The sequence below is a fragment of the Streptomyces sp. NPDC048417 genome (assembly GCF_040651615.1).
In the GTDB taxonomy this organism is placed as follows: Bacteria; Actinomycetota; Actinomycetes; order Streptomycetales; family Streptomycetaceae; genus Streptomyces.
Genome location: NZ_JBEZKI010000014.1, coordinates 113,270 through 169,900 on the forward strand (window position 1 = coordinate 113,270; position 56,631 = coordinate 169,900).

Genomic DNA, 56,631 nt, shown 5'->3' on the forward strand with positions numbered 1-56,631 from the left:
GAGGCGTCATGAAGCTCGGCAGGGCACTGGCCACCGGGGTCGCTCAGGAGCGGCCGCTCGTCCACGACGAAGAACCCGACATCCCCGAAGAGAGCCACGAGCCCCAGACCGTGTCGGTGCCCGAAGAGGCCCCGGCCGCCCGATGAGGCTGCGGCTCCCTGCGGAACGCCCGACGGAGCCGCCGACCGGCTACAAGATCGCCCACCCGGTGCTGTCCCAGGACGGCGCCCGGGCCGGGTTCACCGGTGTGTCGCTGGGCGGCGCGCTGCCGTACGGAGTACTCGACGACGCGTCCTGCGTCTATGGCCGGCGGCACCGCCCGCCCGCGCGACTGTGCGACTGCGGCTTCCACTGCGTGCACGAACGCGGGGCCGCCGAGGCCCTGTTGTGCACGGCCGAGCACCGGGCGGCCGTGCTGCTGGAGATCTCCGTGCTCGGCGCCTACATCCGCTTCGAACGTGGCTTCCGCTACGCCCGGCAGCGGGTCCGCACGGCCACCGTCGGCCCGTGCGCCTGCGGTGGGCGGGCCGTGGCGCTCGCCGACGCGGGCTGGGGCAGGCCCGGTTGGCGCGCCCTGGCGGCCGCCTGCGGGGGCTGTGTACGCGCGCGTACGTCCGTCTCGCTCGCCGGGTTCGCCCGGCTGGCCGGACAGGGGCTGCGCATGGCCGCCGGGGCCCCGGGGGCGGTCGCCGCCGAGCCGGTGCCGGTGCCCGGCGAGGGCTTCGGAGTGCCCGAACTGGTCGCGGAGGCGGCCCTGTTGCAGGCCCGCCTCGACTGGTTCCAGAGCCAGCTCGCGCGACTCGGCGAGCGGGGGGAGCGGGGCTGACGGACGGGTCGCCTCGCCTGACCGCCGGCGACCTGGGTACTCGGAAGGTCAGTAGGCGCAAGCGGACGCCGACGAGACCGGAAGGGGCAGTACCGATGGCGAAGAGGACCGCACACGGAACGGGGGCCCGGATCACCGACTCCGCGGGCGCCTTGGCGGCGAAGGCCGATCTCAAGGGGCGTACCCAGGCCCGCGCCGCCGATCTCAAGGACAAGGCCGGCGCCCTGACCGTCCAGCTGCGCGAGGGCGCCACCCGGGCCGGCCATCAGGCCCAGGACCGGGCGGCGAAGGGCGGTCACACGGCCCAGGAGCAGATGGTGAAGGCGCGGCACACGCTTCAGGAGCAGGCGCTCAGGACCGGGCACGCCGTTCAGGAGCGGGCGGGGCGGGCGGGTCATCTGGCCTCCGGCAAGGCCGTCGAGGCGGCGCACGCCGCCGAGGGGCGCATGCCGCAGTCCGCGCGCACGGCCGCCCGGAGCGCTCTGCGGCACACGCGCCCGGTGCTGATCGCGAGCGCCGCCCTCGCCCTAGCCGGTGCCGTCGCCGTGCGCGTCCTGCGCCGGAGCGGCCGCCACTGAATCCGCTCGGGGCGTCCTCCTCTCCACCTCTGCCTCTCCGTCGTCTCACCGAAAATCTGATCCGTCTGGACAAAAAAAGTTTTCGGTGAGACGGTGGAGTCATGCTGGACGTGACCGTGATCGAGGACCCCGAGGCCGCGGCGGTGTCGCTGGACCCCATACGGGCCAGGCTGCTCGCCGAACTGGCCGCCGCACCCGCGTCGGCCGCGATGCTGGCCGGCAAGGTCGGGCTGCCCCGGCAGAAGGTGAACTACCACCTCAAGGCGCTGGAGCGGCACGGCCTGGTCGAGCTGGCGGGAGAGCGGCGCAAGGGCAATGTCAACGAACGCCTGATGCGCGCGACCGCCGCGTCGTACGTCATCTCGCCGGCCGCCCTGCCCGCCGTACAGCCGGACCCGGACCGCTTCCGCGACCAGCTCTCCGCGCGCTGGCTGCTCGCGCTGGGCGCCCGCCTGGTGCGCGACGTCGGCACGCTGATCAATGGTGCCGCCAAGGCTCGCAGGCGACTGGCGACCTACGCGCTGGACGGCGAGGTGCGCTTCGCCTCCGCCGCCGACCGCGCGGCGTTCGCGCAGGAGCTGACGGCGGGCGTGAGCGCGCTCATCCGCAAGTACGACACACCCGACACGGAGGACGGCCGGGACCACCGGATCGTCGTCGCCCTCCATCCCACGGTCAAGGCGGATCCCCGCCCGACGGCGGATCCGCGCCCGACGGCGGATCCCCGCCCGGCGGCGGAGACTCACCCGACGGCGGATCCCCGCCCGGCGGCGGAGACTCACCCGACGGCCGTGCATCCCACGGCCGAGACCCACCCGGCGGCCGAGGACCGGCCCGGGGTCTCGGACCGGACCACCCCCGAACTGGATCAGTAGGCAGCAGGAGCCCCGACATGTCCAAGGAATTCGAGATCGCCCGCGAGTTCGAGGTCGACGCCACGCCCCAAGAGGTGTGGGAGGCGATCACCAACGGTACCGGTGCCTACCTCTGGCCGATGGAGCCGCCCGAGCCCCGGGTGGGCGGCGCGGCGGCCTTCGGCTCCACCGTGACCGCCTACGAGCCGCCGCACCACCTGATCGTCCGCAGCGAGGACGTCGGTTCCCCGGTACAGAGCGTCAACCAGCTGGAGCACGTGATCGAGCCGCGGGACGGCGGCCGCCGTGCCTGGGTACGCTACGTGCACAGCGGGATCTTCACCGACGACTGGGACAACCAGTACGACGGCGCGAGCCGGCACACCGACTTCTATCTGCACACCCTGCGCGAGTACCTGGTCCACTTCGCGCCCCGCCCGGTCACCTTCGCGCAGCTCAACGGCCCCGAGGCGGCCCAGGCGCCGGACGCCTTCGACACCGTGGGCCGCGCCCTGGGCCTGCCGGACGACCTGGCCGAGGGCGCGAAGGCGAGCGTCCGGGGGCCCGGCGGGCGGACGCTGGAGGCGGTGGTCGACTACCGCAACCCGTACTTCATCGGGCTGCGCACCGACGACGCCCTCGTCCGGTTCTTCGGACGCAACCACTGGGGCGCCCCGGTCGGGATCAGCATCCACGACTTCGCACCGGACGCCGACGCCGAGGCGAACGAGAGCGCCTGGCAGGACTGGCTGGACGGAGTGTTCAGCCAGTCCTGAGCCACCGGTGCCCACAAGGGCCTACCGGCTTACGGGCGGAAGCGCAGCACCTGCGGGTCGTGGTCGCTGATCTGGTCGTGGAACTCCGAGTTGACGTGCACGCTGTCGTACTCGAAGTCGCCGCCCCGGCGGATCTCCTTGCTGATCAGGATCTGGTCCAGGACCTGCTCGTTGCCCTGGTAGTCGTAGGTGTAGCGCTCCTTGGTCGGCAGCGACTGGATCGCCGACCAGAGCGCGCCATGGCTCTCCAGGATCCTGGTGGTGCCGGAGAAGTCGAAGTCGTTCATGTCGCCGAGCGCGATGACGTTCGCGTCCTTCTGGACGTCGAGGATGCTCTTGACGAACGCGTTGACCAGCGTCGCCTGCGCGTGACGCTGGACCTCCGAGCTGCGCGCCACCGGCTGGTACTGCGCGGTCAGGCCCTGGTCGCCGCCCTTGGAGTTCAGGTGGTTGGCGATCACGAAGACCGTCTTGCCGCGGAAGACGAACTCGCCGGCCAGCGGCTTGCGGCTGGCCGTCCAGGCGGAGTCCGCCGGGTCGACCCGGCCCGGGGAGGCGGTGAGCTGGGCCTGGCCGTGCACCTTGGTGACGCCCACCGCGGTGGTGGAGTCGCCGCCCGCGCGGTCGACGAAGGACACCCGCTCGGGGTTGAAGAGGAAGACCTGGCGGATGTTGCCGCCGGGCTCGCCGCCGTCCTGGTCGTTGACCGGGTTGATGGACCGCCAGTCGTACTTCGGGCCGCCGGCCGCGACGATCGCGTCGATCAGCTTGTTCACGGTCACGTCGGCGGCGACCGTGCCGTCGTCCGTCGCGCCGTTGTCGTCCTGGATCTCCTCCAGGGACACGATGTCGGGCGACTGGAGGTTGTTCACGATCGCGGCGGCGTGCGCGGCGAAGGTGGCGTCGGAGGGGTCGAGGTTCTCGACGTTGTACGTGGCGACGGCCAGCTCGCTCTTCGACTGCTTCTTCGTCGTCTCGCGCTGCAGGCCACCGCTCTTGAGGGTGCCCAGCTCGCTCGCAACGAGGGTGTAGCCGCCGAACTGGTTGTAGTCCATCGGGCCGGTCGTGGCGCCGGTCAGCGTGTCGCCGACGTTCGCCACCGGGAAGTCGGCGGTCGAGCCCAGGGACTGGATCTGGAGGCGGCCGGTGTTCTGGTCGTCGTAGGAGCGGTACAGCGAGCCGCCGCGGACGGTGCGGTTCTCGTGCGGCTTCACCGTGACCCACAGCTCGGCGTACGGGTCGGTGGCGGTGACCACGCGGGTGTCGCGGACCTGGACGTTCATGCCCTCCAGGGACTCGTAGTAGTCCAGGGCGTACTTCTTCGGCTGGAGCGTGAGGCCGTTGATCGAGCCGGCCGCGGCTGTGTCACCCGCCGGGGTGTACTCGGCCGGCACCGACTTCTTGTCGATCACGACCGGCGCCGGGACCGCGTTGCCGGTGGAGACCGTGGTGACCGTCGGCTTGGTGATCTCGGTCAGCGACTGGTTGCCGGTGGTGGCGCCACCCGGGACGTACTCGGAGACCGTGCCGGTGACCGTGACGGAGTCGCCGACCGCGACCTTCGGGGTGGAGCTGGTGAAGACGAAGACGCCCTCGCTGGTGGCCGGGTTGTCGTCGGGCGTCGGATCCTGGAGCCAGAAACCCCGCGAGGAGCCGTAGGTGCGCGTGGCCGTGACGATGCCGGGGACGTCCGTCACCTTCTGGCCGGCGTACGGCGATATGCGCGTGGCGCCCTGGACGTCATGGATGCGCAGCCCGTCGGCCTGGGCGGGCGAGGTGAGGGCGACGGTGGACGCCGCGCCGCAGACGGCGGCGACGGTGAGCGCGGCGAGACGCGCGGAAGACCTGCTCGGCAAGGAAATCCCTCCGGGGACATAAACGGTGCCGGGACGAGGGTGCGTCATGGAGTGGGCATGACACGCGTAGACAAGGAGTGAACGCTTGTCCCCCTGGTTTCTACGCGCGTCAATCTCGTCCTTGCGTAGGGGAGTTGTCAAGGTTTCGGCCATGTACGGAGCCCGGCGAGGAGATGAACCGGGCGGCATGGGTGGAAATCCGTCTAGGCTGAGCGGCTGAGCCGTACGGCGTCCCGATGGTCGTACGGCCGTCGTACGGAGTCCATGTCGTCGTACGACCGTAGAGGCGTCCGAGGAGAACCACCCGATGTCAGACAGCTCCCCCCTGCCGCCGGTGCGGTTGCGCCCCGAAGCGGAGCTGGCACGCGCCGCGCTGGCCACGCCGCTGCTCTCCCGGGCCGCCCGGCTCGCCCGCTGGGCCAGCCCCGACACCCGCGTCGACGCAGGTGGCGGCCTGGCCGAGGAGCAGCTCCCGGCCGCCGCCGAGCTGCTCGGGCTCACCGGGGACGACGCCGCCGCATACGCCGCCGAGGCCTGGCGGGTCGCCCTGGACACCGGGCTCGTCGAGACCGTCGACGAGGAGGCCGGGACTGTGGCCGCCGGGGAGGAGCTGGCGCTGCTCACCGGGGGCTCGCCGCACGACGTCCTCGCGGTCTGGCTGGCCGCGCTGGAGACCGTGATCGGCGACGCGAGCGTGCCCGACCTGGACGGAATTGTCGACGCGCTCGGCGACGGCGGCGAGGTCGATTTCTCGTCACTCGGCTGGGACCCCGAGGCGGAGGGGGATTTCCTCGACGGCGTCCTCGGCAACCTGTACCTGCTGACGGTGAGCGAAGGCGGTCCCGGCGAGGCGCCGGTGCCGCTGCCCGCGCTCGCCGCGTCCATGATCGTGCCCAGCGACATGGGCGAGCCGACCAACGACGTCCTGGAGCAGGTCTCCGACGCGATGATGCGGCTCGACGACCAGTTCCGGATGCTGGAACCGGTCGGACTCGTCGCGTACCAGCCGGTCGACGAGGCGCTCATGGCCGACGCCGAGGAGGAGCCGGCGGCGGGGCCGGTCGACGAGAGCGACGTCACCCGGTACGGCATGGTGCGGCTCACCCCGCTCGGCGCGTACGGGCTGCGGGCGCGGCTGCTGGAGGCCGGGTTCGAGGCGCCGGCCGTCGGGGAACTCGCCGACAAGGGCGCGGACGCGTTGCTCGACGGTATGGCAGCGTTTCCGCAGGGGGCCGCGCAGGCCGAGACCGAGCAGTGGCTGGCCCGCCGCGAATCCCTCGCCGCCGCACGGGAGTTGCTGGCCGCCGCGGGTGGCGAGGACGCGGGCGCGCCGCTGCGCCGACTGCGCTGCCAGCAGGCGCTGTCCCTGGTCGGCGGCGAGGCCGAGCCGGCGCTCCGCGAGGTCCTCGACGACCCCGAACTGGGCGGACTGGCCAGGGTCTGGCTGACCGAGCGCGGCGCCGCCGACGTGCCGCCGCCCTCGCCGGACATGATCTTCTGGCTGACCATCGACACGGTCGCCGCCCAGCTGGCCGCCGAGGGCAACTCGGAGGAACTGCAGGCCCTCGTCGAGGGGCTGGCCCAGCAGCACGCCGGGTTCTTCGCCGAGGCCTGGCGGGTCGACCACCCGGACACGGCCGACGTCCTGGAGGCGATGGGACGCCTGCACCCGGACAAGAAGGTCGCGAAGGAGGCCCGGAAGGCGGCGTTCAAGGCACGGTCGCAGCACGGCGGGTAGGCGCCGAAGGGGAGGGGGTGCGCGGGAGGTCGGGCACCCCCCCGGATGCGTTGAGTGCGGCTGAGCGCCGTCGCGGCGGGAGGGATTCCAGACCGCGGTCGTCGGGGTCCGTGGCGCGTTCGTGGGTGTGGTTTTTGGTTGCCGTGGGGCGGCGCATACGGATTCATGGAACATGCGAAGCGGATGTCGCCCTGAGTTCAGGCGGAGTTCAGACGTGGCCGGGAGCGTGTGCGCCGACCCGAGGTCCGCCACCCTCCACGGCACTCCGACCGTCACCAGGAGACACCATGTCGCTCACCCGCAGGGACTTCGCCAGGAAATCCGCGATCACCGGTGCCGGTGTCGCGCTGGCGGGCAGCGTCGGCGCCCTCGCCACCGCCCCCAACGCCCTCGCCTCCACCGAGACCGATGCGTCCGACGCGGCCGAGTCGGGGCACGGCCACGGACACGACGGCGTCGGCTACGGGCCGCTGCTCCCCGACCCCGACGGCATCCTCGCGCTCCCCGCAGGCTTCAAGTACCGCGTCATCACCTACAGCGGCAAGACCCGGCTGGAGTCGGGCGAGTTCACCCCCTCCAACCACGACGGCACCTCCACCTTCGACGGCCCCCGCGGCGCCACCCTCCTGGTCAACAACCACGAGCTGGCCGGGCCCCGCGCCAACTGGACCCACCCGGTGCCGCTCACCGAGGGCCTCGTCTACGACCCCGCGGCCGCTGGCGGCTGCACCGTCGTCGAGGTACGCCACGACAAGGTCGCCGAGTGGGTCGGCATCGCCGGCACCGCCACCAACTGCGCGGGCGGCAACACCCCTTGGGGCACCTGGCTCACCTGCGAGGAGACTGAGGACAAGGCCGGCGCCAACGGCATGACCAAGGACCACGGCTATGTCTTCGAGGTCGACCCCGAGGACCGCCGGGCCAACAAGAACCCCAAGCCCCTCAAGGCGCTCGGCCGGTACGCCCACGAGGCCGTCGTCGTCGACCCCAAGCGCGGCCACCTCTACCTGACGGAGGACGCGTCCAACCCGAACGGCCTGCTCTACCGCTGGACCCCGCCCGAGCACTTCCACCACGGCCGCGGCAGGCTGCGCACCCTCGCCGACGACGCGGGCACGCTCCAGGCCTTCAAGTGCTTCGACTCCGGCGGCGTCTTCGTCGACGACCTCTCCCGCGCCACGAAGATCGGCACCGTGTACGGCGTCGACTGGGTGGACGTCCCGGACCGCGACGCGAGGACCACCTCGGTCCGCAAGCAGTTCACCACCGGCCAGGTCACCCGCGCCCGCAAGCTGGAGGGCATGTGGTGGGGTGACGGCGGCGTGTACATCGTCTCCTCCTACGCCCGCGCGGAGAGCCCCGTCCAGCACGACGGCGCCGTCTGGTTCTACGACCCCAAGCGCCGCACCCTCACCCTGAAGGTCCTCATCGGCGTCAACCCCGACCCGTCGGTGGACGGCGCCTTCGACGGCCCGGACAACATCACCGTCTCCCCGTACGGCGGCCTGGTCATCGCCGAGGACGGCGAGGGCATCCAGCACCTTTTCGGCGCCACCGACAGCGGCCGCACCTACCCGATCGCCCGCAACGAACTCAACGCCGGCACCGAAGAAGAGCCGGAATACAGTGAGTTCACCGGCGTCACCTTCTCGCCCGACGGCAAGACCCTGTACGCCAACATCCAGACCCCGGGCATCATGCTCGCGATCACGGGGCCCTGGAAGCGGCAGAAGCGCGGCTGATTAATTCACTCGCCCGGCCCGCGGCACGCCTCCTAAGGTAATGAACGTCCAGGTGCGAAGGCAGGACCTACTTCCACTGATAATGGGGCGGCCGCGGGTTCGAGTCCCGCCACCGGTACAACGCGCCGGTGTAGCTCAGGGGTTAGAGCACCTACGTCGGTTCCGCCGGCCTTGAACTCTGGACACCAAAAACTTCATGCACCTCCCGGTGCGTGTGTCACTGAACTCGGGAGGCGCAGCTCATGGTGGGTGTCCGGTGCGCAGGCAGCGGATACTTCAGGGCCCTGGTCCCCGAAAGGGGGTGCGGGTTCGAATCCCGTCATCGGCTCAGGGCCGATGTGGCGGAAAGGAAGACGCGCCAGGTTATAGTCCCGTCGCCGACTCCTGATCTCGGACACCCTCCTATTGCCGCGCCTCCTCCCAGACTCCAATGAATTCGGGGGGAATTCACCATGGCGCGATTCAACACCAAGGCGGCCCGGGCGCAGCCCACTTCGCGGGTCACCTCGACCGGACGCGTGCTCCGCACCTACCAGGGCGGGCGTGGTCAGGAGCGGGACACGCGTTCCGAGCTTTTCCTGCTCGCCGTCGCCAACTTCGTCTCGCAGCAGACCTTCTACGAGACCGGCGCCGACCGCGACGACCGGTACGCGAAGCTCGTCCGCGAGCTCGCCGTCACCGATCCGGTCTGGACCGCCGGCCTGCTCGGCTGGCTGCGCGGCGAGGGCAACATGCGGACCGCCTCCCTCGTGGGCGCCGCCGAGTACGTGCACGCACGCCTGACCGCGGGCGCCACCGAGGGCCCCTCGAACCGGCAGGTCGTCGCCTCCGTGCTGCAGCGGCCCGACGAGCCCGGCGAACTGCTCGCCTACTGGACGGCGACCTACGGCCGTGCCGTCCCCAAGCCCGTCAAGCGGGGGATCGCCGACGCCGTACGGCGGCTCTACCACGGCAAGTCGCTGCTCAAGTACGACACCGCGGCCAAGGGATACCGCTTCGGCGACATCCTCAACCTGGTGCACGCGGCGCCGGACCCGGACAAGCCGTGGCAGGGCGAGCTGTTCCAGTACGCGCTGGACCGGCGGCACCACCCGGACACGGCCGTACCGCCCGTGTCCAGCCCGGTGCTCGCCGCGCACCGCGAGCTGATGGCGCTGCCGGTCGCACAGCGGCGTGCGGTCGTCACCGAGCCCGGTGGCGCCGAGCGGCTCGCGGCGGCGGGGCTGACCTGGGAGGCACTGGCCGGATGGCTCCAGGGCCCGATGAACAGGGCGGCCTGGGAGGCCGTGATCCCCTCCATGGGGACCATGGCACTCGTCCGCAACCTGCGGAACTTCGACGAGGCCGGCGTCTCCGACGAGGTCGCCGCGCAGGTCGCGGCCCGGATCAGCGACCCGGCGGAGGTGGCGCGCTCGCGGCAGTTCCCGTTCCGGTACCTCGCCGCGTACCAGCACGCCCCGTCGCTGCGCTGGTCCTTCCCGCTGGAGCGGGCGCTCGGCCACTCGCTGGCCAACGTGCCCGCGCTGCCGGGACGGACGCTGGTGCTGGTCGACCGGTCCGGCTCGATGTGGGGCCCGCTGTCCGACCACTCGCGGCTCAACCGGGCCGACGCGGCGGCGATCTTCGGTACGGCGCTCGCGCTGCGGGCGTCGGACGCGGACCTCGTCGAGTTCGGTACCACGAGCAAGCGGCTGACGTTCGGCAAGGGCGAGTCGGTGCTGAAGATCCTCGGCCGCTTCGGCTCGCTGGGCGGTACCGACACCACCTCGGCGATCCGCTCGCACTACCGGGGGCAGGACCGGGTGCTGATCGTCACCGACGAGCAGTACACCTACCACCGGCACGGCGACCCGACCCAGCAGGTCCCGGCCCACATCCCGGTCTACACCTGGAACCTGGCCGGCTACCGGGTCGGCCACGGCCCGTCGGGAGCGGCCGGCCGGCACACCTTCGGCGGCCTCTCGGACGCGGCCTTCCGGATGGTGCCGCTGCTGGAGGCCGCCCGGGACGCCGACTGGCCGTGGGCGACGGCCGCCTGACCGCCGGCCCATGAGCGTGGCCCGCACCTTCACGGGGGGTGCGGGCCACACCCGTGCCCCGCGCCGCATCCGTGCCCGCGCCGCATCCGTGTCCGCGCCGCATCCGTGCCCGCACCACACCCCCTGCCCACGACACACCCTTGCCCGCATCGCGATTGATATCTAACATTTCAGTTCATGGAGGCCCTGCGACCCGTCCCCCGCACCCTGCTCCGCGACCGTGCCTACGCGGCCATTCGCGATGCCATCGTCGCCGGCGAGATCGAACCCGGTGCGGTGGTGCGGGACGCCGAGTTCGCGGAGCGGCTCGGGCTGTCCCGGGCGCCGGTGCGGGAGGCGTTCGCCCGGCTCGTCGACGAGGGGCTCCTGGAGAGCAAGCCGCAGAGCTACACCCGGGTCACCCCGGTCGTGGCCGCCGACGTACGGGACGCGGCGGCCGTGGTCGGCGCCATGCACGAACTGGCCACCCGGGCCGCCGTACCCCGGCTGCGGGACACCGACCTCGACGTGATGCGCGCGGCCAACGACCGGTTCGCCGCCGCCGTGGGCGCCGGTGACGTGGACGAGGCCCTGCGCGCCGACGACGAGCTGCACGACGTACTGATCCGGGTGGCCGGCAACCGTGCCGCCGCCGCCACCGTCGCCCGCTACACCCCGCTGATCCGCCGCCTGGAGCGCCGCCGCTTCGGCGAGGGCGGCTCCTGCCGCTCGGCGGGTCTGCACGAGCGGCTCATCGAGGCGTGCGCGGCCGGCGACACGCGGGCGGCGGTCCGGGTCACCGCCGACATCTGGCACACCCTCGCCGACCTGGCCGACCCCGACTGACACCAGGAGCCTCCATGTTCCCCTCCGCGCCCCTTTCCCCGACCATTTCCTCCTACGAGCGATACCCCCTCCTCTTCGGCCCCTCGCCCGTGCATCCGCTGGAGCGTCTCACCGCCCATCTCGGCGGGGCCGCGCTGTGGGCCAAGCGGGAGGACTGCAACTCCGGGATCGCCTACGGCGGGAACAAGACGCGCAAGCTGGAGTACCTGGTGGCCGACGCCCTGGCCCAGGGCTGCGACACCCTCGTGTCCATCGGCGGCGTGCAGTCCAACCACACCCGCCAGGTCGCCGCCGTCGCCGCGCGCGCCGGGCTCAAGTGCGTGCTGGTGCAGGAGAGCTGGGTGGAGTGGCCGGACTCGGTGTACGACAAGGTCGGCAACATCCTGATCAGCAGGCTGGCCGGGGCCGACGTCCGCCTCGTCCGGGCCGGGTTCGGCATCGGGTTCAAGGAGAGCTGGGAAGGGGCGCTGCGCGAGGTCGAGGAGTCCGGCGGCAGGCCGTACGCCATCCCGGCCGGCGCCTCCGACCACCCGCTCGGCGGGCTCGGCTTCGCCAACTGGGCGTACGAAGTCGCCGAGCAGGAGCGGGAGCTGGGTGTCTTCTTCGACACGGTGATCGTCTGCTCGGTGACCGGGTCGACCCAGGCCGGCATGGCCGCCGGGTTCGCCGCGCTGGCGCAGGCGGGTGGGCGTGCGCGCCGGGTGATCGGCATCGACGCCTCGGCCAGGCCCGCCGAGACCCGCGAGCAGATCGCCCGCATAGCCGACCGGACCGGACGACTGATCGGTCTCCAGCGGGAGTTGACCGTCGACGACATCGAGCTGGACGAGCGCTACCACGCGGGCGTCTACGGCATCCCGGACGAGACCACCCTGGAGGCGATGCGGCTGGCCGCCCGCACGGAGGGCATGGTGACGGACCCGGTGTACGAGGGCAAGTCGATGGCGGGGATGGTGGACCTGGTCGAACGGGGCGAGATCGGCGCCGACTCCACGGTGCTCTACGCCCACCTCGGCGGCCAGCCGGCACTGAACGCCTACAGCGCGTTGTTCTAGCGCCGGGTGGCCCTGGTGCTGCGACTAGACGTTCTCGCGGCGTCGGCCCGTGATCACGAACGCCGCCACCAGCAGCGCGGCCACCGCGACCAGCGAGCCGATGCCGAAGGCACGGGACGCGCCATGGGTGAGGATCTCGGCGGACGTGCCGGTCGCGTGCCGGGTCACCGTTCCGTACACCGTGACCAGGACGGCGAGGCCGAGGGTGCCGCCCAGCCACTGCAGCGTCTGCAGCAGGCCGGAGGCGGCGCCGGCCTCCCGGGACTCGATGCGGGCGAGGATGGTCGCGTTGAGCGGCATGAAGCTCAGGCCGACGCCCACGCCCAGCAGCAGCAGCGGACCGAGCAGCCCGGTGGCGTAACCGTCCCCGGGCCGCAGTCGCCACAGCCACCCGCCCGTGACGACCAGCAGGGCGATGCCGGTCAGCAGCACCGGCTTGGCCCCGAAGCGGGCCAGCAGCCGAGGCAGCAGACGCACCACCGTGAACATCGCCAGGGTCATGGGCAGGAACGCGGATCCGGCGCGCAACGGGCTGTATTCCAGGACCTGTTGGCAGATGAGAGTGAGGAAGTAGAAGGCGCCGAACATACCCGCGGGCAGCAGCATGATGGTGAGGTAGCCGCCTGCCCGGTCGCGGTCGGCGAACAGCCGCAGCGGCATGATCGACTGGCCGGCCCGGGACTCGATCAGGGTGAAGCCGAGGAGCAGCGCGAGCGCGCAGCCGAAGCCGGACAGGGCCTGGGCGTCGCTCCAGCCCGCCTCGGAGACCCGGATGAACGCGTACACGAGCGAGGCCGTCCCGGCCGTCCCGGTCAGCGCGCCCGCCAGGTCGAAGCGGCCCGCGTGGCGCGGGGTCTCGGCGACGAAGCGGGGCAGGGCCAGGTGGGGACTGTCTCCGTTTGGTGCTCGATAAGATACGGAGAGAGTCCCCGGTTCGCAAGGAGTAACTGGATGACGCAGGTCAGACCCATGCGTGCGGATGCTCGCCGCAACTACGAGCGATTGCTGAAGGTGGCCGCCGAGGCCTTCGCCGAGCACGGGGAGAACGCGTCGCTGGATGACATCGCCAAGCGGGCGGGCGTCGGCTCCGGCACGCTCTACCGGCACTTCCCGACGCGGCAGGCGCTGCTGGAGGCCGCGTTCGTGGACCGGCTGGAGGGGCTGGCGGCGATGGCCGACGAGTTCGCCGCGGAACTGCCGCCGAGCGCGGCGCTGACGGAGTGGCTGAACGAACTGTGCGTCGCCACCATCCAGGTACGCGGCCTGAAGGCTCTGCTGGGCTCGGCGGTCACGGACGGCAGCTCGGCCGCGGTCACGGCCTGCGGCACCACGGTCCGCGGCGCGGCGACCCGGCTGGTGGACGCGGCGAAGGCGGAGGGCACCCTGCGCCCGGACATCGAGCCGATCGAACTCCTGCGCCTGGCGCACGGACTGGCCACGGCATCGGAACTGGCCGACGGGCAGGGCAAGGAGATCCGGCGGTATCTGTCGCTGCTCACGGAGGGGTTGCGGCCGTAGCGCCCACGGCCGCGCGCCCCTCCCCGGATCTGCGTGAGCGAGCCTTCGTCAGAGTGCCTGCGCCCCCGGCTTCACCATGTTCCGTACGGTCCGGGCCTTCACGAACTCGCCCAGCGCCGTCATGTCCCACTCGCCGGAGAACTGGCGGACCAGCTTGGCCATCATCACGCCGGTCTGCGATTCCGCGTTGGTGAGGTCGAAGCGGACCAGTTCCTCGTCGGTCGCCGCGTCCAGGAGGCGGCAGTAGGCCTTGGCGACCTCCGTGAACTTCTGGCCGGAGAAGGAGTTGACGGTGAAGACCAGGCCGGTGACCTCCGGGGGGATCCGGCCGAGGTCGACCACGATCACCTCGTCGTCGCCGCCTCCCTCGCCGGTGAGGTTGTCGCCGGAGTGCTTGATCGCGCCGCCCAGGATGGACAGCTTGCCGAAGTAGCAGCTGTCGACGTGGTCGCGCTGCGGGCCGTAGGCGATGACCGAGGCGTCCAGGTCGATGTCCTTGCCGCGGAACGCCGGCTCCCAGCCCAGCCCCATCTTGACCTGGGAGAGCAGCGGGCTGCCGCCCTTGACCAGGGACACGGTCTGGTTCTTCTGGAGGCTGACCCTGCCCTTGTCGAGGTTGATCTTCCCGGCGCCCGGCGCGGGCGCGGCGGGCGCCGCGGGCGGGGCCACGACGGGGGGAGCCGTCGGCTGCGGGGCCGCGGGCTGGGGAGCCGCCGGCTGGGGGGTCGGGGCCGTCGCCGGTTCCTCCACTGTGACGCCGAAGTCGGTCGCGATGCCGGCCAGCCCGTTCGCGTACCCCTGGCCGACCGCGCGGGCCTTCCACGCGCCGTTGCGCAGGTAGATCTCGACGACCACCAGGGCCGTCTCGGTGCCCAGCTGCGGCGGCGTGAACGTGCCCAGCACCGAGCCGTCCTCCGCGTTGCGGATCGTCGCCGTCGGCTCGATGCCCTGGAAGGTCTGACCTGCGGCGTCGGGGCTCGCGGTGACGACGATCTTCTCGATGCCCGGAGGTACGGCCGCCGTGTCGACGGTGATGGCGTCCGCGGACGTACCGCCGCCGGAGCGGTACGTCACACCCGGGCCGCTGGGCTGGTTGTAGAAGATGAAGTCGTCGTCGGAGCGCACCTTGCCGTCGCCGGTGAGCAGCAGGCCCGACACGTCGAGCCGCACCGGGGCGGCGACGTCCACCGCCACCCGGGAGACGGGGAGAGGGATGTTCGAGCCAGGGGTCATAGCTGTCATGCCTCGTGAACGAACGATCCCGCTTTACCGTTCCCTTACCGAAGAGCGGACCCCCCGGAAACCCCCGATCGGCTCAGGGGGCACCGCGATCCGGCTCAGGGGACCACGACGATCTTCCGTCCGACGCCCGCCGCGAACTGCTCCAGCGCCTGCGGGTAGCTGTCCAGCGGGAGGCGGTCGCTGATGAAGACCTCCGGGTCCAGGACCCCGTTCGCGAACAGCTCCGCCGCGCGTTCGTAGCTGTGCAGGACGGCCATGGAGCCGGTGATGGTGATCTCCTGGTTGTAGATGCGGTACGGGTCGATCGTCACCCGGGTCGCGTAGTCGGCGACGCCGAACTGGAGGAAGGTTCCGGCCTTGCCCACCCGCTCCAGGCCGTCCTGGATCGCCGCCGCGTTGCCGGTCGCGTCGATCACCACGTCCCAGCCCCGCGGCCGGTCCAGTTCGTCGGCGTTCGCGGCGGAGGCGGAGACGCCGAGCGCGCGGGCGGTCTCCAGGCGGGCCGGGTTCAGGTCGACCACGTCGACGCTCGCCGCGCCGGTCCGCTTGGCGAGTTCCAGCATCATCAGGCCCATGGTCCCGGAGCCGTAGATCAGGACGTGGGCGCCCAGACGGGAGTTGAGGACGTCGTAGCCGCGCACCGCGCAGGACAGCGGCTCGACCAGTGCCGCGTCCTGGGTGCGGACGTGCTCGGGGAGCTTCACGCAGTTGGCGACCGGGGCGAGCGCGTACTGCGCGGCGCCGCCCGGCACGGTCACGCCGATCGCGGCCCAGCGTTCGCAGAGGTTGTTGTGGCCGTCCCGGCAGTAGCGGCACTCGTGGCAGTACAGGGACGGGTCGACCGCGACCTGGTCGCCGATCGCCACCTCGGTCACCTGGGCGCCGACGCCGACCACCTCGCCGGCGAACTCGTGGCCCGGCACGATCGGCAGCTTGGGCGCGAACTCGCCCTGGAGGATGTGGAGATCGGTTCCGCACAGGCCGCAGGCGGCCACCTCCACCACGACCTCGCGGGGCCCCGGTGTGGGGTCGGGGACCTCGGTGACGACGGCACGGCCCACGGACTCGATGACGGCGGCCTTCATTTCACGGCTCCCAACGACAGGCCCTGGACCAGCTTGTCCTGGGCGGCGAACCCCGCGGCGAGTACCGGCAGGGAGACGACGAGCGACGCGGCGCACACCTTGGCCAGGAACAGGCCCTGGCTGGTGATGAAGCCGGTCAGGAAGACGGGGGCGGTCTCGGCGACCACGCCCGTCAGGACTCGGGCGAAGAGAAGTTCGTTCCAGCTGAAGATGAAGCAGATCAGGGAGGTGGCAGCGATGCCGGGCAGGGCGATCGGGGCGACCACGCGCGCGAGGATCGTCGGGAGGCGGGCGCCGTCGATCTGGGCCGCCTCGATCACCGCGACCGGGACCTCGGCGAGGAACGACTGCATCATCCACACCGCGATCGGCAGGTTCATGGAGGTGTAGAGGATGACCAGGAACCAGATGTTGTCCAGCATCCCGGTGTTCTTCGCGAACAGGTAGATCGGCAGCAGACCGGCCACGACCGGCAGCATCTTGGTGGAGAGGAAGAAGAACAGGACGTCCGTCCACTTCTTCACCCGCCGGATCGACAGCGCGTAGGCCGCCGGGAAGGCCAGGACGAGGACGAAGAGCGTGGAGACGACCGACGCGACCGCCGAGTTGATCAGCGCCGGCCAGGGGCTCGCGCCACCGCCGGCCCCGAAGAACTCGCGGTAGCCGTCCAGGGTGAGGGCGGCACCGAAGGAGGGCGGGTTGGTCGCCGCGTCCGCCTCGGAGTGGAAGGACGTCAGCGCCATCCAGGCGATGGGGAAGAAGAAGACGATGCCGACGAGCCAGGCCACCAGCCCGACGCTGCGGCCCCGGTGCTTCCTGACGCGTATGGCGAGGCTGCTCATGCGCGGGACACCTCCTCGCGGAACAGGGACGACACCACGCGCAGGGCGAAGGTCGCGATGATGATCGAGCCGATGACGACCAGGACGCCGGCGGCCGAGGCGAGGCCGTTCTCGTGGGCCTGGTAGAAGCTCTGGTAGACGGTGTACGGGAGGTTGGCGGTGCCGAGGCCGCCGGACGTGATCGTGAAGACCGCGTCGAAGTTCTGGACGATGTAGATGCAGCCCAGCAGGGCGCCGAGTTCGAGGTAGCGGCGCAGGTGCGGGAGCGTCAGATAGCGGAAGACCTGCCAGTCGCTCGCGCCGTCCACCCGGGCGGCCTCGATCTGCTCGGGGTCACGGCTCTGCAGCCCGGCGAGCAGGATCAGCATCATGAACGGCGTCCACTGCCACACCAGGGCGGCCTCGACCGCCAGCAGCGGGGTGCTGGAGATCCAGTCGGGCTGCGGTCCGCCGACATAGTGCAACAGGCCGTTGAGCAGGCCGTATTCGGGGTTGTAGAGGACGTGCTTCCAGAGCAGGGCGGCGGCCACCGGGACCACCAGGAAGGGGGCGATCAGCAGGGTGCGGACGATGCCACGGCCGCGGAACCTGTTGTTCAGGAGCAGGGCCAGGGCGAGGCCGAGGACCAGGCTCACCAGGACCACGGTGACCGTGAGCAGCACGGTCGTCCACACCGAGTGGCGCAGGTCGGCGTCGGTGAGGACCTGGCGGTAGTTGTCGACGCCGGCGAAGTGGCGGGCCTTCGGGTAGAGGGCGTTCCAGTCGAAGAAGGAGATGACCACCGTGGCCACGAAGGGCAGCTGGGTCACGACGATCATGAAGACCAGGGCGGGCAGGAGAGGAGCCCGGGTGGCCCAGGCGCGCAGGCGGGCGGAGGGCGGCCGCGTGGCGCGTACGGGTGTCGCTGGGTAGGGAGCTGTGGTCGCGGTCATCGTCCCTCGTACTCCTTGGAGATCTTCTCGGCGAGCTGCTGGGACTTCTTCAGGGCCGAGTCGACGGACTGTCGTCCGGCGATGGCCGAACTGATCTCCTGGGAGACCTTGGTGCCGAGATCGGTGAACTCGGGGATGTCGACGAACTGGATGCCGGGCGCGGGGCGGGGCTGGACGCCGGGGTCGTTCGGGCGGGCGCTCTCGATGGCCTCCTTGGTCATCTCCTGGAACGCGGCGGCCGACTTCACGTAGTCGGGATTCGTGTACGTCGACGCCCGCTTGCCCGCCGGGACGTTGGACCAGCCGCTGGTCTGGCCGACCAGTTCCTCGTACTGCTTGCTGGACGCCCAGGACACGAACTTCCAGGCCTTGTCGGGGTTGCGGGAGGCCTTCTGGATGCCCCAGGCCCAGGTGTAGAGCCAGCCGGCGGACTTGGTCTGCTCGACGGGTGCGGGGGCGTATCCGAGCTTGCCCTTGACCGGGGAGCCGTTCGCCTCCAGGAGGCCGGCCGCGGAGGTGGCGTCGTACCACATGGCGACCTTGCCCTGGGTCATGTTGTTGAGGCACTCGGCGAAGCCGGACTGGGGGGCGCCGGACTCGCCGTGCTTGCGGACGAGGTCGACATAGAACTTCGTCGCCTTCTCGAAGCCGGGCCCGGTCAGCTGGGCCTTCCAGTCCTTGTCGAACCAGGTGCCCCCGTAGGTGTTCACGACCGTGGTCAGCGGTGCCATCAGCTCGCCCCAGCCGGGCAGGCCGCGCAGGCAGATGCCGCGCATGCCGGACTGGGCGCCGTCCACCTTGGCGGCGAGGTCGGCGACCTGCTGCCAGGTGGGGTGCGCGGGCATCGTCAGGCCCTTGGCCGTGAAGACGTCCTTGCGGTACATCAGGAAGGACGACTCGCCGTAGAAGGGCTGGCCGTAGAGCTTGCCGTCGTCCGCGGTCAGGGACTCGCGCATCGGCTGGAGGATGTCCTTCTCGTCGAAGCCGGGGTCCTTGGCGACGTAGGAGTCCATCTCGTGCAGCCAGCCGTTGCGGGCGTAGATCGGTATCTCGTAGTTGGACAGGGTGGCCACGTCGTACTGGCCGGCCTGGTTGGCGAAGTCCTGGCTGATCTTGTCGCGGACGTCGTTCTCTGGCAGGACGGTGAAGTTGACCTTGATGCCGGTCTCCTTGGTGAAGCGCGGCGCGAGCTTCTGGAGTTCCGTCATCTGGGGGTTGTTCACCATCAGCACATTGATCGAATCGCCGCCTGAACCGGACCCGCCCGCACCGACCCAGCAGCCGGAGAGCAGCGGGGCGAGCAGCGTCCCTGCGGCGGCCATGGCGAGTGTGACTCGCGGCCTCCGTCGGCTCGGGGTTCGCATGGATCGCTCCTGGAGGAATCGTGATATATGGGGCACTGCGGGGTGTGGAAGGGCCCTTCGGAAAGGGCGTGGGTGTGTCGTCGGTGTGTCAGACCCGGATGACCTGCGGGCCCAGCAGGGCGTAGCGATGGGCCTCAGCGGCCGGAAGAAGGGTGCTCGTCACGATCGCCTCCAGGGCGCCGACCTCGGCGAAGCGGCAGAAGCTGACGGCTCCGAACTTGGTGTGCACGCCCGCGAAGACCGTCCGGCGGGCGGCACGGACGGCCTGCGCCTTGACCTCGCTGACGGCGGGGTCAGGGGTGGTCAGGCCGTGCTCGCGCGAGATGCCGTTGGCTCCAATGTAGGCGAGATCGAGAACGAAACCGGCGAGCATCTTCGTCGTCCAGTGGTCGACGGTCGCCAGCGTGCCGGCCCGCACCCGTCCGCCGAGCAGCAGGACCGACATGTTCTCGGTCTCGGCGAGCGCGCCCGCGACCGGCAGTGACGCCGTGACCACGGTCAGTGGCCGGTCGGTCGGCAGCGCCTCGGCGATGAGCTGCGGAGTGAAGCCCTCGTCGACGAAGACGGTCTCGGCGTCGCCCAGAAGGTCCGCGGCGGCGGACGCGATCCGCCGCTTCTCCGGGACATGGCTGGTCGAACGGAAGGCGAGCGTGGTCTCGAAACCGGCGCTCTCGACGGGATACGCGCCCCCGTGGGTACGGCGGACCAGGCCGTGGTCCTCCAGGGCGCGCAGGTCCCGCCGGATGGTCTCCTTGGCCACGCCCAGGTCGGCGGCGAGAGCGGTGACGTCGACCGAGCCGGTGACGCGCGCGGCCCGCACGATCTCGCGCTGGCGTTCTTCCGCCGTCCACGTGCTCATCTCGTCACCCACTTCCCTGTGGAACCGCCCGTTCGGGCCATGCAGCAAGTTCTACAGCGGGTGTGCGAGGCTGACCAGGTCTGTTGCGGGCCCGATACTGCCCGGGTGTGCCCGTTTGCCGGTCGTGGTGCCCGCCTCGGACCTGCGCGGCTGCCGGGTGGGGAGTGAGAGCGGGCAGCCGGGATGCCCGAACACGGCGGCGGGCGGGCCCGTTCGGTGCCCGCCCGCCGTCGTGGACGATCGTTCTCCGCCGTCTGGCGTGATGCCGTCTCCGCCGTCTCCGCCGTCTCGCGTCCCGTTCGGCTTCAGTACGGCCAGACGGGTGGGTCGTTGACGAACCGGCCGCCCAGGTGCGTGTGGGCCGGGTTCTGCGGGTCCAGCTCGCCGTGCTCGGCGATCAGCTTCGCCGCGAACTGCTCGGAGTCGTCCCGCGGCTCGTAGCCGAGCGCCCGGGCGCTGGTCAGGTCCCACCACAGGCGGGTGTTGGCGGAGGAGCCGTAGACGACGGTGTGGCCGACCTTCTCGGCGGTCAGGGCCGCGTGGAAGAGCCGGGCGCCGTCGGCGGGGCTCATCCACACCGAGAGCATGCGCACGTCGGCCGGCTCGGCGAAGCAGGAGCCGATGCGGACGGAGACGGTCTCCAGGCCGTGCCGGTCCCAGTACAGCTGGGCGAGATCCTCGCCGAAGGACTTGGACAGGCCGTAGAAGGTGTCCGGGCGGCGCGGGGTGTCGATCGGGATCAGTGGATCGCCCGCGCGCGGGGCCGGGGTGTAGCCGACGGCGTGGTTGGAGGAGGCGAAGACGATACGCGGCACGCCGGCCTCGCGGGCGGCCTCGTAGAGGTGGTAGGTGCCCTCGATGTTCGAGCGGAGGATCTTCTCGAAGGGTGCCTCCAGGGAGATCCCGGCGAGATGCAGCACCGCGTCCACGCCCCGCACCGCCTCCCGCAGCGCGTCCTGGTCGCCGAGGTCGGCGGTGATCGCGTCCGGCGCCCCGTCGATCGGGCGGACGTCGAGGAGGCGCAGCTCGTAGCCGTACTCCGGGAGCAGGGACCGCATCAGGGTGCCGAGCCCGCCTGCGGCGCCGGTGAGCAGTAGCGTGCGGGGAGTGGGCATCCAAGTCTCCTTGGTCGGCGTCCTCCGGGTGACCCCGAAGGTCTCATCCATGACTGGCATTCACATGCATGGACACGCTAGGGAGATGCGGTGTACCTCGTCAAGTGTGCCGTGGAGTGCGGGAATCCGCTCGCATGTTGGTCGTTTGCCTCCTTGACCGACCCTGAGGGGGCCTCGTAACGTGGTCACGTTCATGAATATGGACGCTGATCAGACACGTGCATCAACAGGGAGCGCCCGTGACGCCAGTCCCTCTCGCCGCGCGGCTCCGTGACCCGCGCGGGCCGCTCTTCTTCCCCGTCACGGCCTACGGCCCCGACGGCTCCCTCGACCTCGACGCCTACCGCGAGCATGTGCGCCGGGGCGTCGAGGCCGGCGCCGCGGCCGTGTTCGCCTGCTGCGGTACCGGGGAGTTCCACGCACTGCTGCCCGAGGAGTTCGAGGCCTGCGTGGGCGCGGCCGTGGCGGCCACCGAGGGCCGGGTACCGGTGATCGCAGGGGCCGGCTACGGCACCGCGCTCGCCGTGCGCTACGCGCGTCTCGCCGCGGCCGCGGGCGCCGACGGCCTGCTCGCCATGCCGCCCTACCTGGTGGTCGCCGGCCAGGAGGGCCTGCTGCGGCACTACCGGGAGCTGGCCGCGGCGACCGATCTCCCGGTGATCGTCTACCAGCGGGACAACGCGGTGTTCACCCCGTCCACGGTCGTCGAACTCGCCCGCACCGAAGGTGTCATCGGCTTCAAGGACGGCCTCGGCGACCTTGACCTGATGCAGCGCATCGTCAGCGCCGTCCGCACCGAGGTCCCCGGCGACTTCCTCTACTTCAACGGCCTGCCGACCGCCGAACAGACCCAGCTCGCCTACCGGGCCATCGGCATCACCCTCTACTCCTCGGCCGTCTTCTGCTTCGTCCCCGAGATCGCCCTCGCCTTCCACGCCGCCCTGCGCGAGGGGGACCGGCCGACGGTGGAGCGCCTGCTGGACGGCTTCTACCGCCCGTTCGTCGAACTCCGTGCCCAGGGCCGGGGCTACGCCGTCTCCCTGGTCAAGGCGGGCGTACGGCTGCGCGGTCTGGACGTCGGCGAGGTCCGGCCCCCGCTGCACGAGCCGGGCGAGGACCATGTGAAGCAGCTCGCCCAGCTGATCGAGCGCGGGTACGCCCTGCTCGAGGAGGACGCGTGACGGCGTCGGCGGGATCCGGAGGGGGACGGTTGACGGCGTCGGCGGGATCCGGAGGGGGACGGTTGAAGGCGTCGGCGTTCGTCTACCCCTGGGACGTGAACGGGGATCCCGGGGCCCCGGAGCGGATCGCCGCGCTCGGCGTGGACCAGGTGACCCTCGCCTCCGCCTACCACTCCACCCGCGCGCTGACCCCCCGGCACCCGCGCCACCGCATCGTCACCGCCGAGTACGCGGCCGTCTACTACCCGGCGGGCGACCACTGGGCGGACCGCCGGCTCCGCCCCCATCCAGCGGGCGACTGGGCCCCCGGTGACGCCTACGGAGAGGCCGCCGAAGCCCTGGCCGGCGCCGGTCTCGAAGTCCACACCTGGGTGATCCTCGCCCACAGCTCCCGCCTGGGCGCCGAGCACCCGGACACCTCGGTCGTCAACGCCTACGGCGACCGCTACCCCTGGGCCCCCTGCATCGCCCAGCCCGCCACACGCGCGTACCTGACCGACCTCGCCGCCGAGGCCGCCGTCCGCCCGGGCGCGGCCGGCGTCGAACTGGAGTCCCTCGGCTGGTACGGGCTCCAGCATCTGCACGCCCACGACAAGACCGCGGGCGTCGCCCTCGGAGACGCCGGCCAGTACCTGATGGCGCTGTGCTTCTGCCCGACCTGCCGGGCCGGGTACGGCGAACAGGGCCTGGACGCCGACGAGTTGGCCACCGCCGTCCGGGAGGCCCTGGAGCCGCTGTGGCGGGGCGCGGCGGACGACGGCGGGTGGCCGACGGTCGAGAAGCTGCTCGGCGAAACGGTGGCGGCGGCCACCCGCGCGTGGCGCGACGGGCGGGCCCGCACGCTCCAGGAGTCCGCCGTGGCCGCGGTGCGCGCGGCGGCCCCCGAGGGCTTCCAGGTACTGCTGCACGCCGACCCGGTGGGCTACCACTGCGGCGCCAACGCGGGCGTGGATCCCGCGCGGGTGCTGTCGGACGCGGACGGTGTCGTGGTCCCCTGCGCGGGCGGTACGGCCCTGCTGACGCCCTTCGCGGAGCACGCGCGCGAGGACACGGTCCTGGCCGCCAACTTCACGGTGGTCTCCGGGATGGGCGGCAGCCCCGGCACCCTGGCGGCCGACGCGGCCCGCGCGCGTGCGCTGGGCGCGACCGAACTGCGGCTGTATCACGCCGGGTTGGCGTCCGACGGCGACCTGGCGGCGGTACGGGAGGCGCTGCGGTGAGCCAGTGACCCGGCGGTGGCCAGCAGCGCACCGCCGAAGACCGCCAGCAGCAGCCGGTGGTCGACGAGTTCCACCAGGGCGGCCCCGACGGCCAGTCCGAGCACGTTCGGCGTGAACATCAGCGTGTCGGCGCTCGCGGTGGCCCGCCCGAGCGCCGCGGCCGGGATCTCGCGCTGTACGGCGGTGTAGGCGGCGATCAGCACACAGGGCAGCCCGAGCCCGAACGCCGCACCGCACACCAGCACCACCGCGTCGTACGGCACCGCCCGCGCGGCCACCGCGACCCCCGTCAGCGCGATGCCGTACGCGGCGAACCGGCGCTCCCCGAGCCGCCGCAGGGCGGGCCCGGCGACCAGCCCGACCGCGACCGAGCCGGCGCCCTGGACGGCGTACAGCACGCCGGTGTAGGCGGGGGAGTGGCCGAGGGCGTCCACCACCGCGTAGTTCAGGCTGCTGCCGAGCGAGGCGAGACACATCGTGACGCCGGCGGCACACACCAGCGGACGCAGGGCCGGGTGCCTCCACAGCAGCCGGACGCCCTCGGTGCTCTGCTGCCGCCGGCTCCCGGTGACCGGCCGCGGGCGCTCCTCGCGCACCCGGAGCAGCGCGCACACCCCCGCCGCCAGCACGAAGGTGCCGGCGTCCAGCAGAGCCACGCTCGGCCCGCCGTACGCCGTGTACAGCGCGACGCCGGTCAGCGGGGCGACCAGCTTCATGCCCTCGCGGGCGGTCGTCCGCAGCCCGTTGAAGTCCCCGAGGAGGGCCGGGGCGACGGCGGCCGCGACCAGGGCGGAGTTGGCCGCGTCCTCGACGACGCCTGCCGCGCCGTACAGGACGAGGACGGTGAAGAGGAGCCAGACGGAGCCGGGCGAGTCGACCGTCCAGAGGGGGAGCAGGAGGACGGCGAGGGCGAGGTTCAGGCGGATGAGCAGGGGCTTGCGGCGGACGCGGTCGGCGAGGGTGCCGAGGGCCGGGCCGAGGAGGGTGGGGGTCCAGAGGGCGGCGGTGCACAGGGCGGCGAGGCCGTCGGAGCCGGTGAGGTCCTTGACCCAGACGCCCGACACCAGCCAGAGCGCGGAACTGCCGAAGCCGGACACCACGACACCGGTGAGGTAGAGGGCCGCGTTGCGGTCGCGGAGGAGGCGGGCCACGGTCCAGGAGGTGGTCATGCCTGGTCATCGTGGGCCTAAGGAGGGAGTGCGGGGATCGGGAAGGTGCCTTAGAAGGACGGCGTGCGAACCGCCAGGGGGTGGGCCGATGAGTTTCGGGGGTCGGTGGGGTCTACCTCCTGAAGGATCTCCGGAACGGACTTGGAGGCGACGGGAATGACCGGCACGACCATGATCGACATCGGCCCGCAGGCGCGGATCGTCGGGATGCTCGCGGAGCGGGTGACGGACGAGCAGCTCGCGGCGTCGACCCCGTGTCCGGATTATGCGGTCGGCCACCTCCTGGCCCATGTGGCGGGGCTGTCCGTGGCCTTCCGGGACGCTGCCCACAAGAATCTGGGGACCACGACCGACCACCGTCCCGATGCCACCGTGCCGGACCTCGGCCCGGGATGGCGGCAGGAACTGCCCAAGGCACTCGACGAACTGGCTCAGGCCTGGCGGGACCCGTCCGCGTGGCGCGGCATGACCCGGGCCGGCGGGATCGACCTGCCGGGAGAGGTGGCGGCGGCGGTCGCCGCCGACGAACTGGTCATCCACGGCTGGGACCTGGCCCGGGCCACCGGCCAGGACTACGTCCCGGACCCGGCGGCGCTGGAGGCGTCGTACGGATTCCTGCGGATGGCGGCGCAGGGCGACCGGGGTCCGTTCGGCCCGGTCGTACCGGTTCCGGAAGGCGTGCCGCTGCTGGACCGGACGGTGGGGCTGAGCGGCCGGGATCCGGGGTGGAAGCCGTAGGAGGACCGGGCCGGAATCCGTAAGGCGACCGGGCCGCAAGCCGTGGAGCCGCTCGAACGGTGAGCGGGCGGGGACCCGGATCCGTACTCTCCTCGCCATGGCACTGAGCCTCACCGTCCTCGGCACGGCCGCTCCGCACCCCCGGCCCGGCCGCCCCTGCTCCGGCTATCTGTTGCGAGGCGGGGGCGCCGAGGTCTGGGTGGACGCCGGGACCGGAACCTTCGCGGAATTGCAGCGGCACACGGATCCGGCCCGGCTCACGGCGATCTGGATCTCGCACCTGCATGCGGACCACAGCGCGGATCTGCTGGCCGCGGCCTACGCGTACGCCTTCGGCGGGATGACCCCGGCCGCGCCGATACCGGTGTACGCGCCACAGGCGTGCGCGGGGCGGCTGGCCGGCTTCTTCGGCCGGCCGGACGTGGGCTTCCTGGCCGGGGTGTTCGACTTCCGGCCGCTGTACGACGGGCACCTGGTCCAGCACTGGAACCTGCGGCTCGGCGCCCGGGCGGTGGCCCACGACGTCGAGGCCTACGGGCTGCGCGCCGAATGCCAGGGGAGTGTGCTGGCGTACTCCGGGGACAGCGGGCCCTGCGACGCGCTGACCGAGCTGGCCGCCCGCGCGGACGTCTTCCTGTGCGAGGCCGACCTCGATGAGCATCGCGATGGCGAACGGGTCCATCTGACTCCGGAGGACGCGGGGCGGATCGCCCGGGACGCGGGTGTGCGGGAGTTGCTGATCACCCATGTGGGTCCGACCCTGACCCGGGAGATGGCGGCGGCCCGGGCGGGGGCGGTGTCGGGACGGCCCACCAGCGTGGCGCGGGAGGGCGAGGCCCGGGGCCTGTGAATCCGCCGGACCCGAGGCGGGGCGCTGGACCCGAGGCGGGCCGCTGCGCCCGGCGGAGCACCTTTGTCAGAAGCATTGACGAAACACAGCCGTCCTCCTACCTTCATCCGCGTCGTACTTCGTACCTCATATATGAGACGCGATACGCGAGATCAGATACGTCAGATCAGCTCCCGGAGCTGATACGTGACCCCGAGAGGCGCGCATGACCTCTGTGCCCATGCCGATCCCGTCCCGCACGCAATATGTGCTGGACGCGATCAAACACCGCATCCTCACCGGTCAGCTGACGCCGGGTCAGGCCCTGGTGGAGACCGAGCTGGCCGCGCAGTTCGGGGTGTCCAAGACCCCCGTGAGGGAGGCGCTCAAGACACTCGCCGGGACCGGGCTGGTCGTGATGAGCCAGTACAAGGGCGTCACGGTGCGCATGGTGGACGCGGACATGGCGCGCGAGGTCTACGACGTACGGCTCCTTCTCGAACCCGAGGCGCTCCGCCGGGCCGTCAGGACAGGCGCCTCCCTGGACGCCGCCCGCGACGCCCTCACCCGTGCCGACGGCGCGACCGACACCGCCGAACGCTCCCTCGCCAACCGGGACTTCCACCGCGCCCTCTACCTCCCGTGCGGCAACCCGCTGCTCGGCCGGATGCTCGACGAGGTCCGCGACCAGGCCGCCCTCGTCTCCGCCGTCGCCTGGGCCGCCTCCCCCTCCTGGGAGCAGGAGGCCGGTGAGCACCGCGAGATCCTGCGGCTGGCCCTGGAGGGCGACGCCGACGGCGCTGCCGGTGCCCTGCGCGCCCACATCGCGTCCTTCGTCGAGCGTGCGTACCCCGAAGCCCAGGCAAAGGAAGAGCAGGAATGAGCAGCGTGGCGTTCGAGGCCCAACGGACGGCCCTGGCCGACGTCGTGGCCATCCCGGTGACTCCGTTCGCCGTGGACGGCGGCGTCGACCGGACCGCCCACCGGGCCCTGCTGCGCCGCCTCCTCGACGGCGGGATCCGCACCCTCACTCCCAACGGCAACACCGGCGAGTTCTACGCCCTCACCCCCGAGGAGCGGCGGCTCGTCACCGAGCTGACCGTCGACGAGGCCGGGGAGCAGGCCACCATCCTCGTCGGCGTCGGACACGACGTGCCGACCGCCGTCGCCTCCGCCCGGCACGCCCGGGAGCTCGGCGCCCGGATGGTGATGGTCCATCAGCCTGTCCACCCGTACGTCTCGCAGGCCGGCTGGGTCGACTACCACCGCGCCATCGCGGAGTCCGTGCCCGAACTGGGCGTCGTCCCCTACGTCCGCAACGCCCAGCTCCCCGGCGCCCGCCTCGCCGAACTCGCCGACGCCTGCCCCAACGTGATCGGCGTCAAGTACGCCGTCCCCGACGCCGCCAAGTTCGCCGCGTTCGCCCGCGACGCCGGTCTCGACCGCTTCGTCTGGGTCGCCGGTCTCGCCGAGCCCTACGCGCCCTCCTACTTCTCGGCCGGCGCCACCGGCTTCACCTCCGGTCTGGTGAACGTCGCCCCGGCCGTTTCGCTGAACATGATCGAAGCGCTTCGATCCGGCGACTACCCGGCAGCCATGAAGGTCTGGGAACAGATCCGCCGCTTCGAGGAACTCCGCGCGGCCAACGGCTCCGCGGACAACGTCACCGTCGTCAAGGAGGCCCTCGCCTCCCTCGGCCTCTGCCGCCGCGACGTCCGCCCGCCCAGCAGGCAGCTGCCCGAGGAAGAGCGCGCCGAGGTCGCCGCCATCGCCTCCGGATGGTCCATATGAACGCGCCTCGCAAGCAGCCCGAAGAACTCCGCAGCCACCAGTGGTACGGCACCGAGGGCCTGCGCTCCTTCAGCCACCGGGCCCGCACCCGCCAGCTCGGCTACCTCCCCGAGGAGCACCTCGGCAAGCCGGTCATCGCGATCCTCAACACCTGGTCGGACATCAATCCCTGTCATGTGCACCTCCGTGACCGGGCGCAGGCGGTCAAGCGGGGCGTGTGGCAGGCCGGCGGCTTCCCGCTGGAGTTCCCGGTCGCCACGCTCTCCGAGACCTTCCAGAAGCCGACCCCCATGCTCTACCGCAACCTCCTCGCCATGGAGACCGAGGAACTGCTGCGGTCGTATCCCGTCGACGGCGCCGTGCTCATGGGCGGCTGCGACAAGTCCACCCCAGCCCTCCTCATGGGCGCCGCCTCCGTCGACCTGCCGGCCGTCTTCGTGCCCGCCGGCCCGATGCTCCCCGGCCACTGGCGGGGCGAGGTCCTCGGTTCCGGCACCGACATGTGGAAGTACTGGGACGACAAGCGCGCCGGTCTGATCGGCGACTGCGAGATGACGGAGCTGGAGAGCGGCCTGGCCCGCTCGCCCGGTCACTGCATGACCATGGGGACGGCCTCCACCCTCACCGCCGCCGCCGAGGCCCTCGGTGTGACCGTCCCGGGCGCGTCCAGCATCCCGGCCGTCGACTCGGGGCACGACCGGATGGCCGCCAGGGCGGGGATGCGGATCGTCGAACTCGTCCACCGGGACCGGCGGCTCTCCGGCATCCTCACCGAAGAGGCGTTCGCGGACGCCGTGACCACCGTCCTCGGCCTCGGCGGCTCCACCAACGCCGTCATCCACCTCATCGCCCTGGCCGGACGGGCGGGCGTGCGGCTCACCCTGGACGACTTCGACCGCATCGCCCGCACCGTGCCCGTCCTCGCCAACGTCCGGCCCGGCGGGCAGAGGTACCTCATGGAGGACTTCCACTTCGCGGGCGGCCTCCCGGGCTTCCTCTCCCGCATCCCCGACCTGCTCCACCTCGACCGGCCGACGGTCTCCCACGACACCTACCGCGAGCAGCTCGCCGGCGCCCGGGTGCACGACGACGACGTCATCCGGCCCCGTGACAACCCGGTGGCCGCCGAAGGCGGAGTCGCCGTGCTGCGCGGCAACCTCTGCCCGGACGGCGCCGTCATCAAGCACATCGCCGCCGAACCGCGGCTCCTCGAGCACACCGGGCCCGCCGTCGTCTTCGACGACTACCGGACCATGCTGCGCACCATCAACGACCCCGCCCTCGGCATCACCGCCGACAGCGTGCTCGTGCTGCGCAACGCCGGACCCAGGGGCGGCCCCGGCATGCCCGAGTACGGCATGCTGCCCATCCCCGACCACCTGCTGAAGCAGGGCGTGCGGGACATGGTGCGGATCTCCGACGCCCGGATGAGCGGTACGAGTTACGGCGCCTGCGTCCTGCACATCGCGCCCGAGTCGTACATCGGCGGGCCGCTCGCCCTCGTGCGCACCGGGGACCCCATCACCCTGGACGTCGCGGCCCGCAGCCTCCGGCTCCACGTGGAGAACGAGGAGCTGGCGCGACGCCGGGCCGAGTGGACGCCGCCGCCCGTGCGCCACCGGCGCGGCTACGGCGCGCTCTACGACCAGCAGATCACCCAGGCCGACACCGGCTGCGACTTCGAGTTCCTGGCCCGGCCGGGCGAGGTCCCGGACCCGTACGCGGGCTGACCGCACCACCCACAACCACCCACAACCGCCCCTGAGGATCGTCGAAGCGCTTCAACTGCATGCATCTAGCAAGCGCTTCCTGCACCCGCTGTAACCAGAGCGAACGGAGAACAGTCATGGCCCAAGCCGCAGCCGTGGCGAAACCGCCCGCGCCACCCCGGCGGCGCCGTGCCTCCGCGACGCCGCGCAGGCTGCCGTATCTGCTGATCGCCCCGGCGGCCCTGCTGATGCTGGGCTTCATCGCCTACCCGGTGCTCAGCGTCTTCTACTACAGCCTGCAGAACTACAACCCGACCAAGCCCTGGCGGAACGGCTTCGCGGGCCTCGGCAACTTCACCCAGGCCTTCGCGCACGACCCGCAGTTCTGGTCCACGCTGACCTTCAGCGCCCAGTGGGTCGTGGTGGAAGTCGGGTTGCAGCTGCTGTTCGGTCTGGCGCTGGCGCTCATCGTCAACCAGACGTTCGTCGGGCGGGCGCTCGGCCGGGCGCTGGTCTTCTCGCCCTGGGCCGTCTCCGGGGTGCTGACCTCCGCGATCTGGGTGCTCCTCTACAACTCCCAGACGGGCATCACGCGTTACCTCGCCGATGCGGGCATCGGGTCGTACGGCACCAGCTGGCTCTCCGACACCTCGACGGTGTTCCCGGCGGCGGTGGTCGCCGACCTGTGGCGCGGCGTCCCCTTCTTCGCGATCCTCATCCTCGCCGACCTCCAGTCCGTCTCCAAGGACCTGTACGAGGCCGCCGAGGTCGACGGGGCCGGCCGGCTCAAGCAGTTCTGGCACATCACGCTGCCGCATCTGAAGGACGCCATCGTCCTTGCCACGCTGCTGCGCGCGGTGTGGGAGTTCAACAACGTCGACCTGCTCTACACCCTGACGGGAGGCGGTCCGGCGGGGGAGACGACGACCCTTCCCCTCTACATCGCCAACACCAGTGTCGACGCCCACAACTTCGGCTATGCCTCCGCGCTGACCACGGTGGCGTTCGTGATCCTGCTCTTCTGCTCGGTGGTCTATCTGCGGCTGAGCAAGTTCGGAGGCGAGGCCAAGTGATCACCGAGATCGCCCCCGAGACCGAACCCGTCGTGTCCCTACCCGCCCGGCCGGGGAAGCGGCGCCGCGCCTGGGACGAGGCCCCCCGCTGGCAGATCTACCTCCCCCTCGGGATCTACCTCCTCTTCACCCTCGTCCCCTTCTACTGGATCCTGCTCTTCGCCCTGCGCCCGGCCGGCTCCACCTCCCTGGTGCCCTGGCCGGTCACCTTCGAGCACTTCCAGAAGGTGTGGACGGAGCGCAGCTTCGGCACCTACTTCACCAACAGCGTCTACGTCGGTGTCGCCACCCTGCTGCTGACCACGGTCGTCGCGCTGGCCGGCGGCTACGCGCTGGCCCGCTTCGACTTCCGGCTCAAGCGCGGCTTCATGCTCGGCCTGCTCTGCTCCCAGTTCGTGCCGGGCGCGCTGCTCCTGGTCCCGCTCTTCCAGATCTTCGCCAAGCTCCAGATGATCAACTCGCTCGGCAGTGTCATCATCGCCGAGACCGTCTTCCAGCTGCCGTTGTCGATGATCCTGATCAGCGGCTTCATCAGGAACGTGCCGTACTCCCTGGAGGAGGCCGCCTGGGTCGACGGCTGCGACCGGCTCACCGCCTTCCGGATCGTCGTCCTCCCGCTGCTGCGGCCCGGGCTGATCGCGGTCGGCTCCTTCGCCTTCGTGCACGCCTGGAACCACTTCCTGTTCGCCCTGATGTTCCTGTCCGACCAGAGCAAGCAGACCATCCCGGTCGGCCTCAACACCCTGATGAGCGCCGACAGCGTCGACCTGGGCGCACTGGCCGCGGGCGGGATCATCGCCGCCGTACCGGTGGTGATCGTCTTCGCCTTCATCCAGAAGTGGCTGATCACCGGCTTCAGCGCGGGGGCGGTGAAGGGATGAGACACCCCACGGGCCGACCGGGCCGGACGCCTACCCTGCAGGCAAAGATCGACAGCGCAGGGAGCATGCCGTGAACTCTTCGACCATCGACATCGTGCTGGCGGGGGCGCGCGGCCACGGCCGCTGGCACCTGGAGAACATCCGCCGCCTTCAGGAGAAGGGGGTCGTCCGGCTGGCCGGCATCTGCGAGCTGACCCCGCTCGGCGCGGACGAGCTGCCGGAGGGCCTCGGCACGCCCGAGCAGTCCGCCGACTTCGGCGCCCTGCTCGATACGACCGGCGCCCGGATCGCCGTGATCTGCACCCCGATCCCCACCCACACCGACCTCGCCCTGACCGCCGCCGAGCGGGGCGTGCACCTGCTGCTCGAGAAGCCTCCGGCGCCGTCCTACGCCGAGTTCCGGCGGATGGCCGACGGGGTCGCCAAGGCGGGCGTGGCCTGCCAGATCGGCTTCCAGTCGCTGGGCTCGGGCGCCGTGCCCGCGATCCGCAAGCTGCTCGCGGAGGGCGCCATCGGAGATGTGGTGGGGGTGGGCGGGGCCGGCGCCTGGGCCCGCGCCGAGTCCTACTTCCGACGGGCGCCCTGGGCCGGCAAGCGGCGCCTGGGCGGCGTGGACGTCGTCGACGGCGTCCTCACCAACCCCTTCGCGCACTCCGTCGCCACCGGCCTCGCCCTGCTCGGCACCCCCCGCGCCGAGGACGTCACCGGCATCGAGACCGAACTGCTGCGCGCCAACGACATCGAGTCCGACGACACCTCCTGCGTCCGCGTCACCACCCCGCGCGGCCCGCTCACCGTCGCCGCCACGCTCTGCGCCGAGGAGCCGGGGGAGCCGTACGTCCTGGTGCACGGCACCAGCGGCCGGATCACCTTCTGGTACAAGCGGGACCGGGTGCTGGTGCAGCGGGCGGGCCACGGCCCGCAGGAGACCGAGTACGGCAGCACGGACCTGCTGGAGAACCTCGCCGACCACCTCACCACCGGCGCCGAACTGCTGGTCGAACCGGACTCGACGGGCGCCTTCATGAAGGTCGTTGAAGCGATTCGACTGGCCGGCGACCCGGCCGCCCTGCCCGCCGACGCCTGGCGCTTCCTGCCCGAGGAGGACCGCCGGGTCGTCACCGGCATCGACGCACTGGTCGCGGCCTGTGCCGACACCCTCGCCCTCTACTCCGAGCTGTCCGCCCCCTGGGCCCCACCGAAAGCGGTGAGCACATGACAGACACCCTGGTGTTACGGGTCGCGGGCCGCCCGGTCGCCCGCTATGCCACCCGGCCCGAACCGCCGAGCCGGCTCTCCCCGCGCCCCTACCTGCACCCCGTCACCACCCTGGCCGGCACGGCGGTCACCGAGCTGACCCCGGCCGACCACACCCACCACCTCGGCGTCGGTGTCGCCGTTCCCGACGTCGAGGGGTTCAACTTCTGGGGCGGGCGGACCTTCGTCCCGGACCGGGGTCCGACCGAGCTGGACAACCACGGCACCCAGCGCCACCTGGCCTTCCAGCTGCGCGACCCCGACGGGTTCGTGGAAGAGCTGCGCTGGACCGCCGCCGGCACCGAGCTGCTGCGCGAGCGGCGCACGGTGTCCGCGACCGAACTCACCGACACCGCCTGGGCGTGGGAGGTGCCCCCATGGCGAGACCGTCGTACGGCGCGTCGTCACCGTCGTCGCCGACGGGCGGCGTGGGCGGGGCGAGGCGGCCGCACTGGTCCGCAAGGCGGTGACCCAATGACCATCCTGGCCTGCCTGCGCTCGGCGGACGCCACGACCTGCGGCGACTGCCGCACGTGCTGACCCAGCGGCTGCCCGGCTCGGCCTCTTCGCCGTGACGCCCGAGGGGCCGGGCCATGGCGGGGCGGCCGCCTTCACCCAGTTCCGGATCAGCGCCCGGTAACCGAACCTCCCCAGCACCTCACATCTCCATTGGATCCAGAAGAAGAGAGCCGACCAATGAAGAGCAGCATCCGCATTCGCAGAAGCAGGCGTGCGGCCGTCGCCGTCGCCCTGGGCTCCGTGCTCGCCCTGACCGCCACCGCCTGCGGCGACGACGGCAGCGGCAGCGCGGGGGACAAGGGCAACGAGGGCTCCGGCAAGGGCACGATCACCTTCTGGGACAACAACGGCGGTGTCCGCACCGACGTCTGGAAGCAGATCATCGCCGACTTCGAGAAGCAGAACCCCGACATCAAGGTCGACTACGTCGGGGTGCCCGCCGCCAGTGTGCAGTCCAAGTACGACACCTCGATCCAGGGCGGCGGACTCCCCGACGTCGGCGGTGTCGGCACCGCGATGCTCGCGGAGGTCGCCGCGCAGGGTGCCCTCGAGCCGCTGGACAGCCGGCTCGCGAAGAGTTCCCTCAACGGCAAGCTCAACGAGAAGTTCCTGGAGAGTGTGAAAGCCGCCGGCGGCGACGGGAAGACCTATTCCGTGCCGACGTCCGCGAACAACGGCACGCTCTGGTACCGGACGGATCTGTTCGGCGCGGCCAAGCTGGACCCGCCGACCACCTGGACGAAGTTCTTCGCGGCGGCCGACAGACTCACCGACGAGGGGAACAACAAGTTCGGGTACACCATCCGGGGCGGTGAGGGGTCGATAGCCCAGGCGCTGGACGCCATGTACGGGCAGAGCGGGATCACCTCGTTCTGGAACGGCGACAAGACGACGGTGAATGATCCGAAGAACATCGCTGCTCTGGAGAAGTACGTCGGGCTCTACAAGAAGGACACCCCGTCCGCCGACGTCAACAACGACTTCACCAAGATGGTCGCCCAGTGGGACTCCGGCACGATCGGGATGCTGAGTCACAACCTCGGTTCCTACGCCGACCACGAGAAGGCGCTCAGCGGGAGGTTCAAGGGCATTCCCAATCCCACGCTCGACGACGGGACCCGGGTACAGGTGTCCAACCCGGTGGACGGTCTCGGGCTGTTCAAATCCAGCAAGAACAAGGCCGCCGCCTGGAAGTTCATCGAGTTCGCGGCCTCCCACGAGGCCAACAGCGAGTGGAACGAGTCGGCGGGGCAGGTGCCGGCGAACACCGAGGCGGCGCAGGACGCGTGGGTGCGGGCGTCGGAGCCGACGAAACTGGCCGCCGAGGCGCTCAACGGGGCGTCCACCAAGATCGTGCAGCTTCCTTACTACCTGCCGGACTGGAACACCGTTTCCAAGGCCGACAACGAGCCGAACTTCCAGAAGGTGCTGCTGGGGAAGCTGACGGCGAAGGAATTCCTGGACACGTTGGCCGATCAGCTTGATAAGGCCCAGGCGGACTGGAAGAAGAACCACTGAGGCAGTCGTTCGGCTGCAGGCCGGCTGTGGCCGGTCGCGCCCACGCGGCGGAGCCGCACGTTGATACAGCCCCGCGCCCCTTTGGGGCGCGGACCTCACCCCCCCTGTTTGAAAGGCACATCGTCGTGTCACTCACGCGCAGACAGGTAACTTCCGCAGCCCTTGGTGCCATTCCTCTTGTCGGTCGTTCTCGCGAGGAGAATCATCGCACCCTTTACATCGCCGGTGATTCCACCGCCGCCCAGAAATTCGCCGACGCGGCCCCGGAGACCGGATGGGGAATGGCGCTCCCCTTCTTCCTCCGCAGGGCAATCGCCGTATCCAACCAGGCCGTCAACGGCCGTAGTTCCAAAAGCTTTGTCGACGAAGGGCGGCTCGACGCCATCCTCGCCACCATCCGGCCGCATGATCTGCTCATCGTCCAGTTCGCGCACAACGACGAGAAGAGCGACGATCCCACCCGGTACACCGAGCCCTGGACCACCTTCCAGGACTACCTGCGGATGTACATCGACGGGGCCCGCGCCAAGGGGGCCCGGCCCGTGCTGGCCACGCCCGTGGAGCGGCGGAGGTTCGACGCCGACGGCAACGCCGTGCCGACGCACGGCGACTATCCGGCGGCGATGCGTGCGCTCGCCGCGCAGGAACGTGTGCCGCTGCTCGACATCGAGGCGCTGTCGCTCGCGCTGTGGCAGTCGCTCGGGGTCGAGGCGACCAAGACGTACTTCAACTGGACCGACACGGAGCAGGACAACACGCACTTCAATCCGCCGGGGGCCATCGCCGTGGCCCGGCTCGTGGCGCGGGAGTCACTGCGTACCCGGGTGCTGGATCGGCCCGACGTCATCCGGCTGCACGAGTCCATCCCCACCTCCTGGATCACCTGGCCACCCGCATAGCTGAGGAGACCCGCACAGTGCGTACACAGAAATGTCATGGACGCGTCATATCGGTAGTCGTGGGCTGCACGGCCCTCGTACTCGCCGTGACCGGGACCGCCCAGGCCACCGCCCCGCACCGGGTCGCGCTCGACCGCCAGGTGCTGGGCGCGCACGACGGCTGGGCCGCCGCCACCACCGGGACCACCGGCGGGGCCACCGCCGACTCCGCGCACGTCTACACCGTCACCACCTGGGACGGGTTCAAGGCCGCCCTGGCCGACGGGGGCAGCGCGCCGAAGATCATCAGAGTCAAGGGGTCCATCGACGCGGACGGGCCGAGCTGCGACTCGTTCGCCGTGCCCGGCTACGACTTCGACGCCTACCTCGCCACCTACTCACCCGAGGCCTGGGGCCACTCCACCAACCTGGACGGCGAGCCCGACGACAGCCCGGAGGGGCTGCGCCGCGCCTCCGCCGCCCACCAGGACGCCTACATCAAGGCGAACGTCCCGGCCAACACCACCATCGTCGGGGTCGGCAAGGACGCCGGTTTCAAGGGCGCCAGCCTGCAGATCAAGGCCGTCGACAACGTCATCGTCCGCAACCTGAGCTTCGAGAGCCCCCTCGACTGCTTCCCGCAGTGGGACCCGACCGACACCGCCGACGGCAACTGGAACTCCGAGTACGACAGCGCGGTGGTCTACGGGTCGACCCATGTGTGGATGGACCACAACACGTTCACGGACGGCGACCACCCGGACAGCACCCTGCCGTACTACTTCGGGCGGATCTACGAGCAGCACGACGGCGAGCTGGACATCGTCAAGGGCGCCGACTACGTCACCGCCTCCTGGAACGTCTTCGAGGACCACGACAAGACGATCCTCATCGGCAACAGCGACAGCGCGTCCACGGCCGCCGTCGACCGGGGGCATCTCAAGGTCACCTTCCACCACAACCTGTTCTCCAACCTGGTGGAGCGGGCGCCGCGGGTGCGGTTCGGGCAGGTCGACTCGTACAACAACCACTTCGTCGCCGAGGAAGGCTACGGCTACAGCTACGGCATCGGCATCGAGTCCCAACTCGTCGCCGAGCACAACGCGTTCACCCTTCCCGACACCGTCGGGGCGGGCTCGGTCCTGAAGAAGTGGAACGAGTCGACGCTCACCGCCGACGACAACTACGTCAACGGTGAGCTGACGGACCTGATCGCCGTCCACAACGCGCAGATCCCCGCCGAGACCCTCCAGGCGGGCTCGACCTGGACCCCGACCCTGCGCACGAAGGTCGACCCGGCACAGGCCGTGCCGCGCATCGTCGACCACGCGGCCGGGGCCGGCCGACTGCGCTGACCCCGTCGCGTCCGCGGGCCGGGGCGCCCCACCGCCCCGGCCCCCTCCCTCACCCGAGCCATACCGCGAGCTTCACCCGAGCCGCACCGCGTACTTCACCCGAGCCGCACCGCGTACTTCACCCGAGCCGCACCGCGTACTTCACCCGAGCCGCACCGCGTACTTCACCCGAGCCGCACCGCGAAGGAGCATCCGCATGCCCTCGCCCCATCCTCGACCTCCCCTGTCCAGACGGGGTTTCCTGATCGCGAGCGCCGGGACGGGCGCCGCGCTCGGCCTCGCCGCCGGCCCCGCACGGGCCGCCGTCGGTCGCCGTCCGTTCGGGCGGTACGGGTCCCCCGAGCACCGCCGCACCCCGGAGACCCTGTACGTCGACCCGCACGGCCGCGGCGACTTCACCACCGTCCAGGCCGCCGTCACCGCCGCCGCCGGCAGCGGCTGGACCCTCGTCCTCGCCCCGGGCGTCTACCGGGAGACCGTCGCCCTCGACACCACCCGCACCGAGGCCACCTGGATCGGCGCCGGCGAGGACCCGCGTGACGTCGTCATCGTCCACGACAACGCGGCCGGCACCACCAAGCCCGGCGGCGGGACCTACGGCACCACCGGCTCCGCCACCGCCACCGTGCAGGCCGACGGCTTCACCGCCCGCTGGATCACCTTCGCCAACGACTGGCTGCGCGCCGACCACCCGGACATCACCGGCACCCAGGCCGTCGCCCTCAAGGTGCAAGGTGATCGCAGCGCCTTCCACCACTGCCGCTTCCTCGGGCATCAGGACACCCTGTACGCCGACTCGACGGCCCTCGGCGTCTTCGCCCGCCAGTACTTCGCCCACTGCTACGCCGAGGGCGACGTCGACTTCGTCTTCGGGCGGGCGACCGCGGTGTACGAGGGGTGCCACTTCCGCACCCTGAACCGGACCGACCTCGCGGCCGCCCCGTACGGGTTCGTCTTCGCGCCCTCGACGGCGGTCCTCAACCCACGTGGCTATCTGGTGACCAGGAGTCGTGTCACCAGCGAAGCCCCGCGCGCCTCCTACAAGCTGGCCCGCCCCTGGGTGCCCAGCTCCGACACCACCGCCCGGCCCTCGCTCGTCGTCCGGGACAGCCGGCTCGGCCCCGGCATCGACGCGGTCGCGCCCTACACCGACATGTCGGACGACTTCCCCTGGCAGAGCCAGCGCTTCGCCGAGTACCGCAACCTCGGCCCCGGCGCCGAGATCACGGTCGCCGCCAACCGGCCCCAGCTCACCGCCGAACAGGCCGAGTCCGCGACCCGGGAGGCCTATCTCGGCGACTGGGCCCCGTGGAAGGAGCGCTGACGTGCTGTCGAGACGCACGCTGCTGTCCGCCGTCGCCGTGGGAGCCGCGTCGGCCTTCGCCCCGGACCACGACCGCGGTGTCCTGCACGTCCGCCCCGGGGACTCCGTCCAGGCGGCCGTGGACGCGGTGTCCGGGCCGGGCTGGACGATCGTCGTGCACCCGGGGACGTACCGCGAAGTCGTCAACGTGCCCGCGGACAAGGCGCGGTTGACCCTGCGGGGCGCGAGTCGCGATCCCCGGGCCGCCGTCATCGTCTTCGACAACGCCAACGGGACGCAGAAGACCGACGGTTCGGGGACCTACGGCACGGCCGGCTCCGCGACCTTCAGCTCCGCGGCGGCCGGACTCGTCGTACGGGATCTCACCCTCGCCAACGACTGGCTGCGCGCCGACCACCCGGAGATCACCGGGACCCAGGCCGTCGCCGCGTATCTCACCGGGGACCGTACGCACTTCGAGAACGTGCGGCTCCTCGCCCACCAGGACACCCTGTTCGCCGACACGACCGAACTCGGCTCCTTCGACCGGCAGTTCTTCCACCGCTGCCATGTCGAGGGTGATGTCGATTTCGTCTTCGGACGGGCGGCCGCGGTGTACGAGAACTGTCACTTCCGCACCCTGCGAAGGGATGTGGACTTCACCCCCAAGGGCATGGTGTTCGCCCCCTCGACCGCCCGTGCCAATCCGCACGGGTTCCTCGCCGTCCGCTGCCGGTTCTCCTCCGGCGCGGAGGACGGGGCGTACAAGCTGGCGCGGCCCTGGGTACCGACGTACGAGACCACCGCCTGGCCCTCGCTGGTCGTGCGGGACAGTCTCATCGGCCCGGGCATCGATCCCGTCGCGCCCTACACGAACATGCGGGACGCCTATCCCTGGCAGTCCATGCGGTTCCACGAGTACCGGAACCACGGGCCGGGCGCGGTGATCACCGTCCCCGGCAACCGGCCCCAGCTCAGCGCCGCCGAGGCCGCGTCGCACACCCCCGCCACCTACCTCGGCGACTGGAAACCCGTCCACCAGCTCTGATCGACGAAAGGACCCGCACGTCATGCGTCGTATCAGCTCCTTCACCGCGCTCGCCGTGACCACGGCATCACTCGGACTCGCCGTGCTCGCCACCCCGGCGCACGCGGCCACCGTCGTGGTCAGCAACTCCACCGACCTGACCAACGCCATCAAGAACGCCACCGCCGGCACGGTCATCCAGGTCCGCGGCGGCACCTACTACCCGACCGCCACCCTCCAGTCCACCGCCAACGGCACCTCGTCGTCGCCGGTCACCCTCACCGCGTACGGTGCGGAGACCGTGAAGATCGACGGATCCTCGCTGCCCTCCGGCTCCTGGATCTTCAAGCTGACCGCCGACTACTGGAACGTCTCCAACATCACCTTCCAGAACTCCCCGGACAGCGCGGTCGTCTGCCAGTCCTGCACCGGGACCAACTGGAACAACATCAAGACCATCAACGGCGGCGACTCCGGCTTCACGCTCACCGGGGACGGGACCGTGAACAACACCGTCAAGAACATCGACTCCTACGGCAACTACGACGCCGCCACCCACGGGGAGAACGCCGACGGGATCGCCGTCAAGTTCGGCTCGGGGACCGGGAACCTGATCACGGCGGCGCGGACGTACAACAACTCCGACGACGGGATCGACTTCTGGTCCTTCTCCTCGCCGGTCACCATCGAGCACACCTGGTCCTTCGGCAACGGATACAACCGCTGGAGCGACTCCGCGTTCGCCGGTGACGGCAACGGCTACAAGCTGGGCGGCGACGGCGAGGTGGTCGCGCACGTCGTCAACAACTCGGCGGCCTGGGGCAACGCGGGCAACGGGTTCACCGAGAACTCCAACACCGGCGCGATCGTCATCAACCGCACCACCGCCTACGCCAACGGCAACTGGGGCTACTACTTCGCCACCAGCGCCGCCCGGCTCGGCAAGAACCTCGCCGTGAGCAACGGGAGCGGTCTGGTCAGCAAGGGCTCCTCGGTCGTCTCGGCCGGCAACAACTGGGACAGCGGGATCAGCACCCCCGCCTTCAGGTCGACGGACGCGAGCAGCACGTACAACGCCCGCAGCTCCAGCGGCACACTGCCCACGACCACCTTCCTGACGACCGGCAGCACCACCATCGGGGCCACCATGGACTGACCCGGACATCCGGAACCAATCCCTCCAGGGCGCTTGACCCGGTTTTTGCCTGTGGATGAGATATCGATCAGGCAACGGGTCTCGCGCCCACCTCGGTGACGCGCGTAGAACTCCTGTCATGCATAAGTCACTCCGCATCGCGGCGATCACCGCTGCCTGCACGGTCGCCGCCGGTGCCCTCTACGGCGCCGGTGCCGCCACCGCCGGCCAGTCGACCGCGAACTCCACGCACGAGCCCTACAACATCGGGCTCCTGGTGAAGGACATCGACACCTACTACGGCACCACGGCCGACGCGGACGGCGTCTACCAGGCGTCGCCGACCAGCCCGTACGCCAAGGACCTGGCGCGTCTCGACGAGGACGCCGAGCGGTACATCGACCGGGCCGCGCGCAAGGCCCACCGCAAGGGCGAGAAGCCCGCGGTCGTCTTCGACATCGACGACACGCTGCTGCTCAGCCTCGACTACGAGAAGCGCTACAGCTACACGTACAACTCCGCCAGTTGGGCGGCCTACGTCAACAAGGCCGACCGTCCGGGCGTCTTCGGCAGCGCCGAGCTGGTGCAGTACGCGAAGCAGAAGGGGGTGGAGGTCTTCTACAACTCCGGTCTCAGCGAGGCGCAGCGCACCGCCGCCGTCGAGAACCTGAAGAAGATCGGCGCCGACGTGAACCTCGACGCCGGGCACATGTTCCTGAAGGACGCGGCCAACCCGCCGTCGTACCTCAGCGGTTGCGCCACCGCGGGCAGCTGGACCTGCACCACCGTGCAGTACAAGTCCGGCACCCGCCAGCACATCGAGAAGGACCTGGGGTACGACATCATCGCCAACTTCGGCGACCAGTACTCGGACCTGGACGGCGGCCACGCGGACCGCACGTACAAGCTGCCGAACCCGACGTACTTCGTGTCGTAGGCCGCAGGCCTCGGTCGACGCACGCGGCAACCCTTTCCGGCCGCGGTGGCGACTGGGAGACAGAAACGGGCCGGGGCGGCCCCTCCGGCCCGTTTCGCTCCCCTCGTCGGCACGTCGGCACGTCGGCACGTCGGCACGTCGGCACGTCGGCACGTCGGCACGTCGGCACGTCGTCATCGGCGACGTCAAGGAAAGGAACGGCCCGTGCGCATCAGCACCGGACGCCACCGCAGGACCCGTACCCTCTCGATCGCCGCGGCGGCGGCCGTCGCGGCGGGCGCGGGCGGCGTCTACCTCGGCCTGTCGAACGGCGGTGCCCAGGCCGCCACCAGCACGGTCACCGTCGCCACCACCGCACAGCTGGAGTCGGCGGTCGCGAACGCCACCGCCGGCACCGTCATCCAGGTCCGCGCGGGCACCTACTACCCGACCGCCACCCTCAAGTCGACGGCCAGCGGCACCGGTGCGAACCGCATCACGCTCAAGGCCTACAGCGGCGAGAAGGTGAAGATCGACGGCTCCAAGCTGCCCGCCGGCTCCTGGCTCACCGGGATCTACGGCAGCTACTGGACCCTCCAGGACCTCACCTTCCAGAACTCCCCGGCCCAGGGCTTCGTCGTCACCTCGTCCACGGGCGGCGTCTTCAAGAACCTGGTCACCGCGGACAACGGCGACTCCGGGTTCACCCTGCGCGGCGACGGCACCGTGAACAACCTCGTCCAGAACCTGGACAGTTACGGCAACTACGACGCGGCCGGGCATGGCCAGAACGCCGACGGGATCGCCATCAAGTTCGGCTCGGGCACGGGCAACAAGGTGACCGGCGCCCGCCTCTACAACAACTCGGACGACGGGCTGGACCTCTGGCAGTTCTCCTCCCCGGTCACCATCGAGCACAGCTGGGCCTTCGGCAACGGCAAGAACCGCTGGAACGACTCCGCCTTCGAGGGCAACGGCAACGGGTTCAAGCTGGGCGGCGGGGGCGTCGCCGTCGCACACGTCGTGAACGACGACGCGGCCTGGGACAACACGCTCAACGGGTTCACCGAGAACTCCAACACCGGCGCGATCGTGCTGAACCGCAACACGGCCTACGCCAATGCCCAGGCCGGGTTCTTCTTCGAGACCGGCAAGGCGCGGCTGGCCCGGAACCTCGCGGTGGGCAACGCGGGCGGGGCGGACAAGCTGGGGTCCAGGGCGGTGTCCGCCGCGAACAGCTGGGACGGCGGGGTGAGCACGCCCGCCTTCAAGTCGACGGACGCGACCAGTGCGTACGGGGCGCGGCAGACGAGTGGGGCGTTGCCGGTGACGGTGTTCCTGACCACCGGGTCGACGACCATCGGATCCACCATGAACTGACGGGCGCGTCGCGGGCTGCGCGGCCGTCGTGGCTGGTCGCGCCCACGCGGCGGAGCCGCATATCGGTACGGCCCCGCGCCCCTTTGGGGCGCCTTCAGGAGTCGCCCTCGCCGCTGGTGTGCGTAGCGAAGTCGCCTGTCACCGCGTACTGCTTGCCGCCCGCGCCGCCGGTGATCGTGTAGCTGTCCTTCTTGGCGTTGCGGCCGCCGCGCTCGTGGTTGTACTGGCCCGCGAACACCCACTCGCCGACCGCGACCTTGCGGTCCGGCTTCAGCGTCCAGGTGTAGACCAGGAAACCGTCCTGCTCGGTGACCGTCTGCGTGAAGTCGGTCTCCGGCAGCGAGCGCCAGGCTCCGGCCGAGGACACCCCGCCGGTCTGGGCCACCTTCAACCGCACGGTGAGTGCGGTCAGTTGCTCGGACGCCTTCAGGGTGACGTCGGACTGCGCCCAGAAGTCGTTGCTGTGCGGGTCCACCGAGCCGTCCGACCACAGCGGACCGTCCTGCTCGCCCTCGGCGACCGGAGCCGTCGGGGTGGCGGAGGCCTTCGCGGTCGCGGAGGGCGTCGAACTCACCGTCGGGGAGGAGGATTTCGGGGGTGTGCTGGGGGACGGCGGGACCACCGGGCGGGACGGCGGCCGGGAGGTGGGGCCCGGGGACGCGGAGGGCGTCGGCGACACCGCGACCGTCTTCTCGGTGGGCGTGTCCTGCACGGCCGAGGCGACCGCGTAGCCGCCGACACCGAGGACCGCGGCGACCGCCGCCGTGGCGCTGACCACCCGGACCCAGCCGAACACGGGCGGCAGGGTGGCGCGATGGCCGGGGCGGGCCTGCGTGACCATGCCCCGCTCGATGCGGGCCAGGACGCGGGCGCGGTCGGGTTCGTGCTCCTCGGCCGCCTCGTGCAGCCGGGCGCGCAGCTCGTCGTGCACGTCCTGCTGCCTCATCGGTTCCTTCCTCCGCTCTCACCGGCGCGCGGCGCCATCGCCGCGTGCACCCGCTGCGGCACACCCTGGGAGTCGCCGAGCAGTCTCTGCAGCTCGGCCATGCCCTTGGAGGTCTGGCTCTTAACGGTACCCACCGAGATCCCGAGGGCGAGCGCGGTGTCCTTCTCCGACAGGTCGAACGCGTGCCGGAGCACCACACACGCCCGTTTGCGGAACGGCAGGCGGCGCAGCGCCCCCTGGACGTCGACCACGCCGGCGATGTCCGGGTTCTCGGTCTTCTCCTCGCGGTGCGACCAGAACAGTGCGATACGGCGCCGCTCGCGCACGGCGCTGCGGATGCGGGTGCGGGCCAGGTTGGCGACGACACCCCGGGCGTAGGCCACCGGGTGGTCGGCCGCGCGCACCCGGTCCCAGCGGTGCCAGAGCGCCAGCAGCGCGTCGGCGGCCAGGTCGTCGGCGGCGTCGGCCTCGCCGGTCAACATGTGGGCGAGGCGGGAGAGTTCGGCGTAGTGGCGCTCGAAGAAGGCATGGAACTCCACGGAGGCGGCGTCGTCGACGACTGTGCCCACGGGTGACCTCTTCTGTCAGGGAGTCCGCGTCCTGCGCGTCTCTGTCATGGCAATGACAGGTGAATCGACATACGAACGTCCGGAGTAACGTTCCGGCGAGATCCGGAGCGTAGCAGTGATCTTTTTGTGTGCGCCGAACGGGGGTTAGGTGGCGATCCGGTCGAGCGGAGTCCATCAGGCCTGATTCCGTAACACGGAGAAAACCTGAAACCGGTTCAACGCGGGAACAATCCAGCCAGCATCCGCACACGATCGCTCAGGCAACGAGGAGTACGACCATGTCCGAGTCGCAGAAGGTGGACGAGCGGCAGGGCGCCGCGCCACCTGCCGGCAACACCGTCGACCGGTTCTTCAGGATCTCCGAACGGGGGTCCACCTTCGGCCGGGAGATACGCGGCGGCTTCGCCACGTTCTTCACCATGGCCTACATCCTTGTCCTGAACCCCATCATCCTCGGCAGCGCCAAGGACAAGTTCGGCCACACCCTCGACACCGGCCAACTGGTCACCGCCACCGCGCTGGTGGCCTGTGTGATGACGGTCATCATGGGCGTCGGCGGCAACCTGCCGCTGGCGATCGCGGCCGGGCTCGGCCTCAACGCCGTCGTGGCCTTCCAGTTGGCGCCGCTGATGAGCTGGTCCGACGCGATGGGGCTGGTCGTCCTCGAAGGCATCCTGATCTGTGTGCTGGTGGTGACCGGCCTGCGCGAAGCGATCATGAACGCGATCCCGCAGGCGATGAAGCAGGCGATCGGGGTCGGCATCGGTCTGTTCATCGCCTTCATCGGCTTCGTCGACGCCGGGTTCGTCAGCCGGATCCCGGACGCCGCGAACACCACCGTGCCGGTGCAGCTGGGTGCGGTCGGCCGGCTCACCGGCTGGCCCGTACTGGTCTTCTGTCTTGGCGTGCTCCTGACCATCGCGTTGGTCGCGCGCAAGGTGAAGGGCGCGATCCTGATCAGCATCGTCACCATGACCGTCGTGGCGATCGTCATCGACTCGGTCGCCGACATCAAGAGCTGGGGCCTGACCACGCCGAAGGTGCCCGACAAGATCGTCGACGCCCCCGACTTCGGACTCGTCGGCCACTTCAGCCTGTTCGGCGGCTTCGCCGAGGCCGGTGTCCTCACCGCCGTCCTGCTGGTCTTCACCCTGATCCTGTCCGACTTCTTCGACGCCATGGGCACGATCGTGGGCATCAGCGCGGAGGCCGGGCTGCTGGACGAGAAGGGGCAGGTGCCCGGCATCGGACGGGTGCTGTTCATCGACGGCGCGGCAGCGGTGGCCGGCGGTGTGGGCTCGGCCTCCTCCAACACGGCGTACATCGAGTCGGCGGCGGGGGTGGGCGAGGGGGCACGCACCGGCTTCGCCAACCTGATCACCGGCGGACTGTTCGGACTCGCGCTCTTCCTGACGCCGCTGCTGACGATCGTGCCGCTCCAGGCGGCGGCGCCCGCGCTGATCGCCGTGGGCTTCCTGATGATGACCCACGTCAAGCACATCGACTGGGACAAGTACGAGATCGCCATCCCGGCGTTCCTGACGATCGCCGCGATGCCGTTCACTTACTCGATCACCGACGGGATCGGGGCCGGGTTCCTGGCGTACGTGGTGATCAAGGCGGTGCTGGGGAAGGCCAAGGAGGTCAGCTGGCTGCTGTGGGTGGTGTCGGCGCTGTTCCTGGTGTACTTCGCGATCGATCCGGTGGAGCAGGTGCTGGGCGTGAAGTAGGAAAGCTGCGCGACCGGCCGCGGGTGATTCGTGGCTGGTCGCGCCCACGGGGCGGTGGCCGCAAATCGACTACCGCCCCGCGCCCCTTACGAGGTGCTTCGGCTCGGGGCGTTCACTTCAGAGCCGCCTGCATCATCGCCTTCGCCACCGGCGCCGCCAGGCCGTTGCCGCTGACCTCCGATCGTGCCGCGTCCGACTGCTCGACCAGGACCGCCACCGCGACCTCCTTGCCCGTGCTGTCGGACTTGCCGTACGACGTGAACCAGGCGTACGGCGTCTTGGAGTTGTTCTCGCCGTGCTGGGCGGTGCCCGTCTTGCCGCCCACCGTCACGCCGTCGATCTGCGCGTTCGTACCCGTGCCCTGCTCGACGACCGTCTGCATCGCGGACTGCAACTGCTCGGCCGTACCGGAGCTGACGACCTGCTCGGTGCCGCTGTCGTCGTCGTAGTTCTTCAGTACGTCGCCACCGCTGTCGGTGATCTGCGAGACCATGTGCGGCGAGACCAGCTTGCCGCCGTTGGCTATGGCGGCCGACACCATGGCCATCTGGAGCGGGGTCGCCGTGACGTCGAACTGGCCGATGCCGGAGAGGCCGGTATGGGCCTTGTCCATGTCCGACGGGTAGACGCTCGGGTAGGCCCGCACCGGGATGTCCTGCTGGGCGTCGTTGAAGCCGAACTTCTCGGCCATCGCCCGCACCTTGTCCTGGCCGAGGTCGACGGCCATCTTGCCGAAGACGTTGTTGCAGGAGTAGCGCAGGGCCGTGCGGATCGAGGCGTCCTCGCAGGGGGCCGTGGTGCTCTCGTTCGTCAGCGGGGTCGTCGTGCCCGGCAGGGTGTACGGGTTCGGGCTGTCGGTCTTGTCGTCGACGTTCGCGTAGAGGCCGTCCTCCAGCGCCGCCGCCGCGACCACCAGCTTGAACGTCGAACCCGGCGGCAGCGGCTGGCGCAGCGCCCGGTTGGTGAGCGGCTTGTCCGCGTCGGCGTTCAGCTTCTTCCAGGCCGCGCCGGCCGTGTTGGCGTCGGTGAGCGAGGAGGGGTCGTACGACGGGGTGGACACGACCGCGAGGATCTTGCCGGTCTTCGGGTCGATCGCGACCGCCCCGCCCTTCTTGTCGCCGAGCGTTTGGTACCCCGCCTTCTGGACGGCCGGGTCGATCGTCGTGATCACGTTGCCCGGGTCGGCGCGCTGGTCGGTGACCGTGTCCATGACCGTCTTCAGCCGTGTGTCGGTGCCGTTCAGCAGGTCCTGGTAGATGCCCTCCAGCTGGGTCGGGGCATAGGCCTGCGAGGCGTAGCCCGTGACGGCCGCGTACAGCCTGCCGTCCTTGTACGTGCGCTTGTACTTGAGATCGCTGCTGCTCAGGGTCTGTGCCGAGCCGGTGATCGAGTCACCGGCCACGATGATGTTCCCGAGCGGCCGCGAGTACGTCTCGATCGCATTGCGCCGGTTGTCCGTGTCGTCCGCGAGGGCCTGGCCGTCGTAGAACTGCACCCATGTCGCCCTGACCAGCAGAGCGAGCACGAGCAGCAGCGCGAAGACGGAGGCCCGCCTGATCGTCTTGTTCATCCCGCTCAGACAGACGAGCGAAGACGGGTCGTCCGTTCCCCCGCGAGCGGATTTCTCATCGTCCGTTCATGCGGCGCCGCGCTGGAGCCGTCGCTAGAGCCGTCGCGTCGCCAGCGTCAGGCGGTCCCGGGCGTCGAACAGGGCGTCCTTGATCATCTGTTCGTGGGCGGGGGTGAGGCGGGCCACCGGGACCGAGCAGCTGATCGCGTCGCGGGCCGGGGTGCGGTAGGGGATCGCCACCCCGAAGCAGCGCAGCCCGAGCGTGTTCTCCTCGCGGTCGATCGCGAAGCCCTGCTCGCGGATCTGGTGGAGCTCCTCGATGAGCTTCTCGCGGTCCGTGAGGGTGTGCTCGGTGAGCGCCGGGAGGGTCTCCGGGAGCAGCTTGCGGACCTGCTCGTCGGTGTGGGTGGCGAGCAGCGCCTTGCCGAGGGAGGTCGAGTGCGCGGGGAGCCGGCGGCCGACCCGGGTGAAGGGGCGCAGATAGTGCTGGGACTGGCGGGTGGCCAGGTAGACCACGTTCGTGCCGTCGAGGCGCGCCAGGTGGATGGTCTCCGTGGTGTCGTCGGAGAGCCGGTCCAGGGTCGGACGGGCCGCCGCGACCACCTCGTCGCCGTCGATGTACGAGGTGCCGACCAGCAGGGCCCGGACCCCGATGCCGTACCGGGTCCCGGTCGCGTCCGTCTCCACCCAGCCCAGCTCCACCAGGGTGCGCAGCAGCATGTAGAGGCTGGACTTGGGATATCCGACGGCCTCCTGGACCGCCGCGAGGGAGTGCATACCGGGCCGGCCGGCGAAGTACTCGAGCAACTCCACGGTCCGTACCGCGGACTTGACCTGTGCCCCGCCGCCTGTCTCGCCTGCCGACATCGCCCTTGACCCCTTCGTTGGACGAGAAACCGAGGATATAGTCTCCGACATCGTATTCATCATCAGAGACAGCGTTCAGTATATCGAACATCCCTGGTGAGTGACCCGGCTCTGCGGCAGAACGCAACTCATGGAGGGACCCGCGGTGACAGCAGCACCAGTCTGGAGTGTCGACCCGCGCACCGGGAAGCAGCGTGAACAGGTTGCGGTGGAGGCCACAGCCGAGGAGGTGGACGCCGCCGTCACCGCGGCGCACGCCGCACGCGGCTCCCTCGCCGACCGCACGGTCCGCGCGGCCTTCCTGCGGTCCGCCGCGGCCGGACTCGACGCGGCCAAGGACCACCTCGTGGAGGCCGCCGACGCCGAGACCGCGCTCGGCCCGGTCCGGCTCACCGGCGAACTCGCCCGCACCACCTACCAGCTGCGCGCGTTCGCCGACATCGTCGACGAGGGCGCCTTCCTGGACGTCATCATCAACCACCCCGACGCCACCGCCACCCCGCCCGTCCCCGACCTGCGCCGCTACAAGGTCCCGCTGGGCGTCGTCGCCGTCTACTCCGCGTCCAACTTCCCCTTCGCCTTCTCGGTCGCCGGCGGCGACACCGCGAGCGCGCTGGCCGCGGGCAACCCGGTCGTCGTCAAGGCCCACCCCGACCATCCGGGCCTGTCCGAGCTGGTCGCCAAGGTGCTGCGCCGGGCCGCCGCCCAGCACGGCATCCCCGCCGAGGTGGTCGGTCTCGTGCACGGCTTCGAGGCCGGCATCGAGCTGATCAGGCACCCGCTGATCGCCGCGGCCGGCTTCACCGGTTCGGTACGGGGTGGCCGTGCGCTCTTCGACGCGGCCGCCGCGCGTCCGGTCCCGATCCCCTTCCACGGCGAGCTGGGCTCCCTCAACCCCGTCCTCGTCACGGAGGCCGCGGCCGCCGAGCGCGGCGGGGAGATCGGCACCGGGCTCGCCGGGTCGATGACGCTGGGCGTCGGCCAGTTCTGTGTGAAGCCGGGCCTGGTGCTGGTACCGGCCGACGCCGCCGGTGACGGCCTGCTCAAGTCCCTCACGGACGCGGTCAGTGACACCGACGCGGGGGTGCTGCTCGACCACCGGATGCGGGACAACTTCGTCGCCGGGGTCGCCGAGCGCGCCGAACTCCCCGACGTGGAGAGCCCGGTGACGCCGGGGGCGGGCGGCGAGCACACCGTCAGCGCGGGGTTCCTCACGGTGCCGGCGAGCCGGCTGGCCGAGGAGGGGGCGTACGACCTGCTCCTGGAGGAGTGCTTCGGGCCGGTGACCGTGGTGGTTCGGTACGCGGACCGGGGTGAGGCCACGGCGGTGCTGTCGCGGCTGCCGGGGAATCTCACGGCGACGGTGCACGTCTCCGCCGAGGAGGCCGCGGGGGAGGGGCTCGGGGCGGAGATCCTCGCGGAGCTGACGCCGCTGGCCGGTCGGGTGCTCGTGAACGGGTGGCCGACGGGGGTCGCGGTGGCTCCGGCCCAGCATCACGGTGGGCCCTACCCGGCCACCACGTCGACGTCCACTTCGGTGGGCGGTACGGCCATCGAGCGGTGGCTGCGGCCGGTGGCGTATCAGGGGGTGCCGTCGGCTCTGCTGCCGGAGGAGTTGCGGGACGAGAATCCGCTGGGGCTTCCTCGGCGGTTCGACGGGGTGCTGGAGCGGTAGCGCCGTAGGGGGTGCGGGTGCGGGTGCGTCGCGGGGTGCCGGTCCGTTGTGGCTGGTCGCGCCCACGCGGCGGAGCCGCATATCGACACAGCCCCGCGCCCCTTGGGTTGGCTGTACCTTGGTCGGCTTCGAAGTTCTGCTGACACAATTCGACCATGGACGTGAAACTTCCCGAACTACCCTTCCCCCTCCGTACCTACGGGCCCGACGGGCACTGGTTCTACGAGGACGGTGTGCTCACCGGGTGGGCCGGGGCCCGGCAGGATCGGTTCGTGTCGCCCACCGGGGAGGCCCTGGATCCCGCCTCGGACGCGCCCCGGCTGCTCGGGGCGCCCGAGGGGGACTTCCAGCTGATCGCCCGGGTCACCGTCGGCTTCGGTGCCGCCTTCGACGCCGGGGTGCTGTACGTCCACGTGGGCGACCGGGCCTGGGCCAAGCTCTGCCTGGAGAACTCCCCGGACGTGCCCACCGTCTGCACGGTGGTCACCCGGGGACACTCCGACGACTCCAACTCCTTCACGGTGGACGGGAGTTCGGTCTGGCTGCGGATCAGCCGGACCGGACGGGCACTGGCCTTCCACGCCTCCCGCGACGGCAGGAAGTGGGTCTTCGTGCGGCTGTTCACGCTCGGCGGCGAGAAGGAGACGGAGGCCGCACTGGTCGGCTTCATGACCCAGTCGCCGCTCGGCGAGGGCTGTGTGGTGACGTACGACCACATCGAGTTCAGGCCCGGCTGGCCGGACGATCTGCGCGACGGAAGCTGAGCAGGAAGGTCAGGGCGAACAGGGCCGCGGCCAGCGCCAGGCTCGCCCGCGTTCCGGTGGCGAAGCCGCCGTTGACCAGGGCGCCGAACACCGCGATCCCGAGTCCGCCGGCCACCTGCCGCGCCGCGTTGAGCACCCCGGCCGCCAGGCCCGCCCGCTCGGCCGGTACGGCGTCCATCATCACGGCGGTCAGCGGCGGAATGGTCAGCGCGCAGCCGAGCGCCATCGGGACGAGCAGGACGGCCACCACGGCGGTGGGCGTGCCGGGGCCGACGGACAGCAGGGCCAGCAGACCGGCCGCGGCCAGTGCCTGGCCGATCAGCATCGGCAGCCGCGGACCGTAGCGGCCGGCCAGCTTTCCGGACACCACGTTGGTCACCCCGATCAGCCCGGACATCGGCAGGAACAGCAGCCCGGTGTACAGCGCCGAACGGCCCTGGACCTGCTGGAAGAAGAGCGAGAAGACGAACACCACGCCGTAGAAGGCCACGCTGCACGCCGCCCCGGCCGCCACGGACACGCGTACCGCCCGGTTCCGGAACAGTCCGAGCGGCACGACGGGGTGCGCCTGCCGTCCCTCGACGCGGACGAACAGGACGGCGGCCGCCACCGCCACGGCGAAGGCCGCGAGTCCCGTCGTACCGCCCTCGATGACCGCGAAGGTGAGGGCCGTCAGCGCGATCACGGCCGTGAGCTGGCCCGGCAGGTCCAGGGGGGCCGGACGGCGCTCCGAGCGCGGTGCGCCCACCAGCAGGAGCAACGCGACCGCGCCCAGCGGCAGGTTGATGAAGAAGATCCCGCGCCAGTCCCAGACCGTGGTCAGCGCGCCGCCCGCCACCGGGCCCAGCGCCACCGCGACCGAACCGCCGGCCGCCCACAGCGCCACCGCCTTCGCGCGCCGCGCGGGATCGGTGTACGCCTGCCGGACCAGGGACAGGGACGCCGGCAGGACGACGGCCGCCGCGACGCCCTGCACCACCCGCGCGCCGATCAGCACCGGGAGGGTCGGAGCCAGGCCGCAGGCCGCCGAGGCGAGGGCGAAGACGGTGATGCCGAGTGCGTACGCCCGGCTCGCCCCCGCCCGGTCCGCGAACGCGCCGGTGGAGAGCATCAGAGCGGCGAAGGCCAGCGTGTAGGCGTCCACCACCCACTGGAGCCCGGACAGTCCGCCGCCGAGCGCGGAACCGATCGCGGGCAGGGCGACGTTCACCACGGACGCGTCGAGGGTGATCAGCGCGAAGCCCAGCAGGGCGGCGGTCAGGGTGCGGGCGGGAGTGTGCCCCTTCTTCAAGTCGCCCCTCTCGGTGGAGAGTCGGGCGGACCGTTGCTTCTGGTTGGTTGGCATGGGTCCATGCTGGTGATCCGGTCCGTCGTACAGTAGTGGCCTGAACGCCATGCTTCCGGAGGTTCTGGCCATGCTGCGTGTCGCGGTCGTCGCGTCCCCGCCCGTGTCGATGTTCAACCTCGCCATCCCCGAGCTGCTGTTCGACAAGGTCGAGGTCGACGGGCGGCCCGGCTACGAGGTGGTGATCTGCGCGCCGGACCCCGGCCCCGTACCCACCACGGGCGGCCTGGACCTGCACATCCCGCACGGCCTGGAGGTGCTGCGGAAGGCGGACACCGTGATCGTGGCGGGCACCGGCAAGCTCTACTCGCCGGACCCGCGGGTGCTGGCGGCGCTGCGCGAGAGGGCCGAGGCGGGGGTGCGTATCGCCTCCATCTGCACCGGCGCCTTCTCGCTCGCCGAGGCCGGACTGCTCAAGGGGCGCCGGGCGACCACCTATTGGGCGCACGCCGAGGAACTGCGCCGCCGGCACCCCGACATCGAGGTCCAGGGCGACGTCCTGTACGCCCAGGACGGCCAGTTCCTCACCTCCTCCGGCTACGCCGCCGGCATCGACCTGTGCCTGCACCTCATCCGCACCGACTACGGCGCCGCCGTCGCCAACGAGGTCGCCCGCCTCGCCCTGGTCGCGCCGGTACGGCCCGGCGGCCAGACCCAGTTCACCCACACCCCGCTGCCGCCCGAACGGGGCACCGCCTGTGCCGACACCCGCGGCTGGGCCATGCGCAACCTCGACAAGCCGCTCACCCTCACCGACCTGGCCCGGCACGCCGGTGTCTCCGTACGCACCCTCACCCGCCGCTTCCACGCCGAGAGCGGGGTCAGCCCGCTGCAGTGGCTGCTGCACCAGCGCGTCGAACGGGCCAGGGAACTACTGGAGACCACCGTGCTCCCCATGGACCAGGTGGCCGCCGCCTGCGGTCTCGGCACCGCGGACTCCCTGCGCGCCCACCTGGTCCGCCGCACCGGCCTCACCCCGAGCAGCTATCGCGCCCAGTTCAGCCGGCACGGAACCGGCGCGGACGCGGTCACGTCCTCCGTTGCATGATCAGTGACCGTGTGGCCGACGCGCTGGTGATCCGCACCGCCCTGTCCGCCGAAGCCGAGACCATCGCCGAACTGCACTCCCGGGCCCGTTCGACGTACTACCCGGACGGCGTCCCGCAGGACGACATCGACTGGGCCGAGGCCTGGCGCGGCTCCATCGCGCGCTCCGACGGGCATGTGCTGTGCGCCGTCGCGCAGGGCCGGATCGTCGGCATCGCCTCGTTCCGTACCCCGGAGGGCGCGTCCGCGGAAACGGTCAAGCTGTTCCAGTTCCACGTCGACCCCGGCGACTGGCGTGCCGGTATCGGCACCGCCCTGCACACGGCCTGCGTGGAGGAGTGGCAGGCCGACGGCACGCGGACGGCCGTGCTCGACGTGCACGTCGACAACCGGCGGGCCCAGGCCTTCTACGCCCGCCAGGGCTGGGTCCCGGATCCGGAGAACCCGCCCGCCGAGGGCGACCACCACCTGTTCCTGCGCTTCTCGGTGCCCGGGGAATGAACCGGGCTGCTTGAACGTTCGTGCACCGGGCGGAGACGGTCTCCGCGGCCGGACGAGCTGGAGAGCCGAGAACATGCGCGTCGAGATCTGGAGCGACATCGCCTGCCCCTGGTGCTACGTGGGCAAGGCCCGCTTCGAGAAGGCGCTCGCCGCCTTCCCGCACCGTGACGAGGTCGAGGTCGTGCACCGCTCCTTCGAGCTGGACCCCGGCCGCGCCAAGGACGACGTCCAGCCGGTGCTCGCCATGCTCAGCAAGAAGTACGGCATGAGCGAGGCGCAGGCCCAGGCCGGCGAGGACAACCTGGGTGCCCAGGCCGCCGCCGAGGGCCTCGGCTACCAGACCCGCGGCCGGGACCACGGCAACACCTTCGACATGCACCGGCTGCTGCACTTCGCCAAGGAGCACGGCCGGCAGGACGAGCTGATCCAGATTCTGTACCGGGCGAACTTCGCCGAGGAGCGGTCGCTCTTCACCGAGGGCGCCGAGCGGCTCGTCGAGCTGGCCGTGGCGGCCGGGCTGGACGAGGACGCCGTGCGCGGGGTGCTCGCCGACCCGGACCGCTACGCCGACGACGTCCGCGCCGACGAGCGTGAGGCAGCCCAGCTCGGCGCGAACGGGGTGCCCTTCTTCGTCCTCGACCGGAAGTACGGGGTCTCCGGCGCCCAGCCCGCCGAGGTCTTCACCCAGGCGCTCAGCCAGGCCTGGGGTGCGCGTTCCCCGCTCCAGCTCATCGACCAGGGTGGCGCCGAGGCCTGCGGGCCGGACGGGTGCGCGGTCCCGCAGCACTGAGAAATACCAGGTCAGGGCGGTCGTATAAGCAGTGCTTAGCGGTTCTGGGTAAAAATCCGCAATGGACGGGGGGTTCCGTGGGCCGCAGAGTGGAGCCATGGAGACCACGGAGACGTTCGAGAGCCTCGTCCGCGCCGAGTTCACCCCGAAGAGCACCTATCTGAACACCGCCAGCAACGGCCTGCTGCCGGCCCGCACCGTCGCCGCCCTGCACCAGGCGGCCCTGCTGCGGGCCGAGGGCCGTCCGCTGACCTCGCTCTACGAGGACGTGGAGGCCAGCCGGGCCGCGTACGCCAGGCTGGCCGGTGTCCCCGCGACCCGGGTCGCGGTGGGCGCATCCGTCGCCGCGCACTCCGGGGTGATCGCCGCCTCGCTGCCCGCGGGCGCCGAAGTCCTCACCGCCGAGGACGACTTCACCTCCGTGCTGAACCCGTTCCACGTCCGCGGCGACCTCAAGGTCCGCGCGGTGCCGCTGGAACGGATCGCCGAGTCGGTCCGCCCCGGTACCGCGCTGGTCGCGGTCACCGCCGCCCAGTCCTCGGACGGCCGCCTCGCCGACCTCCCCGCCCTGCGGGAGGCCGCCCGCGAGCACGGGGCGCGTACCTACGTCGACTTCTCCCAGGCGGCCGGCTGGCTCCCGATGGACGCCGACGGCTACGACTTCTCGGCCGCGGCCTCCTTCAAGTGGCTGCTCGGCCCGCACGGCACCGCGTTCCTCGTGGTCCCCGAGGACTTCGGCGGGCTGACCCCGCTGCTCGCCGGCTGGGTCGCGGGCGAGCAACCGTGGGACAGCTGCTACGGCCCGGTCACCGAACTCGCGCACTCCGCACGGCGGTTCGACCTCACCCACGCCCTGTTCACCTTCGCGGGGCTGCGCCGCTCCCTCGGCCTGATCGAGGAACTCGGGGTGGCCGCCGTCCACGCCCACGACGTGGCCCTCGCCGACCGGTTCCGGGCCGGACTCGCCGCCCTCGGCCACGCGCCCCGGCCTGCCCCGGGTTCGGCGATCGTCTCGGTGCCGGGGCTCGGCGGCCGCCAGCCGGAACTGAGCCGCGCCGGCATCGAGGTCTCCAACCGGGCGGGCAACCTGCGGGCCGCGTTCCACCTGTACAACACCGCCGCGGACGTGGACCGACTGCTGGACGTGCTCGGCGGCTGAGGGGACGCGGATACGACCGGGCCGGGACCCCGTCCCACGGGAGGTCCCGGCCCGGCCGGTTCAGGGGGGGATCACCGCACGGGCGTGAAGTCCCGCGCCCCAATGCGGTGTCCGATGGCCGCTGCGCGGCGGGCCGGTCGGCTGTGGATGTGTTTCACCGCACGGGCGTGAAGTCCCGCGCCCCGATGCGGTGTCCGATGGCCGCTGCGCGGCGGGCCGGTCGGCTGTGGATGTGTTTCACCGCACGGGCGTGAAGTCCCGCGCCCCAATGAATTCCGGTCGGCGGACCGGGGCCGAGAAGGGTTCCACCGCCGCGTTCTCCACGCTGTTGAACACGATGAAGACGTTGCTGCGTGGGAACGGCGTGATGTTGTCGCCGGAGCCGTGCATGCAGTTGCAGTCGAACCAGGTCGCCGAACCGGCCCGGCCCGTGAACAGCTTGATGCCGTACTCGCCGGCCATCGCGGTCAGCGCCTCGTCCGAGGGCGTGCCCGCGTCCTGCATCTGCAGCGACTTCTTGTAGTTGTCCTCGGGCGTGGCGCC

The 56,631-nt window shown here is 71.0% G+C and carries 51 protein-coding genes and 2 pseudogenes (1 of these 53 running past the window's edge); 37 read left to right on the forward strand and 16 right to left on the reverse strand.

Annotated elements, in window-relative coordinates; all coding sequences use genetic code 11:
- Positions 1-8: 8 nt before the first annotated feature.
- From AB0D59_RS22785 to AB0D59_RS22805, 5 genes are all read left to right on the forward strand, one after another.
- On the forward strand, positions 9-146 hold the full coding sequence (locus AB0D59_RS22785) for a hypothetical protein (RefSeq protein WP_362568143.1): 138 nt from the start codon (positions 9-11) through the stop codon (positions 144-146).
- Positions 143-826 (forward strand): hypothetical protein, encoded by a 684-nt coding sequence (locus tag AB0D59_RS22790; protein WP_362568145.1) that lies wholly within the window; start codon positions 143-145, stop codon positions 824-826. Before AB0D59_RS22785 ends, AB0D59_RS22790 begins: the two co-directional genes overlap by 4 nt.
- 95 nt (positions 827-921) lie before the next feature.
- On the forward strand, positions 922-1,404 hold the full coding sequence (locus AB0D59_RS22795) for a hypothetical protein (protein ID WP_362568147.1): 483 nt from the start codon (positions 922-924) through the stop codon (positions 1,402-1,404).
- 101 nt (positions 1,405-1,505) lie between these two features.
- Positions 1,506-2,279 (forward strand): helix-turn-helix domain-containing protein, encoded by a 774-nt coding sequence (locus tag AB0D59_RS22800; protein WP_362568149.1) that lies wholly within the window; start codon positions 1,506-1,508, stop codon positions 2,277-2,279.
- A gap of 17 nt (positions 2,280-2,296) precedes the next feature.
- Positions 2,297-3,034: an SRPBCC domain-containing protein gene (locus tag AB0D59_RS22805; RefSeq protein ID WP_362568152.1), complete on the forward strand. Its 738-nt coding sequence runs from the start codon at positions 2,297-2,299 to the stop codon at positions 3,032-3,034.
- A 29-nt stretch (positions 3,035-3,063) separates the two neighbouring features.
- On the opposite strand, the gene AB0D59_RS22810 is transcribed toward AB0D59_RS22805, so the two are convergent.
- On the reverse strand, positions 3,064-4,890 hold the full coding sequence (locus tag AB0D59_RS22810) for an endonuclease/exonuclease/phosphatase family protein (RefSeq protein ID WP_362568155.1): 1,827 nt from the start codon (positions 4,888-4,890) through the stop codon (positions 3,064-3,066).
- A gap of 307 nt (positions 4,891-5,197) precedes the next feature.
- Here AB0D59_RS22810 and AB0D59_RS22815 point away from each other — a divergent pair, with 307 nt between their 5' ends.
- The 5 genes from AB0D59_RS22815 to AB0D59_RS22835 all read left to right on the forward strand — a co-directional run bounded on the left by AB0D59_RS22815 (position 5,198) and on the right by AB0D59_RS22835 (position 12,289).
- Positions 5,198-6,628 carry a hypothetical protein gene (locus AB0D59_RS22815; RefSeq protein WP_362568158.1) on the forward strand — a complete coding sequence of 477 codons (1,431 nt, stop codon included), beginning with the start codon at positions 5,198-5,200 and terminating at the stop codon, positions 6,626-6,628.
- Positions 6,629-6,915: 287 nt separating this feature from the next.
- Entirely contained in the window at positions 6,916-8,370 is a 1,455-nt protein-coding gene (locus AB0D59_RS22820) for an alkaline phosphatase PhoX (RefSeq protein ID WP_362568161.1), read from the forward strand.
- Positions 8,371-8,822: 452 nt separating this feature from the next.
- Complete coding sequence (locus AB0D59_RS22825) at positions 8,823-10,409, forward strand: TROVE domain-containing protein (protein ID WP_362568164.1); 1,587 nt, start codon at positions 8,823-8,825, stop codon at positions 10,407-10,409.
- A 177-nt stretch (positions 10,410-10,586) separates the two neighbouring features.
- Positions 10,587-11,234, forward strand: coding sequence for a GntR family transcriptional regulator (locus AB0D59_RS22830; RefSeq protein WP_362568166.1), 648 nt, complete (start codon positions 10,587-10,589; stop codon positions 11,232-11,234).
- A gap of 14 nt (positions 11,235-11,248) precedes the next feature.
- On the forward strand, positions 11,249-12,289 hold the full coding sequence (locus AB0D59_RS22835) for a 1-aminocyclopropane-1-carboxylate deaminase (protein ID WP_362568169.1): 1,041 nt from the start codon (positions 11,249-11,251) through the stop codon (positions 12,287-12,289).
- A 24-nt stretch (positions 12,290-12,313) separates the two neighbouring features.
- Here the strand turns inward: AB0D59_RS22835 and AB0D59_RS22840 are convergent.
- Positions 12,314-13,171, reverse strand: a pseudogene (locus AB0D59_RS22840) (MFS transporter); the annotation flags it as partial.
- Between the two features lie 69 nt (positions 13,172-13,240).
- Here AB0D59_RS22840 and AB0D59_RS22845 point away from each other — a divergent pair.
- The gene (locus tag AB0D59_RS22845; RefSeq protein WP_362568172.1) at positions 13,241-13,807 is read left to right on the forward strand and encodes a helix-turn-helix domain-containing protein; all 567 of its coding nucleotides are present in this window, start codon (positions 13,241-13,243) and stop codon (positions 13,805-13,807) included.
- Positions 13,808-13,855: 48 nt separating this feature from the next.
- Here AB0D59_RS22845 and AB0D59_RS22850 read toward each other — a convergent pair whose 3' ends face one another.
- From AB0D59_RS22850 to AB0D59_RS22880, 7 genes are all read right to left on the reverse strand, one after another.
- On the reverse strand, positions 13,856-15,040 hold the full coding sequence (locus AB0D59_RS22850) for a TerD family protein (protein ID WP_362568175.1): 1,185 nt from the start codon (positions 15,038-15,040) through the stop codon (positions 13,856-13,858).
- A 104-nt stretch (positions 15,041-15,144) separates the two neighbouring features.
- Entirely contained in the window at positions 15,145-16,134 is a 990-nt protein-coding gene (locus AB0D59_RS22855) for a zinc-dependent alcohol dehydrogenase family protein (protein ID WP_362568178.1), read from the reverse strand.
- A complete protein-coding gene (locus tag AB0D59_RS22860; RefSeq protein WP_362568181.1) occupies positions 16,131-16,976 on the reverse strand; it encodes a carbohydrate ABC transporter permease in 846 nt (281 codons plus the stop codon). Before AB0D59_RS22860 ends, AB0D59_RS22855 begins: the two co-directional genes overlap by 4 nt.
- On the reverse strand, positions 16,973-17,908 hold the full coding sequence (locus AB0D59_RS22865) for a sugar ABC transporter permease (protein ID WP_362568184.1): 936 nt from the start codon (positions 17,906-17,908) through the stop codon (positions 16,973-16,975). Before AB0D59_RS22865 ends, AB0D59_RS22860 begins: the two co-directional genes overlap by 4 nt.
- Entirely contained in the window at positions 17,905-19,272 is a 1,368-nt protein-coding gene (locus tag AB0D59_RS22870; RefSeq protein ID WP_362568186.1) for a sugar ABC transporter substrate-binding protein, read from the reverse strand. The genes AB0D59_RS22865 and AB0D59_RS22870 overlap by 4 nt, the downstream gene beginning before the upstream one ends.
- A gap of 88 nt (positions 19,273-19,360) precedes the next feature.
- On the reverse strand, positions 19,361-20,131 hold the full coding sequence (locus AB0D59_RS22875; RefSeq protein ID WP_362568189.1) for a DeoR/GlpR family DNA-binding transcription regulator: 771 nt from the start codon (positions 20,129-20,131) through the stop codon (positions 19,361-19,363).
- A 305-nt stretch (positions 20,132-20,436) separates the two neighbouring features.
- Positions 20,437-21,246, reverse strand: a complete 810-nt coding sequence (locus AB0D59_RS22880) for an NAD(P)-dependent oxidoreductase (protein ID WP_362568192.1) — start codon at positions 21,244-21,246, stop codon at positions 20,437-20,439.
- Between the two features lie 239 nt (positions 21,247-21,485).
- Between AB0D59_RS22880 and AB0D59_RS22885 the strand changes: the two genes are divergently transcribed.
- Together AB0D59_RS22885 and AB0D59_RS22890 are read left to right on the forward strand one after the other, a co-directional pair.
- Entirely contained in the window at positions 21,486-22,427 is a 942-nt protein-coding gene (locus tag AB0D59_RS22885) for a 5-dehydro-4-deoxyglucarate dehydratase (protein WP_362568195.1), read from the forward strand.
- A gap of 62 nt (positions 22,428-22,489) precedes the next feature.
- Entirely contained in the window at positions 22,490-23,647 is a 1,158-nt protein-coding gene (locus tag AB0D59_RS22890; RefSeq protein WP_362568198.1) for a hypothetical protein, read from the forward strand.
- Here the strand turns inward: AB0D59_RS22890 and AB0D59_RS22895 are convergent.
- Entirely contained in the window at positions 23,590-24,816 is a 1,227-nt protein-coding gene (locus AB0D59_RS22895; RefSeq protein ID WP_362568200.1) for an MFS transporter, read from the reverse strand. The genes AB0D59_RS22890 and AB0D59_RS22895 overlap by 58 nt on opposite strands.
- A 156-nt stretch (positions 24,817-24,972) precedes the next feature.
- Between AB0D59_RS22895 and AB0D59_RS22900 the strand changes: the two genes are divergently transcribed.
- The 17 genes and pseudogenes from AB0D59_RS22900 (at position 24,973) to AB0D59_RS22980 (ending at position 43,125) form a co-directional block, all read left to right on the forward strand.
- A complete protein-coding gene (locus tag AB0D59_RS22900) occupies positions 24,973-25,554 on the forward strand; it encodes a TIGR03086 family metal-binding protein (RefSeq protein ID WP_362568203.1) in 582 nt (193 codons plus the stop codon).
- Between the two features lie 97 nt (positions 25,555-25,651).
- Positions 25,652-26,404 carry an MBL fold metallo-hydrolase gene (locus AB0D59_RS22905; RefSeq protein ID WP_362568206.1) on the forward strand — a complete coding sequence of 251 codons (753 nt, stop codon included), beginning with the start codon at positions 25,652-25,654 and terminating at the stop codon, positions 26,402-26,404.
- 205 nt (positions 26,405-26,609) lie between these two features.
- The gene (locus AB0D59_RS22910) at positions 26,610-27,266 is read left to right on the forward strand and encodes a GntR family transcriptional regulator (RefSeq protein WP_362568209.1); all 657 of its coding nucleotides are present in this window, start codon (positions 26,610-26,612) and stop codon (positions 27,264-27,266) included.
- On the forward strand, positions 27,263-28,174 hold the full coding sequence (locus AB0D59_RS22915; protein ID WP_362568211.1) for a dihydrodipicolinate synthase family protein: 912 nt from the start codon (positions 27,263-27,265) through the stop codon (positions 28,172-28,174). The genes AB0D59_RS22910 and AB0D59_RS22915 overlap by 4 nt, the downstream gene beginning before the upstream one ends.
- Complete coding sequence (gene araD, locus AB0D59_RS22920; protein WP_362568213.1) at positions 28,171-29,904, forward strand: L-arabinonate dehydratase; 1,734 nt, start codon at positions 28,171-28,173, stop codon at positions 29,902-29,904. Before AB0D59_RS22915 ends, araD begins: the two co-directional genes overlap by 4 nt.
- 116 nt (positions 29,905-30,020) lie before the next feature.
- Positions 30,021-30,956 carry a sugar ABC transporter permease gene (locus AB0D59_RS22925; protein WP_362568215.1) on the forward strand — a complete coding sequence of 312 codons (936 nt, stop codon included), beginning with the start codon at positions 30,021-30,023 and terminating at the stop codon, positions 30,954-30,956.
- Positions 30,953-31,837 carry a carbohydrate ABC transporter permease gene (locus AB0D59_RS22930; RefSeq protein ID WP_362568218.1) on the forward strand — a complete coding sequence of 295 codons (885 nt, stop codon included), beginning with the start codon at positions 30,953-30,955 and terminating at the stop codon, positions 31,835-31,837. The genes AB0D59_RS22925 and AB0D59_RS22930 overlap by 4 nt, the downstream gene beginning before the upstream one ends.
- Positions 31,838-31,907: 70 nt before the next feature.
- Positions 31,908-33,056: a Gfo/Idh/MocA family oxidoreductase gene (locus AB0D59_RS22935; protein ID WP_362568221.1), complete on the forward strand. Its 1,149-nt coding sequence runs from the start codon at positions 31,908-31,910 to the stop codon at positions 33,054-33,056.
- Positions 33,053-33,572 (forward strand): annotated as a pseudogene (locus AB0D59_RS22940) (DUF6807 family protein). Before AB0D59_RS22935 ends, AB0D59_RS22940 begins: the two are co-directional and overlap by 4 nt.
- 218 nt (positions 33,573-33,790) lie before the next feature.
- Positions 33,791-35,131, forward strand: a complete 1,341-nt coding sequence (locus tag AB0D59_RS22945) for a sugar ABC transporter substrate-binding protein (RefSeq protein ID WP_362568224.1) — start codon at positions 33,791-33,793, stop codon at positions 35,129-35,131.
- A 125-nt stretch (positions 35,132-35,256) separates the two neighbouring features.
- Positions 35,257-36,030: a rhamnogalacturonan acetylesterase gene (locus AB0D59_RS22950; protein ID WP_362568227.1), complete on the forward strand. Its 774-nt coding sequence runs from the start codon at positions 35,257-35,259 to the stop codon at positions 36,028-36,030.
- Between the two features lie 17 nt (positions 36,031-36,047).
- Positions 36,048-37,364, forward strand: a complete 1,317-nt coding sequence (locus AB0D59_RS22955) for a pectate lyase (RefSeq protein WP_362568230.1) — start codon at positions 36,048-36,050, stop codon at positions 37,362-37,364.
- A gap of 196 nt (positions 37,365-37,560) precedes the next feature.
- Positions 37,561-38,688 carry a pectinesterase family protein gene (locus tag AB0D59_RS22960; protein WP_362568233.1) on the forward strand — a complete coding sequence of 376 codons (1,128 nt, stop codon included), beginning with the start codon at positions 37,561-37,563 and terminating at the stop codon, positions 38,686-38,688.
- Positions 38,689-38,692: 4 nt separating this feature from the next.
- The gene (locus AB0D59_RS22965; protein WP_362568542.1) at positions 38,693-39,715 is read left to right on the forward strand and encodes a pectinesterase family protein; all 1,023 of its coding nucleotides are present in this window, start codon (positions 38,693-38,695) and stop codon (positions 39,713-39,715) included.
- Between the two features lie 22 nt (positions 39,716-39,737).
- The gene (locus tag AB0D59_RS22970) at positions 39,738-40,850 is read left to right on the forward strand and encodes a chondroitinase-B domain-containing protein (RefSeq protein ID WP_362568236.1); all 1,113 of its coding nucleotides are present in this window, start codon (positions 39,738-39,740) and stop codon (positions 40,848-40,850) included.
- Between the two features lie 118 nt (positions 40,851-40,968).
- On the forward strand, positions 40,969-41,766 hold the full coding sequence (locus AB0D59_RS22975; RefSeq protein WP_362568239.1) for an HAD family acid phosphatase: 798 nt from the start codon (positions 40,969-40,971) through the stop codon (positions 41,764-41,766).
- Positions 41,767-41,970: 204 nt separating this feature from the next.
- Positions 41,971-43,125 (forward strand): right-handed parallel beta-helix repeat-containing protein, encoded by a 1,155-nt coding sequence (locus AB0D59_RS22980; RefSeq protein ID WP_362568242.1) that lies wholly within the window; start codon positions 41,971-41,973, stop codon positions 43,123-43,125.
- A gap of 94 nt (positions 43,126-43,219) precedes the next feature.
- Here AB0D59_RS22980 and AB0D59_RS22985 read toward each other — a convergent pair whose 3' ends face one another.
- A complete protein-coding gene (locus AB0D59_RS22985) occupies positions 43,220-44,071 on the reverse strand; it encodes a hypothetical protein (protein ID WP_362568245.1) in 852 nt (283 codons plus the stop codon).
- Entirely contained in the window at positions 44,068-44,640 is a 573-nt protein-coding gene (locus AB0D59_RS22990; protein ID WP_362568248.1) for a SigE family RNA polymerase sigma factor, read from the reverse strand. Before AB0D59_RS22990 ends, AB0D59_RS22985 begins: the two co-directional genes overlap by 4 nt.
- Positions 44,641-44,918: 278 nt before the next feature.
- On the opposite strand from AB0D59_RS22990, the gene AB0D59_RS22995 reads away from it, so the two are divergent.
- Positions 44,919-46,370, forward strand: a complete 1,452-nt coding sequence (locus tag AB0D59_RS22995) for an NCS2 family permease (protein ID WP_362568250.1) — start codon at positions 44,919-44,921, stop codon at positions 46,368-46,370.
- 112 nt (positions 46,371-46,482) lie between these two features.
- Here AB0D59_RS22995 and AB0D59_RS23000 read toward each other — a convergent pair whose 3' ends face one another.
- Both AB0D59_RS23000 and AB0D59_RS23005 read right to left on the reverse strand, forming a co-directional pair.
- Complete coding sequence (locus AB0D59_RS23000; protein ID WP_362568253.1) at positions 46,483-47,940, reverse strand: penicillin-binding transpeptidase domain-containing protein; 1,458 nt, start codon at positions 47,938-47,940, stop codon at positions 46,483-46,485.
- A gap of 93 nt (positions 47,941-48,033) precedes the next feature.
- On the reverse strand, positions 48,034-48,807 hold the full coding sequence (locus AB0D59_RS23005) for an IclR family transcriptional regulator (RefSeq protein ID WP_351694752.1): 774 nt from the start codon (positions 48,805-48,807) through the stop codon (positions 48,034-48,036).
- A 145-nt stretch (positions 48,808-48,952) separates the two neighbouring features.
- Here AB0D59_RS23005 and AB0D59_RS23010 point away from each other — a divergent pair, with 145 nt between their 5' ends.
- Together AB0D59_RS23010 and AB0D59_RS23015 are read left to right on the forward strand one after the other, a co-directional pair.
- A complete protein-coding gene (locus tag AB0D59_RS23010) occupies positions 48,953-50,482 on the forward strand; it encodes an aldehyde dehydrogenase (NADP(+)) (protein ID WP_362568257.1) in 1,530 nt (509 codons plus the stop codon).
- A gap of 155 nt (positions 50,483-50,637) precedes the next feature.
- Entirely contained in the window at positions 50,638-51,246 is a 609-nt protein-coding gene (locus AB0D59_RS23015; protein ID WP_362568259.1) for a DUF1349 domain-containing protein, read from the forward strand.
- Here the strand turns inward: AB0D59_RS23015 and AB0D59_RS23020 are convergent.
- Positions 51,206-52,591, reverse strand: a complete 1,386-nt coding sequence (locus AB0D59_RS23020; protein ID WP_362568262.1) for an MFS transporter — start codon at positions 52,589-52,591, stop codon at positions 51,206-51,208. The two genes, AB0D59_RS23015 and AB0D59_RS23020, sit on opposite strands and share 41 nt — an antisense overlap.
- A gap of 70 nt (positions 52,592-52,661) precedes the next feature.
- Between AB0D59_RS23020 and AB0D59_RS23025 the strand changes: the two genes are divergently transcribed.
- From AB0D59_RS23025 to AB0D59_RS23040, 4 genes are all read left to right on the forward strand, one after another.
- Positions 52,662-53,639: a helix-turn-helix domain-containing protein gene (locus AB0D59_RS23025; RefSeq protein ID WP_362568265.1), complete on the forward strand. Its 978-nt coding sequence runs from the start codon at positions 52,662-52,664 to the stop codon at positions 53,637-53,639.
- A complete protein-coding gene (locus tag AB0D59_RS23030; RefSeq protein ID WP_362568268.1) occupies positions 53,636-54,139 on the forward strand; it encodes a GNAT family N-acetyltransferase in 504 nt (167 codons plus the stop codon). The genes AB0D59_RS23025 and AB0D59_RS23030 overlap by 4 nt, the downstream gene beginning before the upstream one ends.
- Before the next feature lie 73 nt (positions 54,140-54,212).
- Positions 54,213-54,929 (forward strand): DsbA family oxidoreductase, encoded by a 717-nt coding sequence (locus AB0D59_RS23035; protein ID WP_362568271.1) that lies wholly within the window; start codon positions 54,213-54,215, stop codon positions 54,927-54,929.
- 97 nt (positions 54,930-55,026) lie between these two features.
- Complete coding sequence (locus AB0D59_RS23040) at positions 55,027-56,088, forward strand: aminotransferase class V-fold PLP-dependent enzyme (protein WP_362568274.1); 1,062 nt, start codon at positions 55,027-55,029, stop codon at positions 56,086-56,088.
- A 237-nt stretch (positions 56,089-56,325) separates the two neighbouring features.
- Here AB0D59_RS23040 and thpD read toward each other — a convergent pair whose 3' ends face one another.
- Positions 56,326-56,631, reverse strand: the final stretch of a protein-coding gene (gene thpD, locus AB0D59_RS23045) for an ectoine hydroxylase (RefSeq protein ID WP_362568277.1). The gene runs 582 nt beyond the window's last position; 306 of the gene's 888 nt are visible here — the last part of the coding sequence; its start codon lies beyond the right edge, outside the window; its stop codon occupies positions 56,326-56,328.

Bases quoted from the DNA above. Each gene is read 5' to 3' on its own strand.
- AB0D59_RS22910 (WP_362568209.1), top strand. From the start codon at position 26,610: ATGACCTCTGTGCCCATGCCGATCCCGTCCCGCACGCAATATGTGCTG.
- AB0D59_RS22870 (WP_362568186.1), bottom strand. From the start codon at position 19,272: ATGCGAACCCCGAGCCGACGGAGGCCGCGAGTCACACTCGCCATGGCC.
- AB0D59_RS22970 (WP_362568236.1), top strand. From the start codon at position 39,738: ATGCGTCGTATCAGCTCCTTCACCGCGCTCGCCGTGACCACGGCATCA.
- AB0D59_RS22815 (WP_362568158.1), top strand. From the start codon at position 5,198: ATGTCAGACAGCTCCCCCCTGCCGCCGGTGCGGTTGCGCCCCGAAGCG.
- AB0D59_RS22860 (WP_362568181.1), bottom strand. From the start codon at position 16,976: ATGAGCAGCCTCGCCATACGCGTCAGGAAGCACCGGGGCCGCAGCGTC.
- AB0D59_RS22785 (WP_362568143.1), top strand. From the start codon at position 9: ATGAAGCTCGGCAGGGCACTGGCCACCGGGGTCGCTCAGGAGCGGCCG.
- AB0D59_RS22995 (WP_362568250.1), top strand. From the start codon at position 44,919: ATGTCCGAGTCGCAGAAGGTGGACGAGCGGCAGGGCGCCGCGCCACCT.
- AB0D59_RS22960 (WP_362568233.1), top strand. From the start codon at position 37,561: ATGCCCTCGCCCCATCCTCGACCTCCCCTGTCCAGACGGGGTTTCCTG.
- AB0D59_RS23025 (WP_362568265.1), top strand. From the start codon at position 52,662: ATGCTGCGTGTCGCGGTCGTCGCGTCCCCGCCCGTGTCGATGTTCAAC.
- AB0D59_RS22845 (WP_362568172.1), top strand. From the start codon at position 13,241: ATGACGCAGGTCAGACCCATGCGTGCGGATGCTCGCCGCAACTACGAG.
- AB0D59_RS23000 (WP_362568253.1), bottom strand. From the start codon at position 47,940: ATGAACAAGACGATCAGGCGGGCCTCCGTCTTCGCGCTGCTGCTCGTG.
- AB0D59_RS22985 (WP_362568245.1), bottom strand. From the start codon at position 44,071: ATGAGGCAGCAGGACGTGCACGACGAGCTGCGCGCCCGGCTGCACGAG.
- AB0D59_RS22880 (WP_362568192.1), bottom strand. From the start codon at position 21,246: ATGCCCACTCCCCGCACGCTACTGCTCACCGGCGCCGCAGGCGGGCTC.
- AB0D59_RS22800 (WP_362568149.1), top strand. From the start codon at position 1,506: ATGCTGGACGTGACCGTGATCGAGGACCCCGAGGCCGCGGCGGTGTCG.
- AB0D59_RS23040 (WP_362568274.1), top strand. From the start codon at position 55,027: ATGGAGACCACGGAGACGTTCGAGAGCCTCGTCCGCGCCGAGTTCACC.
- AB0D59_RS23020 (WP_362568262.1), bottom strand. From the start codon at position 52,591: ATGCCAACCAACCAGAAGCAACGGTCCGCCCGACTCTCCACCGAGAGG.
- AB0D59_RS22825 (WP_362568164.1), top strand. From the start codon at position 8,823: ATGGCGCGATTCAACACCAAGGCGGCCCGGGCGCAGCCCACTTCGCGG.
- AB0D59_RS23035 (WP_362568271.1), top strand. From the start codon at position 54,213: ATGCGCGTCGAGATCTGGAGCGACATCGCCTGCCCCTGGTGCTACGTG.
- AB0D59_RS22850 (WP_362568175.1), bottom strand. From the start codon at position 15,040: ATGACCCCTGGCTCGAACATCCCTCTCCCCGTCTCCCGGGTGGCGGTG.
- AB0D59_RS22875 (WP_362568189.1), bottom strand. From the start codon at position 20,131: ATGAGCACGTGGACGGCGGAAGAACGCCAGCGCGAGATCGTGCGGGCC.
- AB0D59_RS22905 (WP_362568206.1), top strand. From the start codon at position 25,652: ATGGCACTGAGCCTCACCGTCCTCGGCACGGCCGCTCCGCACCCCCGG.
- AB0D59_RS22795 (WP_362568147.1), top strand. From the start codon at position 922: ATGGCGAAGAGGACCGCACACGGAACGGGGGCCCGGATCACCGACTCC.
- AB0D59_RS22975 (WP_362568239.1), top strand. From the start codon at position 40,969: ATGCATAAGTCACTCCGCATCGCGGCGATCACCGCTGCCTGCACGGTC.
- araD (WP_362568213.1), top strand. From the start codon at position 28,171: ATGAACGCGCCTCGCAAGCAGCCCGAAGAACTCCGCAGCCACCAGTGG.
- AB0D59_RS23015 (WP_362568259.1), top strand. From the start codon at position 50,638: ATGGACGTGAAACTTCCCGAACTACCCTTCCCCCTCCGTACCTACGGG.
- AB0D59_RS22835 (WP_362568169.1), top strand. From the start codon at position 11,249: ATGTTCCCCTCCGCGCCCCTTTCCCCGACCATTTCCTCCTACGAGCGA.
- AB0D59_RS22900 (WP_362568203.1), top strand. From the start codon at position 24,973: ATGACCGGCACGACCATGATCGACATCGGCCCGCAGGCGCGGATCGTC.
- AB0D59_RS22805 (WP_362568152.1), top strand. From the start codon at position 2,297: ATGTCCAAGGAATTCGAGATCGCCCGCGAGTTCGAGGTCGACGCCACG.
- AB0D59_RS22915 (WP_362568211.1), top strand. From the start codon at position 27,263: ATGAGCAGCGTGGCGTTCGAGGCCCAACGGACGGCCCTGGCCGACGTC.
- AB0D59_RS22855 (WP_362568178.1), bottom strand. From the start codon at position 16,134: ATGAAGGCCGCCGTCATCGAGTCCGTGGGCCGTGCCGTCGTCACCGAG.
- AB0D59_RS22945 (WP_362568224.1), top strand. From the start codon at position 33,791: ATGAAGAGCAGCATCCGCATTCGCAGAAGCAGGCGTGCGGCCGTCGCC.
- AB0D59_RS23005 (WP_351694752.1), bottom strand. From the start codon at position 48,807: ATGTCGGCAGGCGAGACAGGCGGCGGGGCACAGGTCAAGTCCGCGGTA.
- AB0D59_RS22895 (WP_362568200.1), bottom strand. From the start codon at position 24,816: ATGACCACCTCCTGGACCGTGGCCCGCCTCCTCCGCGACCGCAACGCG.
- AB0D59_RS22925 (WP_362568215.1), top strand. From the start codon at position 30,021: ATGGCCCAAGCCGCAGCCGTGGCGAAACCGCCCGCGCCACCCCGGCGG.
- AB0D59_RS22820 (WP_362568161.1), top strand. From the start codon at position 6,916: ATGTCGCTCACCCGCAGGGACTTCGCCAGGAAATCCGCGATCACCGGT.
- AB0D59_RS22830 (WP_362568166.1), top strand. From the start codon at position 10,587: ATGGAGGCCCTGCGACCCGTCCCCCGCACCCTGCTCCGCGACCGTGCC.
- AB0D59_RS22865 (WP_362568184.1), bottom strand. From the start codon at position 17,908: ATGACCGCGACCACAGCTCCCTACCCAGCGACACCCGTACGCGCCACG.
- AB0D59_RS23030 (WP_362568268.1), top strand. From the start codon at position 53,636: ATGATCAGTGACCGTGTGGCCGACGCGCTGGTGATCCGCACCGCCCTG.
- AB0D59_RS22790 (WP_362568145.1), top strand. From the start codon at position 143: ATGAGGCTGCGGCTCCCTGCGGAACGCCCGACGGAGCCGCCGACCGGC.